The following is a 54,671-nucleotide window of genomic DNA, read 5'->3' on the forward strand; positions in this document are numbered from 1 at the left end:
TACTCGTTACGACAAGCTCGCCATCGTCTACAGGTCAGCGGTCGTCCTGCACGCGGTGATCACCTGGACCAAAGCATTGTCAGACACGCCCTAGTTCTTCGCGAGCACCTTCAACCCGGCAAGGAACGCCTCGAGCGCGAACTCGAGGCGTTCCTTCGCCGTTTCCGCGGAGAAGAACTCGCCGACGTGCAGCAGGTTCGGGAACGCCTCGGGAGGCAGGGACCGCATGTACGCCACCATCTGCTCGCCGCGTTCGCCGGCTTCGGCCTGGTCGAACTCGCCCCAGGTCCAGCCGCTCGCTTCGTAGGCGTACGCCTTGGCGTAGAGGGCTAGGGCGTCGCCCGCGAAGGTGGCCTGCTTGAGCGTCAGCCCGCCCGCGCGGAGCAGGGCGAGCGTCGCCTCGCCCAGCCTCAGCGAGTGGGGCGTGACCGGCACCGGGATGTCCCACGCGATGCGGGCGATGCCGCGGTGCGCGGCCATCACCTGGATCTGGTCGCGGACCAGCTCTTTGACCTGCTCGTCCCAGCGCGCCGGGTCCGGTTCCGGGGTCTGGATGTCGGCGAGCACGGCGTCGAGCATCAGCTCGGCCAGTTCGTCCTTGTTCGAGACGTGCGCGTAGAGCGACGCCGGCCCGGTCTCCAGTTCCTGGGCGATCCGCCGCATGGTGACCGCGTCGAAGCCCTCGTCGTCCAGGACGATCAGGGCCGCTCGCACGATCGAGGCCTGGGAGAGGACGGGTTTCGCGGCGCGGCGGCGGGGAGCGCTGCGCCACGGCGGCGGGGGCACGGTCACCCGAACACTGTACTTGACGCGAACAGTGTTCGAGAGTAGAACGGTGTTCGTAGGACGAACGATGTTCGAAGGGGGATGCGATGTCTGCTGCGGAAGCCGAAGTCCGTGGGGTGCTCGACCGGCTCACCGACGCGTGGAACTGCGGTGATGCCGCCGCGTACGGGCGGCTCTTCACCGAGGATGCGGACTACGTCACGTTCTTCGGGGTGAACTTCCCCGGCCGGGAGGCGATCGAAAGCTCGCACCGGGCTCTGTTCGAGGGGCCGTTGAAGGGGTCGAAGCTCACCGGGTCGCTGGGTGAGGAAGCGAAGGTGCGATTCGTCCGGCCGGACGTCGCGGTGGTCGTCGTCGGCGGTGGTTCGTCGCTGACGGGTGCGGAGGTGGCCGACGAAGGGCGTGAGTCGACCGTTTCCTTCGTGCTCGTCCGGGAGGGAGGCGAATGGCTGATCACCGCGTTCCAGAACACGCGGGTTTCGGATCCGCGCGGGTGAAAACGCTTGCGGAGGCGTCGGGAGTGGTCGCGCGGCCGCCGGGGGAGGTGTTCGAACGGTTGCGGTCGAAGCTGGGCGGCGGCCATCCGATGCGGATGGACGTCGACCGCTCGCGAGGGTTCGTGGCGGTGCAGGGCGGCTGGTGGTACCGCGGCGAATACCGCGTCACGGCGGACTCCGGTGGGTCCCTGGTCGAGCACCGGGTCGTCAACGTGGCTTCGCGGGGGCGATGGGGCGTGCCCCTGGCCAACCGGTTCTTCATCGGGTTCCGGGGGAAGGTAGCGGCTGGATTCGGGAGGTTGATCGAGGAACTGGGCACACCTGAGTAGCCGCGCGCGGTTTTCGGCGCGTAGGCTGACTTAGGTAAGCCTTAGCGATGGTTGGAGTGGCCGATGGCTGAAGCACCCCGGCGGTCCGGGCGTCCCGCGGTGCGGCTGCGGGTGCTGCGCACCGAACGCCTGACCCCGCACATGATCCGGATCGTCGCGGGCGGCGACGGCATCGCCGCGTTCGAGCCGAACGCCTTCACCGACGCCTACGTGAAGGTGCTGTTCAAGGTGCCGGGCGTCGAGTACCCGGAGCCGTTCGACGTCCAGGAGTGCCGGAGCACGATGCCGCGGGAACACTGGCCGCGGCAGCGCTCCTACACGGTCCGGGCGTTCGACCCGCAGGCCGGCGAACTGGTCCTCGACTTCGTCCACCACGGAGACGAGGGCATCGCGGGTCCGTGGGCGGCCACGGCCCAGGCCGGCGACGAACTGCTGCTGCTGGGGCCGGGCGGCGCCTACGCGCCGAGCGCCGAGGCGGACTGGCACCTGCTGGCGGGGGACGAAAGCGCGTTGCCGGCCATCGCGGCGTCGCTCGAAGCGCTCCCGGCCGGCGTCCCGGCGCACGCGGTGATCCTGGTCGAGAACGCGGACGAGGAGCAGCCGCTGGTCACGAAGGCGGACGCGCAGATCACCTGGCTGCACCGCGCTTCCGGCGGCGATGTCGCGGCGGCGGTGCGCGAGCTGCCGTGGCGGGAGGGTCTCGTCCAGGCATTCGTGCACGGCGAGGCCGGCTTCGTCCGGGACCTGCGCCGCTACCTGCTCGACGAGCGCGGCGTCCGGCGCGAGCTGCTGTCGATCTCGGGCTACTGGCGCTACGGCAAGAACGACGAAGCCTGGCGCGAGGAGAAGGCGGCCGAGCGGGCGCGGGAGAAGTAACAAGCCGGCTTGGTGCTCATCGGCACAGTAACCTCGCCGCATGGCGGATTTCGAGGTGGACGTCGACCCGGCCGAAGCCGGCTTCGACGCGGCGCGGCTGTCCCGGATCGACGCGCATTTCGACCGGTATGTCGAAGATGGACGGTTGCCGGGCTGGCTCGCGGTGGTGAGCAGGCACGGCCGGATCGTCCACCTGGGCCGCGGCGGCCACCGTGACGTCGAGGGATCGCTGCCGGTGGAGCCGGACACGCTGTGGCGGATCTTCTCGATGACGAAACCGGTCACCTCGGTCGCGGCGATGATGCTGGCGGAAGAGGGCCTGCTGGAGCTGGACGACCCGATCTCCCGCTGGCTCCCGGAGTTCGCGTCCCCGCGAGTGTACGTCAAGGGATCGGCCCTGGCCCCCGCAACCGAGCCGGCCACCTCCCCGATCCGCGTCTGGCACCTGCTGACGCACACGGCAGGCCTGACGTACGGCTTCCACCACGGCCACCCGGTGGACGCGATCTACCGGGCGGCGGGTTTCGAGTGGGGCACCCCGCCGGGCCTCGACCTGGCCGCGTGTTCCGAGAAGTGGGCCTCCCTGCCGCTGCTGTTCCAGCCGGGCACGGAGTGGAACTACTCGGTGGCGACGGACGTCCTCGGCCGGCTCGTCGAGGTGGTCTCGGGCATGCCCCTGGACGAGTTCTTCGCGTCACGCATCTTCGCGCCGTTGGGCATGAAGGACACGGGTTTCGTGGCATCGACCCCCACCCGCTTGGCGGCCATGTACGTCCGGGACCCGGCCTCAGGCCGAGCGGTCCGAAACGACGCTTTCGGCCGCTGGGGAACGGTGCCCCCGGACTGCCTGTCCGGAGGCGGAGGCCTGGTGTCCTCGGCCCACGACTACTGGCGGTTCACCGAGATGCTCCTCCGCGGCGGAGCCCTGGATGACGCCCGGCTGCTGTCCCCGCGAACGGTGTCCCTGATGGCCGGCAACCACCTCCCGGGCCACGTGGACCTGGAACAGTTCGGCCGCCCCCTGTTCGCCGAGATGCCCTTCGACGGCCACGGCTTCGGCTTGGGCTTCTCGGTGCTGGAGGACCCGGTAAAGGCCCGCACCCTGTCTTCGGCAGGCGAGTTCGCCTGGGGAGGAGCGGCCTCAACGGCCTTCTGGGTGGACCCGGCCGAGAACCTGACGGTGGGCTTCTACACCCAGCTGCTTCCGTCGAGCACCTACCGCCTTCGACCGCAGTTGCGGCAGCTGGTCTACCAAGCTCTGGTGGACTGAACCGGATCTGCGGTCACCACGGGCTGAAGTACGACCAGGGATTTGTCCCCTTCGACTCCAGCTTCCTCCGGTCCTTCAGACATATGCGTAGTGCGTGCATGGGACCGCGGCGGGTCGGGTGGACGACCTCGATCCACTCTTCCCCGCCGTACTCGGCGAAGGTGCGGAGCAGCAGAGGGAGATGTGTCAGCTGGAAGCCAATCGAATGCGGGGTGCGCTCGGCTGCGGTGTCTTCGCCGTGCAGGAAAATCGCGTTGAGGTCGACGCCGCGTCCTTCAAGGTGCGCTACTGCCGCCAGTGCGGCGCGGCGCAACGGACTCGTCTCGACCCAAGGGAATCGATGATGCGTTTGACCGACAGATCGGTTACCACGTTGTCGGCCAGGGTCAGCTGTTCGACGGTGATGACCCCGTCCTCGACGAGGCAGGCGATCTCTTCCCGTACCGGGCGGGGAACCCATTTGTCGATCCCGGCAAAGCACGGAAGCATTCCATCCCGAGGGGCCCGGCCGGCATCGGGATCGGCGGGTATCGCTCGGAGGCGCTCCAGCGCGGTTTCGACGGCTTCTCCTTTTTGCCACAGCAGGGTCATGGGGATGTCCGGATAGTTCTGCGGCTCGAAGATGATCGACACGCTCCGGGTGTTCCCGCGCAGCGCTCTGGTGAACACGGTGAAGGGGTTCTTGCTGTAGGACATGCAGTGTACGAAATGCCTGGTCCAGCGTTCGTCACGGTGGAAATCCACGGCGATGTCCACATCCGCGGGTTCCAGAGCTCCGCGGGCGTAAGAACCGAACACGGAGACGGACTCGACGAGGGGTATCGGCCACTCGGATGAAGTCAGGTTGCCCAGCAAGTCTTCGACGAGGGCGGTCGCCCGGCTGCGTTTCATCCAGCTCCGTTCGTCGCAACGGTCGTTCGGCGGCGTGGCAGCCTGGGACTACCAGGCGCCGGCGGAGCGAGCCGGGGGAACCGGTTCGGGAGTCGAGGCTTGCGGGCGCCCTGCGGTGAGGTACCTCGCCACCGTGTTCCTCAGGTGGTCTGCGTGCTGGTAGATGTCCTCCACCGTGGTGATCGGCAGGCGGGTCTCGACCTTGTTCTCGTCGAACACGCCGAGGTACTTCTTCGACCGGTTGAACCACAGCCGGGCGATCGGCTTCCGGTTGTTGTCGTCCAGGAGGACCCCGAAGTAGGTCTGGGTGTCGCGGGCGGCGATCCTTGCGGCGGGCACCTCGGCGCAAACGATGGCGCGGACGATCCGGAAGCCCTCGAGTTCCTCTTCGGTCGTGACGACTCGCTCGGCTTCCTCGGCCGCACCGGCATCGACGACCTGCGTCGGCTCCTGCTGCCCGGGTTGAACGACGCTGCCGCTCGAGACGCTCACGTAGGAGTCCGGGCCGCCGAGCGCGTTCTTCAACCGGTCGTTGACCTGCTCGTTCAGGAACTGGTGGGCTGCCTTGGCCACCAACGGTCCGAACTGGTCGCGGACCCGCTGGGTGATCGCGCCTTCGTAAACCCGTGAAGTCAGGAACTTGATCCACTCGTCCTCCGGCTCCTTGAACTGAGCCGCGAGGATGCGCTTCAACTGGCCGATGTACTTCAGCTCGCCGGCGGCGCTGATGACCGAGTCGAGATCGAAGGACTCCTTCGTGAGCTTGGCCAGCTCGGGCAGCAGGGTGTCGTCGATGTCGGCGAAGTCCAGCACGAGGAACGGCTTGGCGTCCATCCGGTTCGGGGCGTCGAGGTCGGTGTAGAACTCGTACACCTGCCCATTCGTCAGGATGGCGATCCGGGCGTTCGTCACGGCGAAGTAGCGGAACAGCTGGGAAGCGTGCTCGATCCGGAGCGGGTCGTTGATCTTCTTGGCCTCGACGAGAACCTGCACCTGACCGTTGTGCACGATCGCGTAGTCGATTTTCTCGCCTCGCTTGGTACCGACGTCGGCGGTGAACTCGGGGATGACTTCAGCCGGGTTGAACACGTCGTAACCCAGAACGGTGCTGATGAACGGCATCACGAAGGCGTTCTTGGTCGCCTCTTCGGTTTCGATGCCTTCCTTGTGCTTGCGGATCTTCAATGCCAGTGCCTGAGCGCGCTCCGCGATGTCCATGCCAGTGCCGTTCTGTGCGGGAACCAGTCCGGATCCCTGAGGGAAATCCGTCCGGTTACGGGGATGCCCTGACTGGATCGGTTGCCTGCTTCCGTCTGTTACCGGCCGGGGAAAGAAAATCTCGGGACCGGTCCACGGTGCCCGTCGCGGGACGGAAAATCTCGGCCGACGTCATGGAAGTCCTCAGGCACGCACCGGTTCCAGGTACGGCGTCACGTTGCGCAGTGCACGCGCGACGTACGCCTCCTTCTCGCCGACCGGCGCCACGTAATGCATCGCCTTTTCGGCTGCCTCGACTCCGGCCAACCGGCTGATCAGCCAAGTCGCCAGATACGTCGATGCCAGGCAGCCGCCCGCGGTCGCCACGTTGCCGCGGGCGAAGAATGGCTGGTTCAGCACCTCCACTCCCGCCGCGATCACCCAAGGTTTGGTGGTCAGATCCGTGCAGGCCGGGACCTCGCTCAGCAGCCCCAGCTTCGCCAGCACCAGCGTCCCCGAACACTGCGCCCCCAGCAGCTGGCGCTCTGGGTCCAGACCGCGCAAGACCGTCATGATCTCCGCGTCCTCCACCACCTCGCGGGTTCGGACTCCGCTGCCGATGATCACCGCGTCCGCCGTGCAGGCCTCGGCCAAGCCGGTCGTTGCGTCGATCGTGACGCCGTTCATCGACGTCACCCGCGCGGTCGGGGCGGCGATCGATACCTGCAGGCCTGTGCGGTTGAGGATCCCCAGCGCGATGAGGGAGTCGAGTTCGTTGTAGCCGTCGAAAGTCAGGATGGCGATGCGCATGCGGGCACCGTACGGCCGCTCATCCAGGACAGTCCAAGAATTGTCCTGCCTACAATCCGCCGAGTGCGGATACCGAAGTACAAGGGAATCGTCGACGTCTTCGCGGAGCAGATCCGCGAGGGGCGGTGGGCCGCCGGGACCAAGCTGCCCACGCACCGGCGCCTCGCCGCCGAGCACGGCATTGCCGTCGTCACCGCTTCGCGCGTCTACGCCGAGCTCGAAGCCATGGGGCTCGTCAGCTGTGAGCAGGGCCGGGGCACCTTCGTGTGCGATCCCACCCGGGTGACCGAGCCGGCCGATGAACGGTCGGTCGCCGCCGACGCGCTCGACCTCAGCTTCAACCGCCCCGCGTTGCCCGGGCAGACCGGGCTGCTGCGCCAAGCCCTGCGGGACCTCGCCACCGCCGGTGACCTCGATGCCCTCCTGCGCTACCAACCCCACCGCGGGCGCGCCCACGACCGCGCCGCCGTCGCGCGCCACCTGACGCGACGCGGTCTCGATGCCGGCCGGGAGCGCGTGCTGATCGTCGATGGTGCCCAGCACGGGCTCGCCGTCACCGCCATGACCCTGTTCTCGCCCGGGGACGTCGTCGCCGTCGATGCCCTCACCTATCCCGGCTTCCGGGCCCTCGCCCGCACCGTCGGGCTGGAGCTCGCGCCGCTGCCGGTGACTGCGGCCGGGCCTGATCTCGACGCGCTCGACCGGCTGTGCCGGCGTCGGAACGTCCGTGCCGTGTACGCCATGCCGACGCTGCACAACCCCCTGGGCTGGGTGCTCGACGACGGCCATCGAACCAGGCTCGTCGAAATCGCCCGCCGGCACGGGCTCACCCTCATCGAGGACGCCTCCTACGCCTACCTCGCCGAAGACGCGCCGGCGCCGCTGGCCGTGCTCGCGCCCGAGGCCACCGTTTACGTGTCGGGGTTGTCGAAGAACGTCGCCACCGGGCTGCGGTTCGGGTTCGTCGTTGCGCCGGACGCGCTCGTGCCGTCGCTCGAACGCGCCATCCGGGCCACCACGTGGAACACGCCCGCGCTCATCGCCGAGATCGCCCGCCGCTGGCTCGACGACGGCACGGTCGACCGCCTCGAAACCCGGAAACGCGAGGACGCCCGGCGGCGGCAGGCCGTCGCCGGCGAGGTGCTTGCCGGGCTGCCGGTGGTCGCGCACCCCTCGTCGTACTTCCTGTGGTTGCCGCTGGCCCCGGACGCGCGCCCGGACCGGATCGCGGCGGCGCTGGCCCGGCGGCGGGTCGCGGTCGCCACCGCCGAGCCGTTCGCGACCACACCCGCCGTGCCCCACGCGCTGCGGCTGGCGCTCGGCTCCGTCGGGCTCGCCGAGCTGCGCGGCGCCCTCGAAGCCGTCCGGCAGGAAGCCGGTGCCGACGCCTTCCGGTGACTTTCGCCCTTCGGACGGGGACATTCAGCTCTCGAGCCGCTGCCCTCGGCCTCGGCAGACTCGAGGCCGAAGCTCATCCGAGGAGGAACGAACATGACGGTCGACAACGCGACGACGAAGCGGGCCGAGCAGTTCCGCGGCCAGGAGCTGGTCGCGCGGGTCAAGGAGCTCATCCACCAGGGCAACGTGCGGCGGATCCGGGTCAAGAACGACGAAGGCCACACGGTGCTGGAGATCCCGGTCACGGCCGGGGTCGTGGCCGCGATCGCCGCGCCGGTGGTCACCGCCATCGGCGCGATCGCCGCGCTGGCCAAGGAATGGACCATCGAGGTCGACCACTCGGCGGCCCCCGAGCCGGCGCCGGGGGAGAAGAAGCCGGAACGGGGGATCGACGACTGACCGGACGGTGGCCGGGGACGGCCCCGGCCACCGCAGCCGCCGTCAGCCGAAGGGCCGGTGGTCCGGAACGCAAAGCGTGCCCGCTGGGGGCACCGCGCCGGTGACGAAGTAGCGGTCCAGCCACGCATCGATGCAGGCGCTCTTGCCGCGGGAACCGTGGCCGTACGTGTCCAGGCTCAGCAGCCGGGCGTTGCCCAGCAGGCGCTCTGTCCGTTGCGCGCCCGCGTACGGCGTCTCCAGGTCGCCTTGGCGGTTGGCGAGCAGGAGGATCGGTGCCGTCGGGCGGTTCCACGGTCCCGCGTAGCGGCCGGTGTCCGTGACGTTCCACGTGGCGCACGGCAGCGTCTTGTAGACGTCGTACGGGCCGAAACCGCGGCCTACCCGGTCGGCTCGGCGGGCGTAGTCCCACCAAACCGCGGGATCGCGCGGGTTCGCCGCGTCGGAGCACAGGGTTGCGCCGCCGCCCAGCAGGGAGTCGGCGTCCGGAGGGCCGCCCGGGGAAGGCGGGGCAGGGGATGCCGGGTCCGCCAGGGCCTGGAGGAAGGCCATGAGGGTCGGCGCGGCCCCGGCGTCGGTCAGGTAGGTGTGGATGCGGGCGATCGCGCTCTGGTAGGTGACGGCCACCTGGTGGCCGGCCGGATCGGTCACCGTGATCGGGCCGCGTTCGAGCCGGTCCAGGATCTCGTGGTAGTCGAACGTGCAGCGTGCCGCGCAGGCGTCCAAAAAGGATTGGAGTGCCCGTGGGGCGTCGGAGAAGCCCTGCAGGCGGTAGCTCATCGGGCCGGGGCCGGTGGCCCAGCGGGCCGGGTCGTCGACCGCGTCGAGAGCCAGCCTGCCGACGCGGTCCGGGAACAGGTTCGCGTACGTCTCGCCGAGGTACGTTCCGTACGACTTCCCGTAGTACCGCAGTTTCGGCTCACCGAACGCGGCGCGCAGGCGGTCCAGGTCGCGGGCGATCGTGCCGGTCGACAGGTGGTTCGCCAGCGGGCCCGCGTTCTGTTCGCACAGGTCGGTGACCGTCTTCGTGTCCCCGATCTGCTGCTGCTCGGCCTCGCGGCTCAGCGGGAACGTGCCGAGTGCTCGCTGCAGGACCGCCAGCTGCGCCGGGTCGGTGAAGCAGTGGATCTTCGAACTCGCCCCGACCCCGCGCGGGTCGAAGCCGACGATGTCGAACCGGGCGTGCAGTGCAGGTGTCAACGCCGGTGCGAACCGGCCGGGCGAGCCCGGTCCGCCGGGGTTGGAGAAGATCGTGCCCAGCTTGCGGGCCTGGTCGGTGGCGGGCAGCCGGGCGATCGCCAGCCGCACGGTCTCCGGGGACGAGTCCTGATAGGACAGGGGGACGTCGAGGTGACCGCATTCGTACCCGGCGGTGCAGGAGTCTTCCCAGACGACGCCGGGGGGACTCGCCGCGGCCGCGGGCGCGACGGCACCCACCGTGAGAGTGGCCGTCCCCAGGGCCAGCGCAACACGAAGGTTCATGCCCCGATCGTCTCGGCACCGGGACCGGGGGCGCGCTGGTGCGCACCCCCGGAACCGGGGTAGGGCGGGCCCTACGCGGTGAGTTTCGGGATGATCTGCGACCCGTAGGACGCCAAGGTCGCTTCGCGGTCGTCGTGCATCAGGTACAGCGAGAACTGGTCGACGCCCAGTTCCGCCAGCTCCTGCAGCCGCTCGACGTGGGACGAAGGCGGGCCCAGCAGGCAGAACCGGTCCACGATCTCGTCCGGGACGAACTCGGTCGACGGGTTGCCCGCCTTGCCGTGGTGGCTGTAGTCGTAGCCCTCCCGTTCGCGGATGTAGTCCGTCAGCTCGCGCGGCACCGCGCCGGAAGATCCGTACCGCGCCACCAGGTCGGCGACGTGGTTGCCGACCATCCCGCCGAACCAGCGCAGCTGTTCCCGCTGGTGCGGCAGGTCTTCGCCGACGTACGCCGGGGCCGCGACGCAGATCGTGATGCCGCCCGGGTCGCGGCCGGCCGCCCGGGCCGCGTCGCGGACCGCGCCGATCGTCCAGCGGGCGATCGCCGGGTCCGCGCACTGCAGGATGAAGCCGTCGGCGTGCTCGCCGACCGTCTGCAGCGCTTTCGGCCCGTAGCCGGCCATCCACATTTCGAGGTGACCGTTGCGGATCCACGGGATCTGCACGGTCTTGTCGTTCAGCGTCGCCGGGCGGCCTTCGGCCAGGTCCTTGACCACACGCATGCAGTCGCGCACGGTGGCCAAAGTGGACGGTGGCTTCCCGACCACGCGGTGGGCCGAGTCGCCGCGGCCGATGCCGCAGACCGTCCGGTTGCCGTACATGTCGTTCAGCGTGGCGAACGTCGACGCCATCACCGACCAGTCCCGCGTCCCCGGGCTGGTCACCATCGGTCCCACGACGAGCGACGAAGTCGCGGCCAACACGGCCGAGTAGATGACGAACGGTTCCTGCCACAGGACGCACGAGTCGAACGTCCAGCCGTAGCGGAACCCGCAGTCCTCGGCGTCCTTCATCAGACGCACGACGTCCCGCGCCGGCGGGTCCGTTTGCAGCACGATCCCGAAGTCCATCACTACCTCAGTTCAAGTACTGGTTCAGCGAGCGGGACAGGAACTTGCCGTGCGACGTCGACCCCGTGAACCCGTCGGGCGACACGATCACGCGGCCGCGCGAAAGCACCGTGTGCACCCGGCCGGTGATCTCGAACCCTTCGTACGCCGAGTAGTCCACGTTCATGTGGTGCGTCTCAGCGGACAACGTCTGCGCAGCCGAGGGGTCGTAGATCACGATGTCCGCGTCCGAGCCCGCCGCGATCACGCCCTTGCGGGGGTACAGCCCGAACATCCGGGCCGGCGTCGCCGAGCACGTCTCCACCCACCGGCCGAGCGTCAGCTCACCGGCGACGACGCCCTGGTGCAGCAGGTCCATCCGGTGTTCGACACCGGGGATCCCGTTCGGGATGGCCCGGAAGTCGCCACGCCCCAGTTCTTTCTGGTCCTTGAAGCAGAAGGGGCAGTGGTCGGTGGACACCACGGACAGGTCGTTCGTCCGCAGCCCGCGCCACAGGTCGGCCTGGTGCGACTTCTCCCGCAGGGGTGGTGAAGCGACGTACTTCGCACCCTCGAAGTCCGGCTTCGCCAGGTCCTCGATGGACAGGTACAGGTACTGCGGGCACGTCTCCGCGAACACGTTCTGACCGTCGTTGCGCGCTTCCGCCACCGCCGCAAGCGCTTGCGACGCCGACAGGTGCACGATGTACAACGGCGAGCCGGTGACCTTCGCCAGCTGAATCGCTCGTGAGGTGGCTTCTCCTTCCAGTTCCGGCGGCCGGGTGAGGCCGTGCTGCACGGGATCGATGTTGCCCGCGGCGAACGCCTGCGCCGCCAGCTGGTCGATCGCGATGCCGTTTTCCGCGTGCATCATGATCGTAGCGCCGATCTCGCGCGCTTTCTGCATCGCGAGCAGGATTTCCCCGTCCGTGGAGTAGAACACCCCCGGGTACGCCATGAACATCTTGAAGCTGCCGACACCGCCGTCGATGCAGGCTTCCATCTCCTTCAACGACTGGTCGTTGACGTCGGAGACGATCATGTGGAAGCCGTAGTCGATCGCGCAGTTGCCGTCCGCTTTCGCGTGCCACTTGTCCAAAGTGGACAACAGGGACGTGCCCTTGGCCTGCACGGCGAAGTCGATGATCGTGGTCGTGCCACCCCACGCGGCCGCCGTGGTCCCGGTCGAAAAACTGTCGACCGAGTGCGTCCCGCCGAACGGCATCTCCATGTGGGTGTGGGCGTCGATCCCGCCGGGCAGCACGTACTTCCCGGTGGCGTCGATCGTCTCGTCGCCGGACAGCGTCCCGGGCACCCCGACGGCGGCGATGGTCTCGCCGTCGACGAGGACGTCCGCGAGCAGCGCGCCCGACGGTGAAACGACCTGACCGCCCTGGATGAGCGTGGTCATCAGGCCTCCGCGAGCGGGCCGTAGGTGTCCGGGCGGCGGTCGCGGTAGAACGCCCACGTGTTCCGGACTTCCTCCAGCAGGGACATGTCGAGGTCGCGCACCACGACCTCGTCTTCGGTGTCGGAGGCGGCCTCGTCGATCAGCTGGCCGCGCGGGTCGACGAAGTACGTCTGGCCGTAGAAGTCGTTGTCGCCCAGCGGTTCCACGCCGACCCGGTTGATCGCGCCGACGAAGTACTCGTTCGCCACCGCGGCCGCCGGCTGCTCCAGCTTCCACAGGTACTGCGACAGGCTGCGGCTGGTCGCCGACGGGTTGAACACGATCTTCGCCCCGGCCAGGCCGAGCGCGCGCCAGCCCTCCGGGAAGTGCCGCTCGTAGCAGATGTAGACGCCGATGCGGCCCACGGCCGTGTCGAACACCGGGTAGCCGAGGTTGCCGGGGCGGAAGTAGAACTTCTCCCAGAACCCCTTCACCTGGGGGATGTGGTTCTTGCGGTACTTGCCGAGGTAGGTGCCGTCGGCGTCGATCACCGCGGCGGTGTTGTAGTAGACGCCGGGCTGCTCGACCTCGTACATCGGCACGATCAGCACGACGCCGTGGCGCTCGGCCACCTCCTGCATGAGCTTCGTGGTGGGCCCGTCCGGGATGGCCTCGGTGTAGGAGTAGTAGTCGGCGTCCTGCACCTGGCAGAAGTACGGCCCGTAGAACAGCTCCTGCAGGCAGACGACCTGGGCGCCCTGGGAAGCGGCGGTGCCGATGTGGTCGACCGCCGCCTTGATCATGGACTCCTTGTCACCCGTCCACCGCTGCTGGATCAGGCCGGCTCGAACCACGCTCACTGATTTCCTCCTTCGTTGTGGACAAGGGCATGGAGAAGGCGGCGAAGACGACGAACGCGCCGACCAGGCCGACCACCCAGTTGTAGTCGTAAAGCGGCTTGAGGAACGGGATGAGCCCGTCGGCGGGGAACGGCCCGCCGTACGCGCCTCCTACCGCCAGGACGGCTCCCACCAGCGTCGCGACCAGCGCGCGCCAGTTCCAGCCCCCGCTGAACCAATACACCCCATCGGGTGTGTACAGGTCCTTCAGCCGCAGCTTCGTGCGGTTGATGACCCAGTACCCGGCGACGAGCACGCCGGCGACCGCGCCGAGCAGGCCGCCGTAGAAGCCGAGCCAGGCGAAGATGTAGATGTTCGGGTCGGAGTACAGCCGCCACGGCTGGATGAGGATGCCGACGACGCCGGTGATCCCGCCGCCGATCGCGAAGGTGATCCGCTTCGGGAACGCGTTGGAGAAGTCGTAGGACGGGCTGACGACGTTGGCCGCGAGGTTCGCCGAGATCGTCGCCAGCACCAGCGCGACCAGGGCGACGACGACCACGACCGGGCTGGTGAACTTGTCGGCCAGCTGCGCCGGGTCCCAGATGTCCTGGCCGTAGAGCACGTGGCCGCCCGAGGTGGTCAGGATGGCCACGATCGCGATGAACGTCATCGTCGTCGGCAGGCCGAGGATCTGGCCGCGGACCTGCTTGCGCTGGCTGCCGCCGAAGCGGGTGAAGTCGGGCATGTTCAGCGACAGCGTCGACCAGAACGCGATCATCGCCATCAGGGCCGGCGCGAACACCTTCCAGAAGTCCGGGCCCCAGCCGAGCTTGCCGCCGTCGGACAGGATCGGGCCGAGGCCGCCCGCCTTGACCAGCACGTACCCGAGCATGATCAGGAAGCCGACGGACACCAGCGGCGCCGTCCAGTTCTCGAACCGGCGGACCGCCTCCATGCCGCGCCAGATGATCAGCATCTGGCCGATCCAGAAGACCACGAAGGACAGCCAGAGCGTCCAGTGCTGCCCGGCGACGACGGCGGAGTCGCGCCACCAGGAGCCGAGCAGCCGGCCGAGGATGACGTAGATGGCCTCGCCGCCGACCCACGTCTGGATGCCGAACCAGCCGCACGCGATGAACGCGCGCAGCAGCGCGGCCAGGTTGGCGCCGCGCAGGCCGTAGAACGCGCGGGCGAACACCGGGAACGGGATGCCGTACTTGGTGCCGGCGTGGCTGTTGAGCAACATCGGGGCCAGCACGATCAGGTTGCCGATGGTGATGGTGAGCAGCGCCTGCACCCAGTTCATGCCGAGCGCGATCAGCGACGCGGCCAGGGCGTAGCTGGGGATGTTGTGCGCCATCCCCATCCAGAGCGCGAAGTAGTTGTAGGTGGTCCAGGTCCGTTTTTCGACGGGGACGGGGGCCAGCTCTTCGTTGAAGAACCGGCTGCCTTCGAGAGACCCGACGTCGGCGGGGTCGAGCTCGACCCGGCCGTCGTCGTGCACGCGCTGGTCTGCGGGTGTCGGCGCCATTGCGGAATCCTGCGCGCCTGGTCAGCGCCGGGGCAACGGCAGACTGTTCACTCTTCGCTGTTCAGGAGTGCAGTCTGTCGATTGCGCGAACCGGCCCCGGAGTGCATGACCTGCGTCACACATCCGGCCGTCACGAACCGGCAAAGCGGGTGAAACGTCTCCACAGGATCTTCACACTTCACGCGGACCGTCTCCACCGGAGGTGCTTAGGGTCGTGGCCATGGAACTGGGTGGGCGGCGGGTGCTCGTCGTCGAGGACGACGTCACGATCGCCGCGTCGATCGCGGCCCGGCTGCGGGCCGAAGGGTTCACCGTGGACATCGCCCACGACGGGCCGGCCGCCGTCTCGGCCGAGGCGTCCGGGGAGCCGGACCTGGTGGTGCTGGACGTGATGCTGCCGGGGTTCGACGGCCTCGAGGTCTGCCGCCGGATCCAGGGGCGGCGGCCGGTGCCGGTGCTGATGCTGACCGCGCGGGCCGACGAGACGGACCTGCTGGTCGGGCTCGGCGTGGGTGCCGACGACTACCTCACGAAGCCGTTCTCGATGCGGGTGCTGACCGCCCGGGTGCACGCGCTGCTGCGGCGCGTCGAGCGCTCGTCCGCCGGTGCTCCGGGCGCGCGGATCGTGCTCGGCGACCTGGAGATCGACGTCGACCAGCGGCGCGTCGCCCGGGCCGGCGTCGCGGCGCAGCTGACGCCGATCGAGTTCGACCTGCTGGTGCACTTCGCGCGGCGGCCGCGGGTGGTGCAGCCGCGGGAACGGCTGCTGTCGGAGGTGTGGGACTGGGACGTCCACAGCACGTCCGCGGGCACCCGGGCGGTGGACAGCCACATCAAGGCGCTGCGGCGGAAGCTCGGCGCGGACCTCATCCGGACGGTGCACGGCGTCGGCTACGCGCTGGAGGCGGGATCGTGAACTTCGTGCCGCGGCCGCTCGACCGGATCCGGTCGATCAAGCTGAAGCTGGCGATCCTGATGGTGGCGTCCGGCGGGGTGGCGTTCGCCTTCTTCAACTGGCAGATCGGCTGGCTGCCGCCCAGGACGACGATCACCGCGATGGTCCTGGCGCTGGTGCTGTCGCAGGTGCTGGCCCACGGCATGACGCGGCCGCTGCGCGAGATGACGGCCGCGGCGCGGGCGATGGCGAAGGGCGACTACACGCGCCGGATCCGCGCGACCACACGGGACGAGGTGGGGGTGCTCGCCCTGGCGTTCAACCAGATGGCGGGCGACCTCGGCGACGCGGACCGCCGGCGCCGCGAACTCATCGCGAACGTGTCCCACGAGCTGCGGACGCCGATCACGGCGTTGAACGGCGTGCTGGAGAACCTGGTCGACGGGGTCGAGGATCCCGACCCGGCGACGTTGAAGACGGCGCTGCAGCAGACCGAGCGGCTGGCGAAGCTGGTGGACGAGCTGCTCGACCTGTCCCGGCTGGACGCGGGCGCGATCCCGCTCCACAAGACGTCGTTTTCGTTGTCGTCGTTGCTGTCCGAGGCGGTCTCGGAGGCGGCATTGGTGCGCGGGGTCAGTTTCTCGGTCGCGGTGACACCCGCCGACGCCGTGGTGGTGGCCGACCGCGGCCGGCTGTTCCAGGTGGTGGCCAACCTGCTGGAGAACGCGGCCCGCCACGGCCCGGCGGGCGGTTCGGTGCGCGTGCTGGCCGAGGTGCGGCCGGGCGAGGTGCGCATCGACGTGTGCGACGAGGGCCCGGGGATCGCACCGGCGGACCGGGAGCGGGTGTTCGAGCGGTTCACGCGGGGGGAGCGGCCGTCCGGCGGGGGGACGGGGCTGGGGCTGGCGATCGCGCGGTGGGCGGTGGAACTGCACGGGGGGACGATCGGGGTGGTGGATCCCTCGGCGGGGGTGGGGAGCCGGATCCGGGTGACGCTGCCGGCTTGATCTTTGCTCTTTTCGGTGGTCCGCGGGGTTGCGGGCCGGGTATTCGCAAACGCGAACATGGAAGCAGGCGAGATGCCGAAGAACAGGATGGGTGTGCCCGGGCAACCGGGGGATGGGAAGCCGGTGCCGCGGGGGAAACGGCCGGTGGTGGCTGATGGGGGCGGGGACGGGCCGGGGGTCGGAGGGGTTCCGGGCGGTGCGGTGGCGGGTGGGGGGTCTGCCGTCGGCGGGGCCGGGGTCGGAGGGCTTTCGGGCGGGGATGGGTCGGGGGCCGGTGGGGTTTCCGGTGGTCCGGCGGCTGGTGGAGGACCTGCCGTCGGCGGGGCGGGGAAGGGAGTGCCGCGGGGGGATGGGCCGGTGGTGGCTGATGGGGGCGGGGATGGGCCGGGGGTTGCCGCTTCGGTGGTCGGGGAGTCGGGTGCGGGGAAGGGAGTGCCGCGGGGGAAACGGCCGGCGGTCGCCGATCGGGGTGGGGATCGATGGGGGCCTTCCGGTGCGCCGACTGCGGGTGGAGGACCCGCCGTCGGCGTGCCGGGCGGTGGGGTGGCCGTAGCTGCTCCGCCCGTTCTCATGCGGCCGCTGCCGCCACCCAAGTCCGCCGTTGTTCCCCTGCCGCCCGCCGTTCTGCCCGCTGCCGGGCTCGCCGGTGTTGCCGGCGCGCTGGTGCTGCCCGTCGACCGGCCCGGGATCGGGTGGGTGCTCAGCGGGCTGGCCGTCGCCGCCGGGGTGGTCGTCGCCGATCGGCGTTCGCGGGCCGGGAGCAGCTTCACCTGGCGAAATGCCGCCTGGGCCGGGCTTGCCCTCGCGCTGCTCGGCATGGGGGCCGTGCGGGCGTCCGGGTGGCTGTTCGTACTCTGCGTGCTCGCCGCCGTCGTGGCCGGGTCGCTGGCCGTGGTCGGGGAACGGACCGTCAACTCCGTGCTCTACGACATGCTCGCCCTGCCAGTCGAGGCGTTCCTCGCCCTTCCGTGGGTCGGCCGCGGCGTCGGGCGCTTCACCGGCCGCCGCGACGGTGTCGCCCGGCGGATCGCGCTCGCCGTGCTCGCCGCCGCCGCGCTCGTCGGCGTCTTCGTGCCGCTGCTCGCCAGCGCCGATGCCGCCTTCGCCGCCGTCGTCAACGCCATGGTTCCCGATCTCAGCGTCGCGACGCTCGTGCGGTGGTGCGCCGTCTTCGCCGTCGTCACGTCCGTGGTCGCCGGGGCGTGCTACTTCCTCGCCGCGCCACCGCGAAGGGCGTCGGGTGACCGTCCACACCGGACGGGATACGGTCTGGAATGGACGGTCCCGCTCGTGGTGCTGATCCTGGTGTTCGGGGTCTTCGTCGGGGTGCGGCTGGTCGTGCTGTTCGGCGGGACCGAGTACGTCCTGCGCACCAGCAACCTGACGTCGGCCGAGTACGCCCGCGGCGGCTTCTGGCAGCTGTGCGCGGTCACCGTGCTGACGCTCGCCATCGTCGCCGCGGCGCTGCGGTGGGCGCCGGACGCGACGAAAGCCGACCGGCTCCGGCAGCGCGTCCTGCTCGGCACGCTCAGCGCCTTGAGCCTGGTGCTGGTCGGGTCCGCGTTGAGTCGCATGTGGACCTACCAGGAAGCGTACGGCTTCACGGTCCTGCGCCTGCTGGTCGAGGTCTGCGAACTGTGGTTCGGCGGGCTGTTCGTCCTGGTCCTGGCGGCGCTGGTCCGGTTGCGCTCGGCGTGGCTGCCCCGCGCGGCGGTCGCCACGGCCGCGGGGGCGCTGCTGGTGCTCGCGGTGCTCGACCCGGAACGCCTCATCGCCGACGCCAACCTCGACCGCGCGGCGGCCGGCAAGCCCCTCGACCACCGCTACCTGGCCGGCTTCTCCGCCGACGTGGTCCCGGTCGTCTCGGCGCGGTTGCCGGAACCGTTGCGCACGTGCGTGCTCCGCCAGGTCCTGGCGGACGACCCGCCGGACGGCTGGCCCGCCTGGAACCTGAGCCGCTCGACGGCCCGGGACGTGACGCTCGGCCCACCGGCCGCCTGCGGCTGAACCGGACCGGCGGGTCGCGCGTGGTTAAGAGTTACGCGGAAGCCACCGGGCCGTCGTGGGGGCGACCCGGCGGCTTCCGCGCGCGCAAAGAGTTCAGGAGGGCTTCCCACGATCGGGTGGTGACGGAGAGTGTGCCGCCGGCGCGGTCTTTCGTGTCGCGGATCTGGGACAGCCGAACTTCGACACATTCCTCGGTGCCGCTGTAGGAGGATTTCCGCCAGGTGGCATCTGACATTTCAGGCCTCCAGCTCGGTGATCACCCCCTGGATGAGCTGATCGGAGTCGTGCTCGCTCAGCGCCAGGGAGGACAGGTTCTTGTTGGCCGCACGGTAACCAGCCACATCGTGCTCGTCGTAAACATACCCGCTGCCCCGGTGGTGCTCCAGGTAGACGATGGCGGGCAGGTCCGCGTAATCGAAGACGATGAACGGCCCGTACAGCCCGGGGTGGTAGCCGATGCCATTCGGCACGATGCGCACCGACACGTTCGGCAGCCGAACCCGCGAGCGCAGGTAGGTGAGCTGCTCGGCCATGACCGCCGGGCCGCCGATGTTCTGGTGCAGCACCGCCTCGCCGAGCAGGATCCCGCACGGCAGGCGGTGGCGGCCGGTCAGCAGTTCCCGGCGGGCGAGCCTGGCCATGACCTGCTTCTCGATGTGCGCCGCCGGGTGGCCCGTGGCGGCGAAGATGGCCCTGATGTAGGCGGGAGTCTGGAGGAGGCCGGGCACCAAAGCGGGCGCCCAGCAAGCCATGCTGGTCGCGGCCCGCTCGTATTCGAGGTAGGTCGCGAGCCGCTCGGATGCGTCCACCGCATGGTCGAGCCAATTGGGCTCGGTGGCAGTGCGGGCCAGGTTCACCAGCCGCGCGCGTTCCGCCGGGCCCACCCGCAGCGCCCCCAGAATCGTGGCGAGCTCGTCGATCTTCGGGATCCGCTTGCCGCTCTCCCAATTGGAAATGTTCTGCGGCGGCACGTCGATCATCCGCCCGAGCTCCCGGACCTTCAGGTTCCGGGCCTGCCGGGCCCTTCTCATCCCGAACCCCAAAGCCCGGGCCCGGGGCGTGGCAATCGGTGGTGGCATGGGGCACAGCCTGCCCGGAAGCAGGCCGTGCCCTTTCAGGTGATGCCGTTCCCTTGTCGCAGAACGGCGTCAGAACGCGAACACGCCGTCCGAATCGCGATCCGCTTCGCACCGGTTCGCGTACGTCGTCTTGTACGACACCGGTTTGCCGTGCCAGGTGCCGATCGCCGTCACGTCCACCGGGGCGTAGATCAGCGTGCACGCCTGGTGGCGCGCGTTGATCCGCGAAAAGTCGCCATCCACACCGGAAAGGACCGCGCACGCCTTGTCGCGCTGCGGGTGCGTGCCGCCGGTGGGCTCGCACGTCAGCAGCACCGATCCGATGCGGTTGGCGGTGTCGTGGGTGGTCAGCTGCAGCGTCGACGCCGGGGGTTGCGCCGGCGCGAGACAACCGAGGCTCATCAAGCATGCTGCGAGGGGGATTATGGCCATATCGGTTCCATCGGCACGCCGAAGCCGATCACTGTGCTGCACGTCCGGGTGAGTCTTCTTCGCTCGTCCGGGTGAGGTCCCACGCCAGGAGGGCCACGTACAGCGAGAGCATCGTCTCGGGTTCCTCCAGCCGGACGCCGAGGACCTGCTCGATCCGGGCGAGCTGCTGGTAGTACGCCGTCCTCGACGTGTGGGCCGCCGCGGCCGCCGCCGACTTGTTGCCGCCCTGCTCGCAGTAGTGCCGCAGCGCCTGCACCAGGCGGCTGCCCGACGCCGCGTCGCGCTGCAGCAACGGGCCCAGCTCACGGAAAGCGAACGCCGTCACGCGCTCGTCGCCGGACAGCAGGTGCAGCAGCCCGCGCAGGCGGACGTCCGACAGCCGGTGCACCACCTGCTCCACACCCGTCCCCAGCGCCGCGGCCGCGACCTGGCTGGCCTCCAGCAACGTCCGGCGCGCTTCGGCCGGGGACGTCACCGTCGTGCCGACCGCCAGTACGCCCGGTGCGCTGCCGCGGGCCTCGTGGACGTCGGTGGCGAGGCGGTGCAGCACCGCGTCGGCGTTCGCCTCCGGCGACAGCGCGATCAGCGCCCGCACGCCCAGGTCGTCCGTCCCGACCAGCGCCGACACCTTCGCGCGGCGCGCCGCCAGCACCGTCGCCTCGGCCAGTTCGCGCAGCACCGGCGGGGTCGACAGCGCGGGCCGGGACGTGCCGGTCAGCCGCGGCCGGACCGCCAGCCCGACCAGCTGCCGTCCGGTCAGCGGCACGGCCAGGGCGGACGCCCGGGCCAGCAGCTCCGCCGTCGGCGCCGGCGACGCGAGCAGCTCGGAGAGGAGGGCGCGGTGGGCCTGGCGTTCGAGACCGTCGGTGTCCTTGGCGACCAGCCGGTGCACGGCCAGCGCGGATGCGGCCCGCTCGGCGACCACCCGGTGGCGGTGCGGCGGCTGGTCGGCGCAGACGACGATCAGCCGGCCCCAGTCGTGCCCGCGCGCGCCGACCACGGTCACCAGCCAGCCCGAACCCGGGTGGTAGCCGGTCCGCTCGCCGACCTGCACCACCCGCGACCGGGACGGCCAGCCGGTGAGCAGCTCGGCGGGGTCGGTGCCGGCCGCGTCGTAGGCGAGGACCTCGTGCGACAGCGTCTCCAGCACCACGGGCTGTTCGGTCAGCCGGGCGACCTCGCCCAGGACGACACCCGGTTCGGCGCCCGCGACCGTCAGGGCGGTGAACGTCTCGTGCACGCGCTCGGCGGCGCGCAGCTCGGCGACCTGGGCGTCGACGATCTGGCCGTTGACCGCTTCGGTGACGCTCACGAACCGCGTCTCGCGCGAGAGCGTGACCAGCGGCAGGCCGTGCTCTTCGGCCGCTTCGACCAGCGCGGCGGGCAGCCGGTCGCTCCAGTGCCGGACCAGCTCGACGACGACCCCGGCCACGCCCACCCCGGCCAGGTCGGCGACGTACCGGGCCAGCGCCGGGCCGTCGTCGGGCAGGGCGACGCCGGTGGTCAGCACCAGCTCGCCGCCGCGCAGCAGGTGCGCGATGTCGGCGACCTCGGCGACGTGCGCCCAGCGCACCGGCGCGTCCAGGCCGGCCGCACCGGCCACGACGTGCGGGCGGCCGTGGCGCAGCGCCGGCAGCGCGAGGACCTCGGCGACGGTCGGGTACATGGCTCCTCGAGTGTTCGGCAGGGACAGACTGTACGGCCGGGACAGCGAGTCCGTACACGTTGCCGATGGCCTGGCGTGGCGCCCGCCCGGAGACTCGGGGGGACGTTGCCGCCAGCGAAGGAGTGCCGCCGTGACCGACCGCATCAGCCACTGGATCGACGGCAAGTCGTTCGACGGGATCGCCGCGCGCTCCGGCGAGGTCTTCGACCCGGCCACCGGCGAGGTGCGGGCGGTCGTCGACTTCGCCGGCGACGCCGAGGTCGAAGCCGCCGTCGCCGCGGCCAAGGCGGCGCTGCCGGGCTGGCGCGGGACGTCACTGGCCGGGCGGACGCGGGTGCTGTTCGCCTTCCGCGAGCTGCTGTCCGCGCGTAAGCACGAGCTGGCGAAGATCATCACGAGCGAGCACGGCAAGGTCGAGTCCGACGCCGCCGGGGAGATCGCCCGCGCGATCGAGAACGTCGAGTTCGCGTGCGGCGCCGCCCAGCTGCTCAAGGGCGGTTTCAGCGAGAACGCGTCCACCGGTGTCGACGTCTACTCGATCGCCCAGCCGCTCGGCGTGGTCGGCGTGATCTCGCCGTTCAACTTCCCGGCCATGGTGCCGCTGTGGTTCGTCCCCAACGCGCTGGCCTGCGGGAACACCGTCGTGCTCAAGCCGAGCGAGAAGGACCCGTCGGCGGCGGTGTTCATCGCGGAGCTGTTCGCCGAGGCCGGGCTGCCCGCGGGTGCGCTCAACGTGCTGCACGGCGACAAGACCGCGGTGGACGGGCTGCTGGCGCACGCCGACGTCAAGGCGATCTCGTTCGTCGGGTCGACGCCGATCGCGCGGTACGTCTACGAAACCGGCACCCGGCACGGCAAGCGCGTCCAGGCCCTCGGCGGGGCGAAGAACCACATGGTGGTGCTGCCGGACGCCGACCTCGACCTGGCCGCCGACGCCGCGGTGTCGGCCGGCTTCGGCTCGGCGGGGGAGCGGTGCATGGCGGTGTCGGTGGTGGTGGCCGTCGACCCGGTCGGCGACGCCCTCGTGGAAAAGATCGCCGAGCGGATGTCCCGGCTGCGCGTCGGCGACGGCCGTGACCCCTCGTCGGAGATGGGGCCCCTGGTCACCGCCGCCCACCACGCCCGGGTCTCGTCCTATGTGGACGCCGGAGTGTCGGAGGGTGCGGCTTTGGTGGTCGACGGCCGGGGGATCGAGGTGCCCGGGGACGGCTTCTGGCTCGGCCCGACGCTGTTCGACCACGTCCGCCCGTCGATGTCGATCTACACCGACGAGATCTTCGGCCCGGTGCTGTCGGTGGCGCGGACGGCTTCGTACGACGAGGCATTGGAGCTGATCAACGCGAACCCGTACGGCAACGGCACGGCGATCTTCACCGGCGACGGCGCGGCCGCGCGGCGGTTCCAGAACGAGGTCGAGGTCGGGATGGTCGGGGTGAACGTGCCGATCCCGGTGCCGGTGGGGTACTACTCGTTCGGGGGGTGGAAGGACTCGCTGTTCGGGGACAGCCACGCTTACGGGCCGGAAGGGTTCCACTTCTTCACGCGGACGAAGGTCGTGACGTCGCGGTGGCCGGACCGGTCGCACGCCGGGGTCAACCTGGGCTTCCCGCGCAACTCCTGAGCGCGGCCCGGCTCGCCTCGTCCGCGGGCCGGCCGATCAGCACCCGCTGGTCCGTGTCCTGGAGGGGCAGGAGCACTTCGAAGTCCACCGCGACCACGCCGGCCACGGGATGCCGCAGCACCTTGCTCCCGTGGCCGGTGCCCGCGACGTCCCGCTCGGCCCACAGCCGCGCGAATTCCCCGTCCCGGGTGCACTCGGCGATGAGGCCGAGCAACGCCGGGTCTTCCGGGTGGGCGGCCCACGCGGCGCGCAGGTGGGTGACGCCTTCCCTCAGCACGCGCTCGCGGTCGACGTAGGACTCGCGGATCTCCGGATGCCGCAGGCACAGCCACATCGCGTTGCGCTGCGACGGCGACAGGGCGCCGAAGTCGACGAGCAGCCCCGCCATTTCGCCGTTCCAGGCCAGGATGTCGTAGCGGTGGTTCAGCACCATGGCCGGCAGCGGCGACAGGTCGGCGACCAGCCGCGCCAAGGAGGGCACCGCTTCGGTGGCGGGCTCGACGGCGTCGTCCGGGCGTTGCCGGGTCAGGTCGAAGAGGTAGGTGCGTTCCGCGGGGGTCAGGCGCAGGGCCCGGGACAGGGCCGCCACCACGTCCGCCGACGGCCGCAGCCCCCGCGCCTGTTCGAGCCGCACGACGTAGTCGACGCTGACGCCGGCCAGCTCGGCGACCTCTTCGCGGCGCAGTCCCGGGGTGCGCCGCGACTGCCGGCGCGCGGGCAGGCCGAAGTCACGCGGGTCCAGACGCTCGCGCCGGGTGCGCAGGAACGCGCCCAGCTCCTGGGTCGGGGTGATCATGCCCGGTCCAACCGCCGGAGGTAGGACTCGTGTTCCCAGGAAGTCCTCTCCCTTACCTCCGGTCCGCGGTGATCGCAGGCTGGTGCCCGACGACGGACACAGGAGGACAGATGGCACTCACCCTCGACACCTACCGGCTGCTGGGCCGGTCCGGGCTGCGGGTGTCCCCGCTCGCGCTGGGCACGGCAACCTTCGGCACCGAGTGGGGCTGGGGCGCGGAGAAGGAGGAGGCGCGCAAGCTCTTCGACACCTACGTCGAGCGCGGCGGCAACTTCCTCGACACCGCGAACACCTACACCGACGGCAGCTCGGAGCGCCTGCTCGGCGAGTTCGCCCGCGGGCGCCGCGAGAGCCTGGTGCTGGCGACGAAGTATTCGACGCTGCGCACGCCCGGTGACCCGAATTCCGGGGGCCCGCACCGCAAGAGCCTCTTCGCCTCGGTGGAGGCCAGCCTGCGGCGGCTGGAGACGGACTACCTCGACCTGCTTCACCTGCACGTGTGGGACTTCACGACGCCGGTGGAGGAGATCCTGCGCGGACTCGATGACCTGGTCCGCCAGGGCAAGGTCCGGTACGTGGCGATGTCGAACGTCCCGGCCTGGGAGGTGTCCCGGATGCAGGCGATCGCCGACCTGCGGGGCTGGTCGCCGCTGATCGCGCTGCAGGTCGAGTACAGCCTGATCCGGCGGGACGCCGAGCGCGACCTGATCCCGATGGCCCGGGCCCTCGGGCTCGGGGTGACGCCGTATTCACCGCTGGCGGGCGGCCTGCTCACCGGCAAGTACAGCCGCGCCGACCTGGACCCGGGGGAGACCGGGACCCGCAAGAGCTTCAACGCCGGCCTGGGCATGGTGACCGAACGGAGCCTCGCGATCGCCGAGGTGGTCAAGCAGGTCGCCGCCGAGCTGGGCGGCACCCCCGCGCAGGTCGGCCTGGCCTGGACGCTGCGGAACCCGGCGGTGACGGCGCCGATCGTCGGGGCCCGCACCCCGGCGCAGCTCGAGGACAACCTGGGCGCGCTGGCGGTCGGCTTGACGGAGTCGCAGCTGGCCCGCATCGAAGAGGTGGCCGCGATCGAGCTCGGATACCCGCACGACGTGCTCGCCGGTGACCACCTCCGCACGGTGACCCGCGGGGAGATGGTGATCGACGCCCGCCGCTGACCGGCGAGCGGGGCGCACCGGCAGGCCCCCACCGGCCGGCCGGAGACGCGCCGTCTCCGGCCGGCCGGAGAGCAGTTCCCGCCCCGCACGGCCCGCGTTGAGCGCGACCGGCTCAGGCTTACGTAAACTCGGATCGAGCAGCGAGCGAGGTAGGTGAGGAACCGGTGGCCAACGCGGAGGAACGCCGCTTCGACGTGCTGCGCGCGATCGTGGCCGACTACGTGTCCAACCAGGAGCCCGTCGGGTCCAAGGCGATCGTCGAGCGGCACAACCTGGGTGTGTCGAGCGCCACCGTGCGCAACGACATGGCGACGCTGGAAGAAGAGGGCTACATCACCCAGCCGCACACCAGTGCCGGCCGCGTCCCGACCGACAAGGGGTACCGCCTCTTCGTCGACCGGCTCTCGGAGATCAAGCCGCTGAGCGCCGCCGAACGCCGGGCCATCACCACCTTCCTCGACAGCGGCACCGATCTCGACGACGTCCTGAAGCGCTCGGTCCGGCTGCTCGCGCAGCTGACCCGGCAGGTCGCCGTCGTCCAGTACCCGATGCTGACCAACGCCAAGGTGCGGCACCTCGAAGTGGTGCCGCTCACCCCGGCGCGGCTGATGCTGGTGCTGATCACCGACAACGGGCGCGTCGACCAGCGCACGGTCGACCTCGGCGACGTCGTCACCGAAGAGGACGTCGCCCGGCTCCGCAGCGTGCTCAACGCGGCCATGGCCGGACGGCGGCTCAACGACGCTGCGGCCCGCGTCGCCGAGCTGCCCGACAAGTCGCCCGGCGAGCTGCGGGACGCGCTCATCCGCGTCACCACGGTGCTGGTCGAGTCGCTGGCCGAGCACCCGGAGGAACGCCTGGTGCTCGGCGGCACCGCGAACCTCACCCGCAACGTCGCCGACTTCCCCGGCTCGCTGCGGCAGGTCCTCGAGGCGCTCGAGGAACAGGTCGTCGTGCTCAAGCTGCTGGCCGCCGCGCGCAACCCCGGTGCGATCACGGTGCGCATCGGTGAGGAAAATGAAGACGAGCAGATGCGCAGCACCTCGGTCGTCTCGATCGGCTACGGCCGCGACGACGTGGTGCTCGGCGGCATGGGGGTGGTCGGCCCGACCCGGATGGACTACCCCGGCACGATCGCCGCGGTGCGGGCGGTCGCCAACTACGTGGGGCAGATCCTGGCCGGCCGCTGAGCCGGGCAGAGCAGAAGGAGAAGCAGAGACGGTGGCGAGGGACTACTACGGCATCCTCGGGGTGGCCAAGAACGCGAGCGATCAGGAGATCAAGCGCGCGTACCGGAAGCTGGCCCGGGAGCTGCACCCCGACGTCAACCCGTCGGACGACGCCCAGCACAAGTTCGCCGAGGTCACCACGGCTTACGAGGTGCTGTCGGACCCGCAGAAGCGCAAGATCGTCGACCTCGGCGGCGACCCGATGGACAACGGCGCGCGCGGCGGGGGCGGTGGCGACCCGTTCGCCGGCTTCGGCGGCCTCGGCGACATCATGGACGCCTTCTTCGGCGCGGCCGGCGGTGGCGGCGGGCGCGGGCGTGGCCCGCGCAGCCGGGTCCAGCCCGGCTCGGACGCCCTGATCCGGCTGGGCCTCACCCTCGAGGAGTGCGCGACCGGCGTCGACAAGGAAATCGCCGTCGACACCGCGATCGTCTGCGACCTCTGCCGCGGCGCGGGCACCAGCGAGGGCACCTCGGTCAAGACGTGCGACACCTGCGGCGGCGCCGGCGAGGTCCAGTCCGTCCAGCGGTCGTTCCTCGGCCAGGTCGTCACCGCCCGCCCCTGCCCGGTCTGCCGCGGCTTCGGCGAGGTCATCCCCGACCCCTGCCGCCAGTGCGGCGGCGACGGCCGCATCCGCGCCCGCCGCAACGTCACCGCGAAGATCCCGCCGGGCGTCGGCGACGGCATGCGCATCCGGCTGTCCGGCCAGGGCGAGGTCGGCCCCGGCGGCGGCCCGGCGGGCGACCTCTACGTCGAGATCGACGAGACCCCGCACGAGGTCTTCGTCCGGCAGGGCCACGACCTGCACTGCAACTTCCGGATCCCGATGACCACGGCCGCGCTCGGTGCCACGGTGCCGATCTCGACCCTGGTCGACGGCGATTACGAACTCGACGTCGAACCGGGCACCCAGCCCAACGCCGAGCTCGTCCTCACCGGCAAGGGCATGCCGCGGCTGCGGTCCTCCGGCCGCGTCGACGGCCGCGGCGACCTGCACGTCCACATCGACGTCGTGGTCCCGACCAAGCTCGACGACGCCCAGCGCGAGCTGCTCGTCGAGCTGGCCCAGCAGCGCGGCGAAGAGGTCCCGACGCTGGCGTCCAACGGCACCAAGCACGGCGGGCTGTTCTCCAAGCTCCGCGCCAAGAACCACCGCTGACCGTGCCCGACACCACCCTGCCGGTCTTCCTCGCCGCGTCGGTCCCGGCGTCGGGCCGCGCGGTCCTCGACGGCGAGGAAGCCCGGCACGCGGCCACCGTCCGCCGCCTGCGCGTGGGCGAGCGGCTGGTGCTGTCCGACGGCGCCGGCGCGATGGCGCGGTGCGTCGTCGAGTCGGTCCAGGCCGGGCGTGACGCCTTGCTCGCCTTGTCGGTCGAGGAGTTCTGGACCGAGGAGCCGCCCGCGCTGCGGGTCCTGGTCGCGCAGGCGCTGGCCAAGGGCGATCGCGGGGAACTCGCCGTCGAACTCGCCACCGAGGCCGGCGTCGACGCGATCGTGCCGTGGCGGGCCGCCCGCAGCGTCGCCAAGTGGGAGGACGGCGGCCGCGGCGACAAGGCGCTGGCCCGCTGGCGCGCGACGGCCCGGGCGGCCGCCAAGCAGGCTCGGCGCGCGCACGTCCCGGACGTCACCGAGCCGGTGACCACCGGGGAGCTGGCCGGCCTCGTGGCGACGATGTCCCTGGCGATCGTGCTGGAGTCCGACGTCCCCGACCGGCTGACGGACCTGCCGCTGCCCGGCACGGGGGACGTCCTGCTGGTCGTCGGCCCCGAGGGCGGCGTCACGGACGAGGAACTCCGCACGCTGCGAGACGCCGGAGCGCGGGCCGTGCGGCTCGGGACGACGGTCCTGCGGACATCGACGGCCGCCGCGGTGGCGCTGGGCGCGCTGGGAGCCCTCACGACGCGGTGGCGGTGAAAGATCACCTAAAAAACCGGCCTCATTTTGCGCCCAGTTATGGCGCGATCACACTCCGACCCGTTACTCTCGTTTACTAACGCACCACTCATCGTTTCGGTGCGCCACTGGGAAGACACAGACTCCGCCGGGCACCTCCCCCCTCGGTCCGGCGGGCCGCCGCGGTTGCGGTAGATCGACCCCCAGGGTCTACCGCGCCGCGGCATCTCAGTTCCCGCGGTCGATAAGGTGCTCGCATGAGCGAAACCGAGGCCGACACCCTCTTCGAACGGATCATCGCCGGCGAGATCCCGGCCGATGTCGTCCACCAGGACGAAACCACCTTCGCTTTCCGCGACATCCAGCCCCAGGCCCGGGTGCACGTGCTCGTCGTGCCGCGGAAGCGGTACCGGAACGTGGCCGAGCTCGCCGCCGCCGACCCGCAGCTGCTGGCCGATGTCGTGGCCACCGCCCGCAAGGTCGCCGAGGCCGAGGGGATCCTCGAGAGCGGGTACCGGGTCGTCTTCAACACCGACTCCGATGCCGGGCAGACCGTCTTCCACGTGCACGCCCACGTTCTCGGTGGTGAGCCGCTCGGGTTGTTCGGGGCTCCTCAGGAGGACTAGGGAAACCGGCCTGCGTCCTGTCGGTGGGTGCCAGTAGCATCGGTGGGGTCCGTTCTCCCTCACCGAGAAAGCAGGCCTGAGGCCACGTGGCCGGAACCGTACCGGGTGGTGCCGCCCGTCCCGACGTCCCCGGGGACGTCGCCAAGACCGAGGATGCCGCCGTCCAGGCTGCGCAGTCCCGGTTCCCCATCCCCGACGCCGCCGCGCTCAGCCTGCTCGGGTCCCGGGACGAGAACCTGCGCGTCGCCGAGGAACTCCTGGCCGCCGACGTGCACGTGCGCGGCAACGAAGTCACCCTGACCGGCACGCCCGCCGACGTCGCGTTCGCCGAACGCGTCTTCGCCGAGCTCGTGCAGCTCGCCACCGGCGGCCAGCAGGTCGGGCCCGACACCGTGCGCCGCACCGTCGGCATGCTCTCCACCGGAGACGCCTCGCCCGCCGAGGTGCTCAGCCTCAACATCGTCTCGCGGCGCGGCAAGACCATCCGGCCCAAGACGCTCAACCAGAAGCGGTACGTCGACGCCATCGACAAGCACACCGTCGTCTTCGGCATCGGCCCCGCCGGTACCGGCAAGACGTACCTGGCGATGGCGAAGGCCGTCCAGGCGCTGCAGGCCAAGCAGGTCACCCGGATCGTCCTGACCCGCCCCGCCGTCGAAGCCGGCGAGCGCCTCGGGTACCTGCCGGGCACGCTCAACGAGAAGATCGACCCGTACCTGCGGCCGCTCTACGACGCGCTGCACGACATGGTCGAGCCGGAGTCGATTCCGCGGCTCATGCAGGCCGGGACGATCGAAATCGCACCGCTGGCCTACATGCGCGGCCGCACGCTCAATGACGCCTTCATCATCCTCGACGAGGCCCAGAACACCACGCCCGAGCAGATGAAGATGTTCCTCACCCGGCTCGGCTTCGGGTCCAAGATCGTCGTCACCGGCGACATCACCCAGGTCGACCTGCCCAGCGGGCAGCGCAGCGGCCTGCGCGTCGTGCGCGACATCCTCACCGGCGTCGAGGACCTCCACTTCGCCGAGCTCACCAGCCAGGACGTCGTCCGGCACAAGCTCGTCGGCGACATCGTCGACGCCTACGAGAAGTGGCAGGCCGTGCAGGACGCCCAGCAGAACGACGGCTGGAAGGGCAACCGGCGTTGAGCATCGAAATCGCCAACGAGTCCGGCGTCGACGTCGACGAGACGTCCATCGTCTCCGCCGCCCGCTACGCGCTCGACAAGATGGAGGTCAGCCCGCTCGCCGAGCTGTCCATCCTGCTCGTCACCCTCGACGTCATGGAAGACCTCCACGAACGCTGGATGGACCTCCCGGGCCCCACCGACGTGATGGCCTTCCCGATGGACGAGCTCGACTCCTCCCGCCGCCCCGACGCGCCCGACGCGTCACCGGCGCTGCTCGGGGACATCGTGCTCTGCCCGGCGTTCGCCAAGGACCAGGCCAAGACCGCCGGCCACTCGCTGATCGACGAGCTGCACCTGCTCACCGTGCACGGCTGCCTCCACCTCCTCGGCTACGACCACGCCGAACCCGCCGAGGAACGCGAGATGTTCGCCCTCCAGAAGCGCATCCTCGGCGAGTACCAGGACGCCGTCGCCGCCCTGGACAAGCGGGACGCCCAGCGCAGCACCGACGACCGTGTCCTCGGCATCGCCGGCCTCGAGGCCCCCGCCGAACCACCCGCCGGGGAAACGCCCTAGGCGTCAGCCATGGAACAGCTCTTCTTCGCGATCGCGCTCGTCCTCCTGGCCGGCGTGTTCGCGGCGGCCGACGCGGCCATCAGCACCGTCTCGCAGGCCCGGGCCGACGGCCTCGCCCGGCTCGGGCTGCCCGGCGCCCGGCACCTCGCCGCCATCGTCGCCGAACGGCGACGGCACATCAACCTGCTGCTCCTGCTCCGCCTCGGCTGCGAGCTCACGGCGACCGTGCTCGTCACGGTGTTCGTCGGCACCCGGCTGGCGCCGCTGGGCCTCGCCGTGCTGGTCGCCGCGGTCGTGATGGTCGTCGTCAGCTACGTCCTCATCGGCGTCGGCCCCCGCACCCTCGGCCGCCAGCACCCGTACCGCATCGGCCGGTACGTCGCCGGGCCCGTCCGGGTCCTCGGCTCGGTCCTCGGCCCGCTGTCGCGGCTGCTCATCCTCATCGGTAACGCCATCACCCCCGGCCAGGGCTTCCGCGAAGGGCCGTTCACCTCCGAGGTCGAGCTGCGCGAGCTCGTCGACCTGGCCCAGGAACGCGGCGTCGTCGAGGACTCCGAACGCGAGATGATCCACTCGGTGTTCGAGCTCGGCGACACCGTGGCCCGCGAGGTCATGGTGCCGCGCACCGAGATCGTCTGGATCGAGCGCACCAAGACCGTCCGGCAGGCCCTCGCGCTCGCGCTGCGCACCGGGTTCACCCGGCTGCCGGTGATCGACGAGTCCGTCGACGACATCGTCGGCGTCGTCAACATCAAGGACCTGATGACCGGCTACCTCGACCCCGACGGGCCGAGCACGGTCGTCGACTCCGTGATGAACCAGGCGTCCTTCGTCCCCGACTCGAAGCGCCTGGACGAGCTGCTCAAGGAGATGCAGCGCTCGCACAACCACATGGCGATCGCCGTCGACGAGTACGGCGGCACCGCGGGCCTGCTGACCATCGAAGACGTCCTCGAGGAGATCGTCGGCGAGATCACCGACGAGTCCGACGCCGACGAGCGCCCCGAGGTCGAGGAGCTCGACGGCGGCGCGGTCCGCGTGTCGTCCCGGATGACCGTCGACGACCTGGGCGAACTGTTCGGCATCGACCTCGAAGACCACGACGTGGAGACCGTGGGCGGGCTGCTCGCGGAACGACTGGGTAGGGTCCCGCTGCCGGGGGCCGAAGCCGAGGTCGCCGGCCTTCGGCTGTTCGCCGAAGGGGGCAAGGACCGGCGCGGCCGCATGCGGATCACCTCCGTGGTCGTGCACCCGGCCGACGCCGAGGCCATGACGGACCCCGTCGACCGGACGCGCCGCCGCACGCGCCTGCCCCACCCCGACGAACGCGACAGGAGCGTCGAACATGCCTGACCTCGAGGCCGAGGACCGGAAACTCGTCACGCTGGCCCGGTCCTCGCGCGCCCGCATCCAGGCTCCCGAAGGCGCCGCGGTCCGCGACACCGACGGCCGCACCTACGCCGCGGGCACGGTCGACCAGCCGTCGTTCAAGCTCACCGCGCTCCAGGCCGCGGTCGCCGCCGCTTTGTCCAGCGGCGCCGAGGGCATCGAGGCCGCCGCTGTCGTCAGCGGCGATGTGCTGCTCAAGGAGGCGTCCGTGCACGCGGTGCGCGACATCGCGAAGGACGCCCCGATCATCCTCGCCGACCCGCAGGGCGAAGTCCTCCAGGTGCTCGGCCGATGACCGGGCACCGTTCCGGCTTCGCCTGCTTCGTCGGCCGGCCCAACGCCGGCAAGTCGACGCTGACCAACGCCCTCGTCGGCACCAAGGTCGCGATCACCTCCAGCAAGCCGCAGACGACCCGGCACGCGATCCGCGGGATCGTGCACCGCGAGGACGCCCAGCTCGTCCTGATCGACACGCCCGGCCTGCACCGCCCGCGCACCCTGCTCGGCGAGCGGCTCAACGACATCGTGCACACGACGTGGTCCGAAGTGGACGTCGTCGGCTTCTGCGTCCCGGCGAACGAGAAGATCGGGCCCGGCGACAAGTTCATCGCCGCCGAGCTGCAGAAGATAGCCAAGCGGACGCCGGTCATCGGCATCGTCACGAAGACCGACCTCGTCCAGCCCCAGCAGGTCGCCGAACAGTTGCTCGCGCTGCAGCAGGTGATGGAGTTCGCCGAGCTCGTCCCGGTGTCCGCAGTGGACGGCTTCCAGGTCGGCACCCTGGCCGACCTGCTGGTCCAGCGGCTGCCCGAGGGCCCGCAGCTCTACCCGGGCGGCGAGCTCACCGACGAGCCGGAGCAGACGCTGGTCGCCGAGCTGATCCGCGAGGCGGCGCTGGAAGGCGTCCGCGACGAGCTGCCGCACTCGATCGCCGTCACCGTCGAGGAGATGCTGCCCCGCGAAGGCCGCGACGACCTCGTCGACGTGCACGCGTTCCTCTACGTGGAACGGCCCAGCCAGAAGGGGATCATCCTCGGGCACAAGGGCGAACGGCTGCGCGAGGTCGGTGCCACCGCCCGCAAGAACATCGAGGCGCTGCTCGGCTCGAAGGTCTACCTCGACCTGCACATCAAGGTGGCCAAGGAGTGGCAGCGCGACCCCCGTCAGTTACGCCGGCTGGGCTTCTGACCGGCTCCTTCGCCGCGCGGGGGAGGATCAGCGGAATTCCTGGTCTCGATTCGGTCGCGGCGGGAGCAATCACCGGACGCGCGGCCACGCCGACCCCTACAGTCGCGGCTTCGACCACACCGCGGCCGGTCGGGGAGGCAGCGGACCCGGTGGTCGTCTGTGGAGCACGACGAAGGGGAACAACCGATCATGACCGACAGCCAGGGCATGCCCAACTACCCCGGCGACCAGCCGAACCAGCCCGGCGGGCAGCCGAACTACCCCGGCGGGCAGCCGGGTGGCTACCAGCCGGGCCCGCCCCCGAGCAACTACCTCGTGTGGGCGATCCTCACCACGATCCTCTGCTGCCTCCCGTTCGGCATCGTGTCGATCGTGCAGGCCACCAAGGTGAACGGCCTGTGGGCGCAGGGCCAGACCGCGGCCGCGCAGCAGGCGGCCGACTCCGCCAAGAAGTGGGCGATCATCGCCGCGATCGTCGGTGTCGTGCTCAACGTGCTGTGGATCATCCTGCTGATCTCGGGCGCGTTCGCGTTCAACGCGACGGTGCCTTCGCGATACTGACGTAACCGAGCAGCAGGAGGAACCCGGTGACCGACCAGTACCCGCCGCCGTACCCGCCCCCGGGCGGGCCGCCACCCGGCTACGGCTACGGCTACCCGCCCAACTACGGGCCACCGCCGGACAACAACATGGTGTGGGCGATCCTGAGCACCGTGTTGTGCTGCCTGCCCCTGGGCGTGGTCGCGATCGTGAAGGCCAGCCAGGTGCAGTCGCTGTGGTTCCAGGGTTTCCACGCCGAGGCGCAGAAGGCCGCCGCCGACGCCCGCAAGTGGGCGATGTGGTCGGCCATCTCGGTCGGGATCCTCCTGCTGCTCTACGTCGTCGTGTTCGTCGTCATCCTGGGCATCGGCGTCTCGTCGGCGGGGTTCCGGTAGTGACGGCCCCGACCGTCTACACCGGAATCCCCGCCCGGGGGGCGAAGGAGAAGCTGCGGGCGCTCGCCCCGCCGCTGGCCGTCGTGGCCGGGCTCGGCGTGTGCAGCGTGGTGGTCTGGGTCGGCGACCCGACCACCCCGGGCGGTTTCCTGCCGCTCTGCCCGACCAAGGCCATGTTCGGCATCGACTGCCCGGGCTGCGGCGGCATGCGGATGGCGTACAGCCTGATGCACGGCGACATCCCCGCGGCCCTGCACTACAACGCCGTGTCGTTCGCCTTCGTGTTCCTCTTCGTGTGGAGCATGGCCGCGTGGACCCTCGGGCGGCTGCGGGGCCGCGCGATGAACAGCTGGCTGCACTGGCGGTGGACGCCACTCGCGTTCACCGTCGTGTTCGTCGTCTGGTTCGTCATCCGCAACCTCCCGTTCGCCCCGTTCACCGGCCTGCGCGTCTGAGCCGCAGCCTGAGCAGCGCGGCCGCGGGTGTACCGAGTACGCTCCCGCGGACCGCGCCGTACGTCCGGGGTCCTGCACGGGACGCGCGGCGGAGTGACCAGCGAGGGGGAGACCCAATGACCGATCCCTACGGTCAGCAGTCCTTCGGGCAGCAGCCCGGTGGCCAGCCGTTCGGACAGCAGCCGGGACAGCCGCCGTACGGGCAGCCCACGCCCTACGGCCAGCCGGCGCCGTACGGGCAGCCGGCGCCGTACGGGCAGCCGGCGCCGTACGGCCAGCCCGCGCCGTTCGGCCAGCAGGGCAACCCCTTCGGCCCGCCGCGCAACTACGCGAGCTGGGGCCAGCGCGCCCTCGGCGCGCTCATCGACTTCGGGCCCGTCGTCCTGCTGTACGCGATCATCATCCCGCTGTCGTTCAGCGGGAACGCCGGTTCGATGCTGAGCCTGCTCGTCGCGCTCGCCTGGATCGGCTGGTGCGTCTACAACCGGTGGATCCAGCAGGGCAACACCGGTCAGTCGCTCGGCAAGCGCGTGGCGAAGATCAAGCTGGTCCGCGAGGACAGCGGGCAGCCGGTCGGGGCCGGTACGGCGTTCGTGCGCGATCTCGCCCACGTCGTCGACAACGTCATCTGCTACGTCGGCTGGCTGTGGCCGCTGTGGGACGACAAGTCCCAGACGCTCGCCGACAAGATCATCGGCACCGTCGTGGTCAACGCCGACGACGCGGCCGCGCCGTTCGCGCCGCAGAGCGCGCAGTCGTTCGCCGGCGGGTTCCCGTCGCCGGGTCAGCCGGGCCAGCCGGGCCAGTTCGGCCAGCCCGCGTCCGGTGGCTTCCCGCAGCAGCCGCAGTCCGGCGGGTTCGAGCAGCAGTCGGCACCGGGTGGCTTCGGCCAGCCGCAGCCGGGCGGGTTCGGCCAGCCGCCGTCCTCCGGTGGCTTCGGCGCCCAGCCCCCGCAGCCGCTGGCCCCGCCGCCGGGCGGCGGGGCGTTCGACGAGCAGGCCGAACGCACCCAGATGCTGCGCCCGGGCTCCGGGAGCGGTCCGGCCTTCGACGAGCAGGCCGAGCGGACGCAGATGCTGCGCCCGGACGTCCCCGGTGAATCCGAAGCGACCCAGAAGATCCAGCCCGGCCAGTTCGGGCAGCCGCCGAACGAGCAGCGCTGATTTTTTCCGCACCCGCCGGGGTTTCCCGGCGGAAGTTCACGAACAGTTGGGGTACGACGTCATGACCAATCCCTACGGCCAGCAGCAGCCCTACGGCCAGCAGCCGCAGCAGCCCGGCTACGGCCCGCCGTCCGGCGGCGTGCCCGCGCCCTACGGCCAGCCCGCGCCGTACGGCCAGCCTGCGCCGTACGGGCAGCCCGCGCCGTACGGCCAGCCGCCCACCGGTGGCTTCGGTGCGCCCGGCTACGGCGCCCCGGGCTACGGCATGCCCGGTGGGGGCGACATCAACCAGATCAAGGACTACAAGGGCTGGGCGATCGCCTCGCTCTTCCTCGGCGGCATCATCCTCGGGATCTTCGCGATCATGAAGTCCAACGAGGTCGGCACGTACAAGATGCAGGGCAACTACATGATGGCGGAGCAGGCGTCGCGGACGACCAAGACGCTCTGCCTGGTCTCCTCGATCCTGGGCGGCCTCAGCTGCGTCCTGGTCCTGTTCGCGTTCCTCATCCCGCTGATCGCCTACGGCGTTTCCTGAGCCCGTTTCCGCGGGGCGCTCCACCCCGGCATCACCCCGAAGTGGGACGATGTCGGGGTGGTGAACCTCTACCGCGACACCGGGGTGGTGTTGCGCACGCACAAGCTGGGTGAGGCCGACCGGATCGTCACCCTGCTGACCCGGCGGCACGGCAAGGTCCGCGCCGTCGCGAAGGGCGTGCGGCGCACCTCCTCGCGCTTCGGGGCGCGGCTGGAGCCGTTCGGCCACGTCGACGTGCAGTTCTACACCGGCCGGACGCTCGACGTGATCACGCAGGTCGAGACCGTCGACGCGTTCCAGCTGCCGCTGGTCGCCGACTACCAGAGCTACACCGCGGCCAGCGCGATCGCCGAAACCGCGGACCGCCTCTCGGCCGAAGAGGGCGAGCCGGTGCTCAAGCTGTACCTGCTCGTCGTCGGCGCGCTGCGGGCGCTGGCCGAGGGGCAGCGTGACTCCTCCCTCGTGCTCGACGCGTTCTTCCTCCGCGCGATGTCCTACGCCGGCTGGGCGCCCGCGCTCACCGAATGCGCCCGCTGCGGCCTGCCCGGCCCGCACGTCGCGTTCAGCGTCCCCGCCGGCGGCTCGATGTGCCAGGACTGCCGCGTCCCGGGGTCCGTGCACCCCGCGCCCGAGGTCCTGGACCTGCTCACGGCCCTGCTGCACGGCGAATGGGCGATGGCGGAGTCGACCCTGCCCGGCACCCGCCGCGACGCGAGCGGCCTGGTCGCGGCCCACCTGCAGTGGCACCTGGAGCGGCAGCTGAGGTCCCTGCCCCTGGTCGAGCGACGCGCCCGGGAGAGGGTGGCGCCCACGCAGTAGGGTCGGGCCCGATCGGTATCACCCATCCAGGGAGGCTCGCAGTGCTGCGCAGGGGACGCGAGAACAAGGCGTCGCGATACGAGCTGCGGGCCCCGGATCCGCACCCGTCCGGCGCGAAACCCCCGGAGATCCCGCGCGAACTGGTGCCGAAGCACGTCGCGCTGGTCATGGACGGCAACGGGCGCTGGGCCAACCAGCGCGGCCTGCCGCGGATCGAGGGGCACAAACGCGGCGAAGCGGTGATGATCGACGTCGCCAGCGGGGCCGTCGAACTCGGCGTCAAGTGGCTCTCGGTGTACGCGTTTTCGACCGAGAACTGGAAGCGCAGCCCCGAAGAGGTGCGGTTCCTGATGGGCTTCAACCGCGACACCATCCGCCGCCAGGTCGACTACCTCGGCTCGATCGGCGTGCGCATCCGCTGGGCCGGCCGCCGTCCCAAGCTGTGGGCGTCGGTGATCAAGGAGCTGCAGGCGGCCGAGGAGAAGACCAAGCACAACACGGCGCTGAACATGACCATGTGCGTCAACTACGGCGGCCGCGCCGAGCTGGGCGACGCGATGCAGCGGATCGCGCAGGACGTCGCCGCGGGGAAGCTGAACCCCGACAAGGTGAACGAGAAGACCATCGGGAAGTACCTGTACCAGCCGGAAATGCCGGACGTGGACCTGTTCCTGCGGCCCTCGGGCGAGCAGCGGACGTCGAACTTCCTGTTGTGGCAGTCGGCCTACGCCGAGATGGTCTACCAGGACACGCTGTTCCCGGACTTCGACCGCACCCACCTGTGGCGGGCCTGCCTGGAGTTCGCGAAGCGGGACCGCCGCTTCGGCGGTGCCGTCGACCAGGCGGCTTCTTCGTGAGCGCCACCGAAGCGGTCGAAACCGCGGAGCTGCTGACGCGGGCCCGGGAGGCCCTGGAGCGCTACCTCGAGGTCCACGTCGACGACGACGGCGCCCTGACGTTCTCCCACGGCGGCGTCCCCTGCGTGATCCAGGCGACCCGGCTCGGCGAGGGCCTCACGGTGCTCACGCTGACCTGCGTGGTCGGCTGGGACCTGGTGGATGCGCCGGAGTTGTCGATCGCCGTGGCCGAGCGGGCGGGGCAGGGGCTGTTCGGCACGCTCGGGATCGGGCATTCGGACAACGGCGCCGACGTCACGCTGCGGTACGCGTTCCCGGCGGCCGGGCTGGACGAGGCGGCGCTCGGGACGTTGCTGATGCTGGTCGTGTCGACGGCCTCGCAGCTGCGGACCGATTTGCCGGGAATCGGGCCCGGCGACTGACCCGTCCGGGGTGGATTTCCCGCCGCGAACGGAGAATTCCGTACCGAAACGGACCGTGATCCTCCGTTCGCGGCCCGTGCGGGTCTCTCCCTGCCGGACGACCCTGGCATCATCGCCGTCGTGAACATCGTTTCCGACACCGAAGCCGAGCCCGGCCGGCGCACCCGCCGGTTCCGGATCAGCTCGGTCGAAGTGCTGTGCGCGATCCTGCTGGTCGCGATCCTCGCGCAGGGCTGGCTGCAGCAGGTGTTCGACGTGCCCGCGTTGCGCACCGGCTCGACGGTGTTCGTCGCCGTCTGCGTGCAGGCGCTGCCGTTCCTGGTGCTGGGCGTGCTGATCAGCGGGGCCATCGCCGCCTTCGTGCCGGCCCGCGTGCTGGAGAAGGTGCTGCCGCGGCGGGCCGGCGCGGCGGTCGGTGTGGCCGGGCTGGCCGGGGTCGCGCTGCCGGGCTGCGAATGCGCTTCGGTGCCGGTGGCGCGGCGGCTGATGGGGCAGGGCGTGGCCCCGGCGGCGGCGCTGACGTTCCTGCTCGCGGCCCCGGCGGTGAACCCGGTGGTGCTGGTGGCGACCGCGGTCGCGTTCCCCGGCAAGCCGGAGATGGTGCTCGCGCGGTTCGCCGGCTCGCTCGCCACGGCGATGGTGATGGGCTGGCTGTGGGCCCGCTGGGGCAAGCTCGAATGGATCACCGCCCGGGCGCTGCAGCGGCTCCCGGACGTGGCGGGCGGGCAGCGCTGGCGGGTGTTCGCCGAGACCGCCCGGACGGACCTGGTCGAGGCGGGCGGGTTCCTGGTGCTGGGAGCCCTGATCTCGTCGGCGCTGAACGTGCTCGTGCCGGCTCGCTGGTTCGGTGTGCTGGGCGACCAATTGGTGCTGGGCGTGGTGGTGATGGCGGTGCTGGCGGTGGTGCTGGCGCTGTGCAGCGAGGCGGACGCGTTCGTGGCGGCGTCGCTGACGGCGTTGCCGCTGCTGCCGAAGCTGGTGTTCCTGGTGGTGGGCCCGGCGATCGACGTCAAGCTGTTCGCGTTGCAGGCGGGGACGTTCGGCCGGTCGTTCGCGGTGCGGTTCGCGCCGGTGACGTTCGTGGTGGCGGTGGCCTGCGCGCTGGGGGCCGGATTCCTGGTGGGGGTCGTGTGAAACGGGAAACCCAGAACATCCTGCTGATCCTGCTCGGCGGGGCACTGGTCAAGATCGCGGTCAACGGCGACTACCTGCGGTACGTCAAGCCGGCGCAGCAGCCGTGGGTCATCGCCGGCGGCGCGGTGATGGTGCTGCTCGGCGCGGTCGCCATCGTGCGCGACCTGCTGGCGCGGCGGGCCGTTCCCGGCGACCACGACGGCCACTCGCACTCGGCGCGCCCGGCCTGGCTGCTGCTGGTGCCGGTGCTGGCGGTGTTCCTGGTCGCGCCACCGGCCCTGGGCGCGGACTCGGTGATCCGCACGGAAGCCCGGGTCCCGGCGAGCGCGGCGGCGGCCAACGCGGCGGCGTTCCCGGCCCTGCCGGCGGGCGATGTGGTGCCCCTGTCGGTCAACGAGTTCGTCAGCCGTGCGGGCTGGGACGCGGCGGGCACGCTCAACGGCCGCACGGTTTCGCTGACCGGTTTCGTGGTCCACACGGAAGGCAGCACGCTGCTGGCGCGCCTGGTGATCAGCTGCTGCGCGGCGGATGCGTTCCCGGTGACGGTCCGCCTCCGCGGCGGCGAAGCCGACCACCTCGCCAGCGACGCCTGGATCCAGGTGACCGGCCAGGTCGTCCCGGGCACGGCCACGAAGGCGAGCAACTACACCCCGGACTTCACCCCGGCCTCCCTGACCACGGTCCCCACCCCCAAGGACCCCTACGAATACTGAACCGCCCGCACCCAGAAGGTCGGCTCGCGTACCCAGGGAGTCGGTTCGCGTACCCGGAGGGTCGGCCGGTGCCGGAAGCCGAACCGACCGTCCAGGTACGCAAGCCGACTGTGCAGGTACGCGAGGCGGCTGTTGGGGGTCAGTGGTCGGCGCAGGTGCCGGTGATCTCCACCGTGTGGGAGATCTCCGAGAAGCCGTGCTCGGCCGCGATCTTCTCCGCCCAGCGCTCCACCGCCGGGCCCTCGACCTCGACCGTGCGGCCGCAGAGGCGGCACACCAGGTGATGGTGGTGGTGCGCCGAACACCGGCGGTAGATCGCCTCGCCCGAATCCGTGCGCAGGACGTCGATCTCGCCGGCCTCGGACAGGGACTGCAGGGTGCGGTATACCGTCGTCAGGCCGATGCCGTCGCCGCGTTTGCGCAGCTCGTCGTGGAGTTCCTGGGCCGAGCGGAAGTCGTCGACGGTGCTCAGCAGCTCGACGACCGCGGCCCGCTGCCGGGTCGATCGGCGCCCGGGCACCGGGGCCTGGCTGCGCGACGCGGCGGGGTTCATCACTTTCCTTCCTGCACGTGGGCGACGGCGTCGACCACGATGTGCGCCAGGTGGTCGTCGGCGAGCCGGTAGACGACCTCGCGGCCGCGGCGCTCGCCCTGGACCACTCCGGCCGTCTTCAGCACCCGCAGGTGCTGGCTGATCAGCGGCTGCGCGACGTCGAGGGTGTCGACCAGCTCGTGCACGCACCGATCGCCCTCGCGCAGCTGCAGCACGATCGCGATCCGGACCGGCGCCGCCAGCGCGCGCAGCAGGTCACCCGCGTCGCCCAGGACCGCGGGCGAGGGGCGGGCCGGGGACGCCGGCGTGCACTCCGCGAGCCCCGGCCGGCCGTCGCTCCCGGTCACCGTCGCCATTCCCGCCTCCCGCGCGCTCGTCCGCCGCCTGCGACCATGAATTCCGTAGTCATTGCCGATAACGGCGACGCCCATCCTAGTGTTCCCCCGGTCGAGACCTCCGCTTCGGCGCCGAGCTGCGGGATACGGCCGGTCGTATTACCCCATCCGGGTGAGTTCGTGGGATATTGGCCCTTCGGCTTCGCATGCGGTGGCCGACGGTGCAAGGTTGTCGCGGAGAGTTTCGTCGCTTCTCGTACGCTGACGACCCGCCTGAGCAGAGCAGTGGGGAGACATGAGGCGTTTCGTGACGAGGGCGGTCGCCGTGACGGCCGTGGTGTTCCCCCTGGCCGGAGTGGGTGTGGCCGGGGCGCAGAGCCAGGCCGTCGACGAGACGGCCGGCCCGGTCTCGTTCGCGAACATCGCCTCGGTGCGGATCGGGACCGAAGGCCAGCGCGGCGGCGCCCTGATCACCGAAACGCAACGATCCCCGCTGCTGCCCGGCCAGTCGAAACTCGGCGCGGACCGCGTCTCGGTGCCCAAGGACGACGGCGAGCGCGCCACCTTCGGCGGCCACTACCAGATCGACCTCGGTCGTTACAGCGCGTCACAAAACCCGTATCCGCCGGGTGTTCCGAGCCGGGACCACAACGTCTTCGCCGCGCTCCAGGCCACCACCGTGCCCAACGCCGTCGCGGAGACGAACTACGCGCTGCGCGACACCTGGCAGGGTGGGGCCCGGCCGGTCGACAACACCGTGCTCGTCCTGGAGGGCGCCAAGACCTCGGTCGACTGCACGGCCCCGGCGAAACTTTCTTCGGCGAGCTCGGTGACGCGGCTGTGGGTGCGCCAGGCCGGCGGCGGCCTCGGCATCGTCCCGATGCCCGGCGGCGACGCCGGCCTCCAGCTGTCGAACCTCCGGCTCGGCCCGCCCGGCGACATCGCGAACGCCGACCGCTCGACGACGGTCTCCGACCTCAAGCTGACCCGGGTGGCCACCTTCGACCAGCTGATCCGCCAGGACGGCTGGCGCGGGGGCGACTTCACCGCCGTCGCCGGCTGGCGGGCGGAGATCACCACCCACGTCAAGGACGCCCAGGGCGCCGCGCTGCAGGACGTGAAGACGACCATCGTGCTCGGCGGGGTCAGCTGCTCGGTGCCGAAGGGGTTCGTCGCGAAGGCCGCCGTCCCGGCCGGCGGCGCGACGGCCACCCAGGCCCCCGTGCCGACCCAGGTCCCGGCCGGCTACCTGGGTGCGGCCGCGCCCGCCACGGACAGCGACGGCTCGCGCGTCCCGCTCGGCCTCGGCCTGCTCTTCGGCGGGGTGTTCTTCGCCGCCGTCGCGCTGCTGCTCGGCCGGCGGCGCAAAACCGGGACGGACTAGGTGCTGCGCACCGCGCTGGCCGCCGTCTCGGCGGCGCTGGCCGTGGCCGCCTTCGCGGCCGGGATCATCGTGCTGACCTGGCTGCCGCCGGCCACCACGGCACCGGCCGCGGCCCCGCCACCCGGCGCGCTGCCGGGCGAGAACGCCGCGCCGGCCATGCTGCCCGCGGACAGCGAATCCGCCGCGCAGCAGCGGCCGGGCACGGTGCGCCTGCCCGACGGCGCCACCGCCCGCCTGGTCCGCACCGAACTCACCGGCACCGGGGTGCTGCCGATCCCGCGCGGTCTCGGCGACGCCGCCTGGTGGGGCGCCAAGCTGGGCGCGGCGCAGGGCGCGGCCCTGCTGTCCGGGCACGTGAACTGGGAGGGCCGGCGCGGGCCGTTCGACGAGCTGTGGCGGATGCGCCAGGGCGACGAGGTCAGCGTCGCCGACGCGCGCGGCGGCCGGTGGGTCTACCGCGTGGACGACGTCGTCACGGTGCCGAAGGAGCTCCTGCCGGCCCAGGCCGCCCGGTGGTTCGGCCAGGACGGCCCGCACCGGCTCGTGCTGGTCACCTGCGGCGGCGACTACGTCGGCGGCACCGAGGGCTACGACGAGAACCGCCTGGTCACCGCCCGGCTGGTGACGCGCCCCGGCGGCTGATCGGATTCCGGTGCAACCTCCTGCGCCCGTCGCGGCATGCCTGTCCGTGCACTGCCCCAGACAGCGAAGGAGCACAGCACATGCAGGACCGGAACCCGGCGGAGCCGAAGAAGAACTCCGGCCGCTGGTGGATCGTCGGCGTCGCCGGGGCGTTCGTGGTCGCGGCACTGGTCGTGACCCTGCTCGTGTTCACCGGAAAGGATGAACCCGCCGTCGCGAACGGCGCCGGCACGCCCGTTCCGGCCGCGAACCAGCCGGCGCCGCAGAGCACCGCGCAGGACACCGGGCGAGACCCCGCGCAGCTGTCCCTGCCCGGCGGTGGGACCGCGAAACTGGTCCAGGAGGACCTGGACGCCGCGGGCGCGCTGAAGATCCCGGAGGGGCTCGACGAGGCCGCCTGGTGGGGCGCGAAGCTGGGGGCCGACCACGGTGTCGCGCTGCTGTCGGGGCACGTCAACTGGAAGGGCAAGAAGGGCCCGTTCAACGAGCTCTGGCAGGTCAAGCAGGGGCAGGAGGTCAAGCTGACCGACGCCGCGGGCGGTGCCTGGGTGTACCGGATCGACGCGACCGAGACCGTCCACAAGTCGGACCTCGCCGGCCGGTCCGAGCAGCTGTTCGACCCCGACGGGCCGCACAAGCTGCTGCTGGTCACCTGCGGCGGCGAGTACGTCGGCGGCAGCGAAGGGTACGAGGACAACCGCGTCGTGACGGCGTCGCTGGTGTCGCGGCCGTAGGCTCACCTGCGCGAAAAGGGGTGGGCCCCGGCGGATACCCTGGACGTTCCAGTCCTGACCGTCCCCGCAAGCTTTTCGGAGCGTGGAGTGCCCACGAACACCATTGAGAAGATCATCAGCCTGTGCAAGCGCCGTGGTTTCGTCTTCGCCAGCGGAGAGATCTACGGCGGCACCCGCTCTGCGTGGGACTACGGGCCGCTCGGGGTCGAGCTCAAGGACAACATCAAGCGCCAGTGGTGGAAGACCGTCGTCCAGGGCCGCGACGACGTCGTCGGCCTCGACTCGTCGGTGATCCTGCCGCGTGAGGTGTGGGTCGCGTCGGGGCACGTCAACGTGTTCACCGACCCGCTGATCGAATGCCTGTCGTGCCACAAGCGGTTCCGCGCCGACCAGCTCGCCGAGGAGTTCGCGGCGCGCACCGGCAAGGAGACCAGCGAGGACGACCTGTCCGAGGTGCCGTGCCCGAACTGCGGCACGCGCGGCCAGTACACCCCGCCGCGGGACTTCAACATGATGCTGAAGACCTACCTCGGCCCGGTGGAGTCCGAAGAGGGCCTGCACTACCTCCGCCCGGAGACCGCGCAGGGCATCTTCGTGAACTTCTCCAACGTCCAGACGACGTCGCGGAAGAAGCCGCCGTTCGGCATCGGCCAGATCGGCAAGTCCTTCCGCAACGAGATCACGCCGGGCAACTTCATCTTCCGGACGCGCGAGTTCGAGCAGATGGAGATGGAGTTCTTCGTCGAGCCGGGCGAAGACGAGCGCTGGCACCAGTACTGGATCGACGAGCGCACGAACTGGTACAAGGACCTCGGCATCAAGGCCGAGAACCTGCGCCACTACGAGCACCCGAAGGAAAAGCTCTCGCACTACGCGAAGCGCACCGTCGACATCGAGTACCGGTTCGCGTTCAACGCGGGTCAGGAGTGGGGCGAGCTCGAGGGCATCGCGAACCGCACCGACTTCGACCTGACGACGCACTCGAACCACTCGGGCCAGGACCTGTCGTTCTTCGACCAGGCTTCGGGCCAGCGGTACCGGCCGTTCGTCATCGAGCCGGCGGCCGGTGTCGGCCGCTCGATGATGGCGTTCCTGGTGGACTCCTACGTCGAGGAGGAGGTGCCGAACGCCAAGGGCGGCACCGACATCCGCGTGGTGCTGAAGCTCGACCCGCGGCTGTCGCCGTTCAAGGTCGCGGTGCTGCCGCTGTCGCGCAACGCCGACCTGACCCCGAAGGCGAAGGAGGTCGCGGCGACGCTGCGCAAGCACTGGAACGTCGACTTCGACGACGCCCAGGCGATCGGCCGCCGCTACCGCCGCCAGGACGAGATCGGCACGCCGTACTGCGTCACGGTGGACTTCGACTCGCTCGAGGACCAGGCCGTGACCGTCCGCGAGCGCGACACGATGTCGCAGGAGCGGATCGCGATCGACAAGCTGGAGTCGTACCTGGCGGGCCGCCTCATCGGCTGCTGACGCACCCGGGGCCCGGGTACCCCTGACACCTGTCACGGTCAGGTCGTGACGCACGGTCTGGGGACCCGGGCCTTCCGGGCGGCAGCCTGGGGGCATGCGAGAAACAGACAGCCAGGCGGTGGCGGCGGGGGCCGCGGTCCACCTCACCGGCCTGCGGAAGCACTACGGCGAGGTCCACGCGGTCGACGGCGTCGACCTGACCATCGCCCCGGGCGAGGTGGTCGCCCTGCTCGGCCCGAACGGCGCCGGCAAGTCCACCACCGTCGACATGATCCTCGGCCTGACCAGCCCCGGCGCCGGCGAAGTGCGCGTGTTCGGGCGCAAGCCGATCGACGCCGTCCGCGCCGGCCTGATCGGCGCGATGCTGCAGGGCGGGGCCCTGATGGACGACCTGACCGTCGGCGAGACCGTCGGCATGGTCGCGGCGCTGCACCGCCGGCCGATGCCGGTGGCCGAGGCCCTGCGCGCGGCCGGTGTCGAAGAGCTGGCCGGCCGCCGCGCGAACAAGCTTTCCGGCGGGCAGAAGCAGCGCGTGCGGTTCGCCGTCGCGCTGGTCAGCAACCCGGACCTGCTCATCCTCGACGAGCCGACCGCGGCGATGGACGTCGGCACCCGGCGCGAGTTCTGGCAGTCGATGTACTCCTTCACCGAGTCCGGCCGCACGGTCCTGTTCGCGACGCACTACCTCGAAGAGGCCGAGGAGTTCGCCGACCGCGTGGTGCTGATGCGCCGCGGCCGGATCGTCGCCGACGGTTCCGTCGCCGAGGTCCGCGCCCTGGCCGGCGGCCGCACCCTGCGCGCCGCCGTCCCGGGCGCCACCGACGCGGTCATCGCCGCGCTGCCCGGCGTCAAGGAATACGAGCTGCGCGGCGACCGGGTCGCGATCTCCAGCGGTGACTCCGACGCCACGCTCTGGGCGCTCAAGGCCGCGGTTCCGGCCGTGCACGACGTCGAAATCAGCGCCGTCGGCCTCGAAGGCGCCTTCCTGTCCCTGACCGCCGACGAGACCGCGGAGCCCGTGCGATGAACGCCACCTACCTGCTCACCGAGATCCGCCGGAACTTCCGGGCGCCGCGGTTCCTGATCTTCGTCGTGGCGTTCCCGGTGCTGATGTTCCTGTTGCAAGCCAACGTCTTCACGAAGACGAGCGACCCGGACCACGCGCAGATCGCCGCCGTGATCATGATCAACATGATGACGTTCGGCGTCTTCGCCGCGGCCACCAACAGCGGGGCCCGGCTCGCGCTCGAACGCGCCGTCGGCTGGCAGCGGCAGCTGCGCCTGACCCCGCTGACCGGCACCGGTTACCTGGCGGGCAAGGGCATCTCCGGGATGCTCGTGGGGCTGCCCGCGCTGGTCCTCGTGCCGCTGCTGGGCGTGCTGGCCGAGGGCGTGCACGTCGACGCGAGCGGCTGGGTGCGGATCTTCGCCGGCATCTGGCTCGGCACGATCCCGCTGGTGCTGCTCGGCCTGCTGCTGGGCCAGTTCGGCACGCCGGACTCGATGCAGCCGATCAACATGCTCGTCACCCTCGGCATGGGCTTCCTCGGCGGCCTCTGGATCCCGATCGAGACGATGCCGGGCTGGATGCACGACGTCGCCCAGATCATGCCGACCTACTGGGTGCTGCAGGTGGCGCGACCGGCGGTGACCAGCGACATGGTGGTGTCGCTGCCCCAGGCCGCGGGGGTGCTCGGCGCCTGGACGGTCGTGCTCGGGGCGCTGGTGATCAGGCGTTACCGTAAGGACAGCGCCCGCGTCTGAGGGCCGGAGGAGAACGACGATGGCGAAACGCCGGTTCGGGCTGGACAACAAGGAATCGTGGTGGGAGGACCCGCTGCCCGACGCCGCCGACCGCGGGCCGGGCGGCCCGCGGTGGCCGATCATGTCGGTGGTCTTCCTGCTGCCGTTCCTCCTCCCGGTCACGCGCTCGCTGCTGGCCGAGCCCGCGGTCACGCCCGGGCTGGTCGCCGCCGGCGTCCTCGTCTACGCCTACTCGGCGTGCTACGCGTTCTTCCCGTACTTCTTCCGCCGGGAACGCCGGGTGAAGCTGGCCTTCGGGATCACGATGAACGCCCTGGGGCTCGCCTCGCTGGCGGTGGCGGCGGGCAGCGGGTTCGTCCTGCTCTACGGCACGGCGGTGGTCGTGTTCCTGGTCCCCGCGGCCTGGTCGGTGATCATCGACCTGGCCACGGTGGCCCTGGGCGCGGTGATCCTGCTGGCGCAGGGCCGGTTCCTGGACGGCTACGGCGACCTGATCACGGTCTTCTCGATCACGCTGGCCATGTTCTTCATGGCCAACCTCGTCCGCGCGGTCCGGCGGCTGGAACGCGCGAACGAGGAGATCGCCACCCTCGCCGTGGCGAACGAGCGGGAGCGGCTGGCCCGCGACCTGCACGACCTGCTCGGGCACAGCCTCACCACGATCACCGTCAAGGCGGGGCTGGCCCGGCGGGTGCTGGAGAGCGCCGGCGACATCCCGCGGGCGGTCGAGGAGATCCGCGAGGTCGAGAGCCTGACCCGCAGCGCGCTCTCCGACGTCCGCGCGACCGTGTCGGCGAATCGCGAGGTGTCGCTGTCGGTCGAGCTCGTCGGGGCGCGGGCGGCGCTGCGGGCCGCGGAGATCGACGCCGACCTGCCGCACGCGGTCGACAACGTCCGGCCGGAGTTCCAGAACCCCTTCGGGTACGTGCTGCGGGAAGCCGTCACGAACGTCCTGCGCCACTCCGGGGCCAAGCGGGTTCGCGTGCGGCTGGGCGGCAACTGGCTGGAGATCGAGGACGACGGGACCGCCACCGGCGTCGTCGCGGGCAACGGCCTGCGGGGGCTCACCGAGCGGCTCGCCGCTGTCGGGGGGACGCTGCGGACGTCGGCCCGGCCCGGGGGAGGATTGCTGGTGCGGGCGGAGATCCCGCAGCCCGAACCGCGCGCGGCCGGCCCGGCCGTGCGCGCCGAACCCGCGGGAGGACTCGCTTGATCCGGGTGCTGCTGGCCGACGACCAGGCCATGGTGCGCGGGGCACTGGCCACCGTGCTGGGCCTCGAGAACGACATCGAAGTGGTCGGGCAGGTCGGCTCCGGCGACGAGGTGGTGGCAGCCGCGCGCGAGGCGAAGCCGGACGTCGCCCTGCTGGACGTCCAGATGCCCGGCAAGGACGGCCTGGAGGCCGCGGCGGACCTGCGGGCCGCGCTGCCGTCGTGCCGGGTGATCATCTGCACCACGTTCGGCAGGCCCGGCTACCTCGCCCGCGCGATGGCGGCGGGCGCGGCCGGGTTCGTCGTCAAGGACGCGCCGCCGGAACAGCTCGTCGAGGCCGTCCGCCGGGTCCACAGTGGACTCCGGGTGGTGGACCCGGCGCTGGCGGCGGAGTCCCTCGCCACCGGCGCCAGCCCGCTCACCGCGCGGGAGCACGACGTGCTGCGGGCGGCCAGGGACGGCAGCACGGTGGCCGACGTCGCCCGCGCGCTGCACCTGTCGGAAGGCACCGTCCGCAACCACCTGTCCGCCGCGATCGGCAAGACCGGGGCGCGGACGCGGGCCGAGGCCGTGCGCGTCGCGGAGGAGCGTGGCTGGCTCTGAGCCGCCTCTGACAGAATGGGGCGGGTGGGTACCGCTGAACGCACCAAACCGTCGCGCGCGAGCTGGGCGCGCCGGATCGCCTTCGGCACCCTCCTCGTGCTGCTCGCGCTCGTCGGCGGCACGGCGTTCCGCGTGTGGGAGGTCGCCCGCGAGAACGACCGGCGGCCCGCGGACGTCATCGTGGTGCTGGGTGCGGCCCAGTACAACGGGAAGCCGTCGGACATCTACGCCGCCCGGCTGGTGAAGGCGAAGCAGCTCTACGACGCCGGGGTCGCGAAGACGATCGTCACCGCGGGCGGCAAGAAGGCCGAGGACAACTTCACCGAAGCGCGGGCCGGCCAGCTCTGGCTGACCCGGCGCGGCGTGCCGGCGTCGGCGACGCTCGCGGTCGGCGAGGGCAGCGACACGCTGCGGAGCCTGCGCGCGGTCGCCCAGCAGGTCGAGGCCCGCGGCTGGCGGACGGCGGTGCTGGTCAGCGACCCGTGGCACTCCTTCCGCGCCCGGACGATGGCCGGTGACCTGGGGCTGGAGGCGTGGACCGCGCCGACGCACAGCGGGCCGATCGTCCAGGAGCGCGTCACCCAGGTGCGGTACATCGTCCGCGAGACCGGCGCGCTGCTGTACTACCGGCTGACGAAGACCCCGGCCGACGATTTGTTCGCCACCTTCCTGGGCTGAGCTTGCTGTCGGTGACATCTGGGGCTTCGCCCCAGGTCGGGGGCTCCGCCACCCGAACCCCCGAAAAAGTCGGTGCTCGCGTTTAGGCTGGTCGGGTGAGTTACACCGAGCACGACACTGCCCGCCTGCTGCCGGAGCCGGCGAAGGGCGCCGCGCTGCCCGGCGCGCGGGCGGACGGGCGCAGCGCGTTCTCCCGCGACCGGGCGCGGGTGCTGCACTCCGCCGCCCTGCGGCGGCTCGCCGGCAAGACCCAGGTGGTCGGCCCGGGGGAGGGGGCCGAGGTCAGCGGCGTCCCGCGCACCCGGCTGACGCACTCGCTGGAAGTCGCGCAGATCGGCCGCGGCATCGCCGAAGAGCTGGGCGCGGACCCGGACCTGGCCGACACCGCGGGGCTGGCCCACGACATCGGGCACCCGCCGTTCGGGCACAACGGCGAGCGCGCGCTCGACGAGGTGGCCGCCGCGTGCGGCGGGTTCGAGGGCAACGCGCAGACGTTGCGCATCCTCACCCGGCTGGAGCCCAAGCTGCTGGACCCCGAGGGTGACCCGGCCGGGCTCAACCTGACCCGCGCCTGCCTGGACGCGACCACGAAGTACCCGTGGCCGCGCAAACCGGGCCAGGTGAAGTACGGCGTGTACGCCGACGACGTCCCGGTGTTCGAGTGGTTCCGGTCGGGGGCGCCGCCGGAGCGGACGTGCCTGGAGGCCCAGATCATGGACTGGGCCGACGACGTGGCGTACTCGGTGCACGACGTCGAGGACGGGGTCCTGGCCGGCCGGATCAAGCTGCGCGTGCTCGCCCACCCGGACGAGCGCGCGGCCGTCGCCGAGGCCGCCGCCAAGCACTTCTCCGCCCAGTCGGTGTCCACTTTGGAGGATGCGGCCGCGGAACTGCTGGCGCTGCCGGTGGTCGCGGCGCTCGTGCCGGCGGAGCCGGACGGTTCACCGGGTGCCCAGGTCGCGCTGAAACGGCTGACGAGCGAGCTGGTCGGGCGGTTCACCACGGCGGCGGTCACCGGAACCCGCGCGGAGTTCGGCGAGGGCCCGCTCGGGCGCTACCGGGCGCGCCTGTGCGTCCCGGAGCAGGTGGCGGCCGAGGTGGCCCTGCTGAAGGCGCTGGCCCTGCGGTACGTGATGAGCGACCGCCGTCGGCTGGCGATGCAGGAGGGCCAGCGCGAGCTGCTGATCGAGCTGGTCCACGCCCTCGCCCAGCGCGCCCCGGAGTCCCTCGACCCGCTGTTCGTCCCGGCCTGGAACGCGGCCGCCGACGACGCGGGCCTGCTGCGCGTGGTGGTCGACCAGGTCGCCTCCCTCACCGACGCCCAGGCCCACGCCTGGCACAGCTGGCACGTCACCCGCCACCACCGCTGACCCTGATCGAAGCGGCATCACCCGTGATTGGAGGGCCATCACCCGTGATTGAAGGGGCATCACTCGTGATTGGGGGGACGACACGCGGCGGCGCTCGCCCTGCGCCGTGTCGACCTTCCACTCACGCGAGTTGACCTCCCAATCACGCGAGTTGACCTTCCCATCACGGGTGATGCCCGTTCAATCACACGTGATGGCCGTTCGATCACGGGTGATGCCTGGCGGATCACGCGAGAAGCCTGTTGGCGCACGGCCGGTGGCGAAACTTTCGCGGGGGTTTTGTCATCCTCGGGCGGAGTTGCGCGCGGGCGGCCGGTGGGGTGTCCCGGTCCGGTAGTCTCGCCCGCATGGCCACGGACAGCCACCTCCGGTTCGCTCTCGCCGTCCACTCGGCCCTCGGTGCCGGGGGCGGGAACACCTGCTTTTCGCCGTATTCGGTGGCCAGTGCCCTGACCCTCGCCGCGCGCGCCGCCCGGGGGCGCACCCGGGACGAGCTGGTCGCCCTGGTCGGTGATCCGGACGAGCAGACCGTCCTGCTGCGGGAGGCCGCCCAGCTGAGCGAGGACGGACCCGAGCTGGCCGTCGCGAACACGCTGTGGGCCGACGACCGCCTTCCGCTCGAAGACTCCTTCAAGGCCGAGCTCGCCGCGTGGCCCGGCGCCGCCGTCGCGAGCGCCCCCTTCGAAAAGGAGCCCGAAGCCGCCCGCGCGCTCATCAACGACGATGTCGGCCGGACCACGCACGGCCTGATCCCGCAGCTGCTGCCGCCCGGCTCGATCGACTCCGACGTCGCCGCCGTGCTGGTCAACGCCCTCTACCTGAAGGCCGCCTGGACCCTGCCCTTCCGCGAGGCCAACACCAGCGACGCGCCGTTCCACGCCCCCTCCGGCGACCGGGACGTCCCGACCATGTGGCTGAGCGAGCGCGTCGGGTACGCGCACGCCGGCGGCTGGCAGGCGGTGCAGCTCGCCGCGGCCGGGGGCCTGCAGGCCGTCGTCCTGCTGCCCGACGGCGACCTCGCGGAGGCGGAAGCCGCGCTCGACCAGGCGAAGCTGACGAGCCTGCTCGACGAAATCCGCTTCAAGCCGGTCGAGCTCGCGCTCCCCAAGGTCTCGCTCGACGTCCCCAGCTCGCTGACCGGCGTGCTGCGCGGCCTCGGCGTCCGCACCATGTTCACCGACGATGCCGACCTGGGCGGGCTCTCGCCGGACCCGCGGCTGACGGTGTCCGAGGTGCTGCACCAGGCCGTGCTGCGCGTCGACGAACAGGGTTTCGAGGGGGCCGCGGCCACCGCGCTGACCATGCGCCTCACCTCGATGATGATCGACGAACCGGTCGCCGTCACGGTCGACCGGCCGTTCCTGCTGCTGGTCCGGCACGCCGGCACCGGGGCGCTCTACTTCCTCGCCAGGGTGGTCGAACCGTGAGCCTGAAGTCCGAAGCCGTTCCCGAGCTGGTGCCGCCGGCTCCCGAACTCCCCGAGGGACCGAAGCGCTGGGCGTGGCAGGACTCCGCGATCACCGGCGGGTTCCTGCTGTTCACGATCCTGCTCTACAACGGCCTGTGGTTCGACCTCAAGCGCGGCTACCTCTGGAACGGCGCGGCCGACCAGAGCCAGTGGGAGTGGTACTCGACGGTCGTCGCGAAGTCCGTCCTGCACTTCCAGAACCCGTTCACGACGGACCTGCAGAACTACCCGCTCGGCGTCAACATGGCGGCGAACGCGGCGATGTTCGGCCTGAACATCCCGCTCGCCCCCATCACGCTGACCTTCGGCGCGACGCTGACCTGGGCGATCGTGCTCACCGCGGGCCTCGCCGGCACCGCGACCGGCTGGTACTGGGTGTTCTCCCGGCACCTGGTGCCGAACCGGACGGCGGCGGCGATCGGCGGCGCGTTCTGCGGCTTCGCCCCGCCGATGATTTCGCACGGCAACGCGCACCCGAACTTCGTGGTGCTGTTCGTGCTGCCGTTCATCGCGCTCAAGACGATCCAGCTCGCCCACGGGGAACGCCCGCTGCGCAACGGGATCGTGCTCGGGCTGCTCGTCGCGTGGCAGATCCTGCTGGGCGAAGAGCCGCTGGCCATCTTCTCGCTCACCTTCGTCGTCTTCGCGGTGTCCTACCTGATCCCGCGCCGCGGGGAGATCCGCGGCATGCTGGCGCCGCTGGCCAAGGGGATCGGCGTCGGCGCGGTGGTCGCCCTGCTCATCGCCGGATTCCCGTTGTACTGGCAGTTCTTCGGCCCGCAGAGCTTCCACTCGCTGCTGCACGGCCCGGCGGGCAACGACACGGCGGCGTTCACGCGCTTCGCGACGCAGTCGATCGCCGGCGCGCCCGAGGCGGCCGCGGACGTGTCGATGAACCGCACCGAGGAGAACGCCTTCTTCGGCTGGCCGCTGATCGTCCTGATGGTCGTGCTGACGATCTGGCTGTGGCGCGACGTCGTGTCGCGGGCGCTCGCGATCACGATGTACGTGATGGCCCTGCTTTCGCTGGGTGTCGAGATCACGGTGGCGCACGACGACACCGGCATCGCCGGCCCGTGGAAGTGGCTGGGCCAGCTGCCGCTGCTGGACTCGGTGCTCGAATCCCGGCTCGCGATGGGCTGCATCCCGGTCGTCGGCGCGCTCCTGGCGATCGCGACGCACCGCGTCTGGACGGCGGCGGCCGAGCAGCCGGCGCCCCTCGACGGCAAACCCGCGTTCCCGCTGCGGATGATCTGGATCGGCGCGGTCATCGCCGTCCTGCTGCCGATCGCGCCGACGGAGCTGGTGACGCACCAGCGTCCGCTGTCGCCGCCGTTCTTCGCCGACGGGATCTGGCGCCAGTACGTCGCTCCCGGCGGGTCGCTGGTGCCGGTGCCGCTGCCGAGCACCGGCGAAGCCGAGCCGCTGCACTGGCAGGTCGACGCGGGACTCGGCTACCCGATGCCGGAGGGCTACTTCGTCGGCCCGACGTCGGCGACGGACCGCAGCGGCCGGTACGGCGCCGTCCCGCGGCCGACGTCGGACCTGTTCGCCCAGGTCGAGCGGACCGGCCAGGCGGCGGAGGTCACCGAGGCCGACCGCGACCAGGCGCTCACGGACCTGCGGGCCTGGAACGCGGACGTGCTCGTGGTGGGGCCGCGGCAGAACCTGGAAGCCCTGAAGTCCACTGTGGAGCTGCTGCTGCGCAAGCCCGCGGAGTTCGTCGGCGGGGTGTGGATCTGGGACGTCCGCGCGCTGACGCCGTGAGTAGAGTGCCCACTGTGGACGAACAGAGCCGGCCCGAGCCGCCCCTCGACGGTGACGAAACCACAACGCTGCTGGGCTTCCTCGACTTCCACCGCGCGACGCTGGCCTGGAAGTGCGCCGGACTGGACGCGGCGGGCCTGCGCGCGACCGTCCCGCCGTCCTCGCTGACCCTCGGCGGGCTGCTCAAGCACCTGGCGTACGTG

The 54,671-nt window shown here is 71.1% G+C and carries 60 protein-coding genes (1 of these 60 running past the window's edge); 43 read left to right on the forward strand and 17 right to left on the reverse strand.

Annotation, left to right across the window (positions count from 1 at the left end; genetic code table 11):
* Positions 1-90: 90 nt before the first annotated feature.
* Complete coding sequence (locus AB0J55_RS43025; protein ID WP_364262995.1) at positions 91-792, reverse strand: TetR/AcrR family transcriptional regulator; 702 nt, start codon at positions 790-792, stop codon at positions 91-93.
* Between the two features lie 80 nt (positions 793-872).
* Between AB0J55_RS43025 and AB0J55_RS43030 the strand changes: the two genes are divergently transcribed.
* The 4 genes from AB0J55_RS43030 (at position 873) to AB0J55_RS43045 (ending at position 3,758) form a co-directional block, all read left to right on the forward strand.
* Entirely contained in the window at positions 873-1,283 is a 411-nt protein-coding gene (locus AB0J55_RS43030; RefSeq protein WP_364262998.1) for an SgcJ/EcaC family oxidoreductase, read from the forward strand.
* On the forward strand, positions 1,280-1,612 hold the full coding sequence (locus tag AB0J55_RS43035; RefSeq protein WP_364263001.1) for a hypothetical protein: 333 nt from the start codon (positions 1,280-1,282) through the stop codon (positions 1,610-1,612). Before AB0J55_RS43030 ends, AB0J55_RS43035 begins: the two co-directional genes overlap by 4 nt.
* 63 nt (positions 1,613-1,675) lie before the next feature.
* Entirely contained in the window at positions 1,676-2,488 is an 813-nt protein-coding gene (locus AB0J55_RS43040; RefSeq protein ID WP_364263004.1) for a siderophore-interacting protein, read from the forward strand.
* Positions 2,489-2,528: 40 nt separating this feature from the next.
* Positions 2,529-3,758, forward strand: a complete 1,230-nt coding sequence (locus tag AB0J55_RS43045) for a serine hydrolase domain-containing protein (protein WP_364263007.1) — start codon at positions 2,529-2,531, stop codon at positions 3,756-3,758.
* Positions 3,759-3,771: 13 nt separating this feature from the next.
* On the opposite strand, the gene AB0J55_RS43050 is transcribed toward AB0J55_RS43045, so the two are convergent.
* The 4 genes from AB0J55_RS43050 to AB0J55_RS43065 all read right to left on the reverse strand — a co-directional run bounded on the left by AB0J55_RS43050 (position 3,772) and on the right by AB0J55_RS43065 (position 6,656).
* Positions 3,772-4,071 carry a hypothetical protein gene (locus tag AB0J55_RS43050; RefSeq protein WP_364263010.1) on the reverse strand — a complete coding sequence of 100 codons (300 nt, stop codon included), beginning with the start codon at positions 4,069-4,071 and terminating at the stop codon, positions 3,772-3,774.
* Positions 4,044-4,649 (reverse strand): nucleotidyltransferase domain-containing protein, encoded by a 606-nt coding sequence (locus AB0J55_RS43055; RefSeq protein ID WP_364263012.1) that lies wholly within the window; start codon positions 4,647-4,649, stop codon positions 4,044-4,046. Before AB0J55_RS43055 ends, AB0J55_RS43050 begins: the two co-directional genes overlap by 28 nt.
* Before the next feature lie 48 nt (positions 4,650-4,697).
* Entirely contained in the window at positions 4,698-5,867 is a 1,170-nt protein-coding gene (locus tag AB0J55_RS43060) for a type I restriction endonuclease (protein WP_364263015.1), read from the reverse strand.
* Positions 5,868-6,050: 183 nt separating this feature from the next.
* Positions 6,051-6,656, reverse strand: coding sequence for a DJ-1/PfpI family protein (locus tag AB0J55_RS43065; RefSeq protein ID WP_364263018.1), 606 nt, complete (start codon positions 6,654-6,656; stop codon positions 6,051-6,053).
* A 63-nt stretch (positions 6,657-6,719) separates the two neighbouring features.
* On the opposite strand from AB0J55_RS43065, the gene AB0J55_RS43070 reads away from it, so the two are divergent.
* Both AB0J55_RS43070 and AB0J55_RS43075 read left to right on the forward strand, forming a co-directional pair.
* Positions 6,720-8,054 (forward strand): PLP-dependent aminotransferase family protein, encoded by a 1,335-nt coding sequence (locus AB0J55_RS43070; RefSeq protein ID WP_364263021.1) that lies wholly within the window; start codon positions 6,720-6,722, stop codon positions 8,052-8,054.
* Between the two features lie 93 nt (positions 8,055-8,147).
* Complete coding sequence (locus tag AB0J55_RS43075; RefSeq protein WP_364263024.1) at positions 8,148-8,453, forward strand: DUF4342 domain-containing protein; 306 nt, start codon at positions 8,148-8,150, stop codon at positions 8,451-8,453.
* Between the two features lie 42 nt (positions 8,454-8,495).
* Here AB0J55_RS43075 and AB0J55_RS43080 read toward each other — a convergent pair whose 3' ends face one another.
* The 5 genes from AB0J55_RS43080 to AB0J55_RS43100 all read right to left on the reverse strand — a co-directional run bounded on the left by AB0J55_RS43080 (position 8,496) and on the right by AB0J55_RS43100 (position 14,744).
* Positions 8,496-9,932: an alpha/beta hydrolase gene (locus AB0J55_RS43080; protein WP_364263027.1), complete on the reverse strand. Its 1,437-nt coding sequence runs from the start codon at positions 9,930-9,932 to the stop codon at positions 8,496-8,498.
* A gap of 71 nt (positions 9,933-10,003) precedes the next feature.
* Complete coding sequence (locus tag AB0J55_RS43085; protein WP_364263030.1) at positions 10,004-11,002, reverse strand: TIGR03842 family LLM class F420-dependent oxidoreductase; 999 nt, start codon at positions 11,000-11,002, stop codon at positions 10,004-10,006.
* 7 nt (positions 11,003-11,009) lie between these two features.
* The gene (hydA, locus tag AB0J55_RS43090) at positions 11,010-12,392 is read right to left on the reverse strand and encodes a dihydropyrimidinase (protein WP_364263033.1); all 1,383 of its coding nucleotides are present in this window, start codon (positions 12,390-12,392) and stop codon (positions 11,010-11,012) included.
* Positions 12,392-13,174 (reverse strand): nitrilase-related carbon-nitrogen hydrolase, encoded by a 783-nt coding sequence (locus AB0J55_RS43095; RefSeq protein ID WP_364263293.1) that lies wholly within the window; start codon positions 13,172-13,174, stop codon positions 12,392-12,394. Before AB0J55_RS43095 ends, hydA begins: the two co-directional genes overlap by 1 nt.
* 10 nt (positions 13,175-13,184) lie before the next feature.
* The gene (locus tag AB0J55_RS43100) at positions 13,185-14,744 is read right to left on the reverse strand and encodes an NCS1 family nucleobase:cation symporter-1 (RefSeq protein ID WP_364263036.1); all 1,560 of its coding nucleotides are present in this window, start codon (positions 14,742-14,744) and stop codon (positions 13,185-13,187) included.
* Between the two features lie 220 nt (positions 14,745-14,964).
* Between AB0J55_RS43100 and AB0J55_RS43105 the strand changes: the two genes are divergently transcribed.
* The 3 genes from AB0J55_RS43105 to AB0J55_RS43115 all read left to right on the forward strand — a co-directional run bounded on the left by AB0J55_RS43105 (position 14,965) and on the right by AB0J55_RS43115 (position 18,653).
* Positions 14,965-15,660, forward strand: a complete 696-nt coding sequence (locus tag AB0J55_RS43105) for a response regulator transcription factor (protein ID WP_364263039.1) — start codon at positions 14,965-14,967, stop codon at positions 15,658-15,660.
* A complete protein-coding gene (locus AB0J55_RS43110; protein WP_364263042.1) occupies positions 15,657-16,646 on the forward strand; it encodes an ATP-binding protein in 990 nt (329 codons plus the stop codon). Before AB0J55_RS43105 ends, AB0J55_RS43110 begins: the two co-directional genes overlap by 4 nt.
* Positions 16,647-17,216: 570 nt before the next feature.
* A complete protein-coding gene (locus tag AB0J55_RS43115; RefSeq protein WP_364263045.1) occupies positions 17,217-18,653 on the forward strand; it encodes a DUF4173 domain-containing protein in 1,437 nt (478 codons plus the stop codon).
* A 31-nt stretch (positions 18,654-18,684) separates the two neighbouring features.
* Here the strand turns inward: AB0J55_RS43115 and AB0J55_RS43120 are convergent, their stop codons facing one another.
* From AB0J55_RS43120 to AB0J55_RS43135, 4 genes are all read right to left on the reverse strand, one after another.
* Complete coding sequence (locus AB0J55_RS43120; RefSeq protein ID WP_364263048.1) at positions 18,685-18,888, reverse strand: DUF397 domain-containing protein; 204 nt, start codon at positions 18,886-18,888, stop codon at positions 18,685-18,687.
* Between the two features lies 1 nt (position 18,889).
* A complete protein-coding gene (locus AB0J55_RS43125; RefSeq protein WP_364263050.1) occupies positions 18,890-19,732 on the reverse strand; it encodes a helix-turn-helix transcriptional regulator in 843 nt (280 codons plus the stop codon).
* Positions 19,733-19,801: 69 nt separating this feature from the next.
* On the reverse strand, positions 19,802-20,134 hold the full coding sequence (locus AB0J55_RS43130) for an SSI family serine proteinase inhibitor (RefSeq protein WP_364263053.1): 333 nt from the start codon (positions 20,132-20,134) through the stop codon (positions 19,802-19,804).
* A gap of 58 nt (positions 20,135-20,192) precedes the next feature.
* Positions 20,193-21,830 carry a PucR family transcriptional regulator ligand-binding domain-containing protein gene (locus AB0J55_RS43135; RefSeq protein WP_364263056.1) on the reverse strand — a complete coding sequence of 546 codons (1,638 nt, stop codon included), beginning with the start codon at positions 21,828-21,830 and terminating at the stop codon, positions 20,193-20,195.
* A 130-nt stretch (positions 21,831-21,960) separates the two neighbouring features.
* Between AB0J55_RS43135 and AB0J55_RS43140 the strand changes: the two genes are divergently transcribed.
* Positions 21,961-23,451 (forward strand): CoA-acylating methylmalonate-semialdehyde dehydrogenase, encoded by a 1,491-nt coding sequence (locus AB0J55_RS43140; RefSeq protein WP_364263059.1) that lies wholly within the window; start codon positions 21,961-21,963, stop codon positions 23,449-23,451.
* Here the strand turns inward: AB0J55_RS43140 and AB0J55_RS43145 are convergent.
* The gene (locus AB0J55_RS43145; RefSeq protein WP_364263062.1) at positions 23,423-24,247 is read right to left on the reverse strand and encodes a helix-turn-helix transcriptional regulator; all 825 of its coding nucleotides are present in this window, start codon (positions 24,245-24,247) and stop codon (positions 23,423-23,425) included. The two genes, AB0J55_RS43140 and AB0J55_RS43145, sit on opposite strands and share 29 nt — an antisense overlap.
* Before the next feature lie 110 nt (positions 24,248-24,357).
* Between AB0J55_RS43145 and AB0J55_RS43150 the strand changes: the two genes are divergently transcribed.
* The 20 genes from AB0J55_RS43150 to AB0J55_RS43245 all read left to right on the forward strand — a co-directional run bounded on the left by AB0J55_RS43150 (position 24,358) and on the right by AB0J55_RS43245 (position 40,482).
* Positions 24,358-25,410, forward strand: a complete 1,053-nt coding sequence (locus tag AB0J55_RS43150) for an aldo/keto reductase (protein WP_364263065.1) — start codon at positions 24,358-24,360, stop codon at positions 25,408-25,410.
* 164 nt (positions 25,411-25,574) lie between these two features.
* A complete protein-coding gene (gene hrcA, locus AB0J55_RS43155; RefSeq protein WP_364263068.1) occupies positions 25,575-26,600 on the forward strand; it encodes a heat-inducible transcriptional repressor HrcA in 1,026 nt (341 codons plus the stop codon).
* Between the two features lie 31 nt (positions 26,601-26,631).
* Positions 26,632-27,798 (forward strand): molecular chaperone DnaJ, encoded by a 1,167-nt coding sequence (dnaJ, locus tag AB0J55_RS43160; RefSeq protein ID WP_364263071.1) that lies wholly within the window; start codon positions 26,632-26,634, stop codon positions 27,796-27,798.
* Positions 27,799-27,800: 2 nt separating this feature from the next.
* The gene (locus tag AB0J55_RS43165) at positions 27,801-28,553 is read left to right on the forward strand and encodes a 16S rRNA (uracil(1498)-N(3))-methyltransferase (RefSeq protein WP_364263074.1); all 753 of its coding nucleotides are present in this window, start codon (positions 27,801-27,803) and stop codon (positions 28,551-28,553) included.
* 236 nt (positions 28,554-28,789) lie between these two features.
* The gene (locus AB0J55_RS43170; RefSeq protein WP_364263077.1) at positions 28,790-29,158 is read left to right on the forward strand and encodes a histidine triad nucleotide-binding protein; all 369 of its coding nucleotides are present in this window, start codon (positions 28,790-28,792) and stop codon (positions 29,156-29,158) included.
* A gap of 86 nt (positions 29,159-29,244) precedes the next feature.
* Positions 29,245-30,312, forward strand: coding sequence for a PhoH family protein (locus AB0J55_RS43175; RefSeq protein WP_364263080.1), 1,068 nt, complete (start codon positions 29,245-29,247; stop codon positions 30,310-30,312).
* A complete protein-coding gene (ybeY, locus tag AB0J55_RS43180) occupies positions 30,309-30,869 on the forward strand; it encodes an rRNA maturation RNase YbeY (protein ID WP_364263083.1) in 561 nt (186 codons plus the stop codon). The genes AB0J55_RS43175 and ybeY overlap by 4 nt, the downstream gene beginning before the upstream one ends.
* A gap of 9 nt (positions 30,870-30,878) precedes the next feature.
* Positions 30,879-32,222 carry a hemolysin family protein gene (locus tag AB0J55_RS43185; RefSeq protein ID WP_364263086.1) on the forward strand — a complete coding sequence of 448 codons (1,344 nt, stop codon included), beginning with the start codon at positions 30,879-30,881 and terminating at the stop codon, positions 32,220-32,222.
* The gene (locus AB0J55_RS43190; RefSeq protein ID WP_364263089.1) at positions 32,215-32,553 is read left to right on the forward strand and encodes a cytidine deaminase; all 339 of its coding nucleotides are present in this window, start codon (positions 32,215-32,217) and stop codon (positions 32,551-32,553) included. Before AB0J55_RS43185 ends, AB0J55_RS43190 begins: the two co-directional genes overlap by 8 nt.
* Positions 32,550-33,446 (forward strand): GTPase Era, encoded by an 897-nt coding sequence (era, locus tag AB0J55_RS43195; protein ID WP_364263092.1) that lies wholly within the window; start codon positions 32,550-32,552, stop codon positions 33,444-33,446. The genes AB0J55_RS43190 and era overlap by 4 nt, the downstream gene beginning before the upstream one ends.
* A 189-nt stretch (positions 33,447-33,635) precedes the next feature.
* Positions 33,636-34,007 (forward strand): CD225/dispanin family protein, encoded by a 372-nt coding sequence (locus AB0J55_RS43200; RefSeq protein WP_364263095.1) that lies wholly within the window; start codon positions 33,636-33,638, stop codon positions 34,005-34,007.
* 26 nt (positions 34,008-34,033) lie between these two features.
* On the forward strand, positions 34,034-34,381 hold the full coding sequence (locus tag AB0J55_RS43205; RefSeq protein WP_364263098.1) for a CD225/dispanin family protein: 348 nt from the start codon (positions 34,034-34,036) through the stop codon (positions 34,379-34,381).
* Complete coding sequence (locus AB0J55_RS43210) at positions 34,381-34,836, forward strand: DUF2752 domain-containing protein (protein WP_364263101.1); 456 nt, start codon at positions 34,381-34,383, stop codon at positions 34,834-34,836. Before AB0J55_RS43205 ends, AB0J55_RS43210 begins: the two co-directional genes overlap by 1 nt.
* Before the next feature lie 116 nt (positions 34,837-34,952).
* A complete protein-coding gene (locus tag AB0J55_RS43215; protein ID WP_364263104.1) occupies positions 34,953-35,999 on the forward strand; it encodes an RDD family protein in 1,047 nt (348 codons plus the stop codon).
* Between the two features lie 61 nt (positions 36,000-36,060).
* A complete protein-coding gene (locus tag AB0J55_RS43220) occupies positions 36,061-36,537 on the forward strand; it encodes a CD225/dispanin family protein (protein ID WP_364263107.1) in 477 nt (158 codons plus the stop codon).
* 57 nt (positions 36,538-36,594) lie between these two features.
* On the forward strand, positions 36,595-37,356 hold the full coding sequence (gene recO / locus AB0J55_RS43225; RefSeq protein ID WP_364263110.1) for a DNA repair protein RecO: 762 nt from the start codon (positions 36,595-36,597) through the stop codon (positions 37,354-37,356).
* Between the two features lie 41 nt (positions 37,357-37,397).
* Positions 37,398-38,213 carry an isoprenyl transferase gene (locus tag AB0J55_RS43230; protein WP_091315980.1) on the forward strand — a complete coding sequence of 272 codons (816 nt, stop codon included), beginning with the start codon at positions 37,398-37,400 and terminating at the stop codon, positions 38,211-38,213.
* Entirely contained in the window at positions 38,210-38,635 is a 426-nt protein-coding gene (locus tag AB0J55_RS43235) for a YbjN domain-containing protein (protein ID WP_364263114.1), read from the forward strand. Before AB0J55_RS43230 ends, AB0J55_RS43235 begins: the two co-directional genes overlap by 4 nt.
* A 120-nt stretch (positions 38,636-38,755) precedes the next feature.
* Positions 38,756-39,769 carry a permease gene (locus tag AB0J55_RS43240; protein ID WP_364263117.1) on the forward strand — a complete coding sequence of 338 codons (1,014 nt, stop codon included), beginning with the start codon at positions 38,756-38,758 and terminating at the stop codon, positions 39,767-39,769.
* The gene (locus AB0J55_RS43245; protein WP_364263120.1) at positions 39,766-40,482 is read left to right on the forward strand and encodes a TIGR03943 family protein; all 717 of its coding nucleotides are present in this window, start codon (positions 39,766-39,768) and stop codon (positions 40,480-40,482) included. The genes AB0J55_RS43240 and AB0J55_RS43245 overlap by 4 nt, the downstream gene beginning before the upstream one ends.
* Positions 40,483-40,621: 139 nt before the next feature.
* Here the strand turns inward: AB0J55_RS43245 and AB0J55_RS43250 are convergent, their stop codons facing one another.
* Together AB0J55_RS43250 and AB0J55_RS43255 are read right to left on the reverse strand one after the other, a co-directional pair.
* Positions 40,622-41,035 carry a Fur family transcriptional regulator gene (locus AB0J55_RS43250; protein ID WP_364263123.1) on the reverse strand — a complete coding sequence of 138 codons (414 nt, stop codon included), beginning with the start codon at positions 41,033-41,035 and terminating at the stop codon, positions 40,622-40,624.
* Positions 41,035-41,391: a metalloregulator ArsR/SmtB family transcription factor gene (locus AB0J55_RS43255; protein WP_364263126.1), complete on the reverse strand. Its 357-nt coding sequence runs from the start codon at positions 41,389-41,391 to the stop codon at positions 41,035-41,037. Before AB0J55_RS43255 ends, AB0J55_RS43250 begins: the two co-directional genes overlap by 1 nt.
* A gap of 274 nt (positions 41,392-41,665) precedes the next feature.
* Here AB0J55_RS43255 and AB0J55_RS43260 point away from each other — a divergent pair, with 274 nt between their 5' ends.
* From AB0J55_RS43260 to AB0J55_RS43320, 13 genes are all read left to right on the forward strand, one after another.
* Positions 41,666-42,754 (forward strand): hypothetical protein, encoded by a 1,089-nt coding sequence (locus tag AB0J55_RS43260; RefSeq protein WP_364263129.1) that lies wholly within the window; start codon positions 41,666-41,668, stop codon positions 42,752-42,754.
* The gene (locus AB0J55_RS43265; RefSeq protein WP_364263132.1) at positions 42,755-43,396 is read left to right on the forward strand and encodes a class F sortase; all 642 of its coding nucleotides are present in this window, start codon (positions 42,755-42,757) and stop codon (positions 43,394-43,396) included.
* Between the two features lie 80 nt (positions 43,397-43,476).
* Positions 43,477-44,130 (forward strand): class F sortase, encoded by a 654-nt coding sequence (locus tag AB0J55_RS43270; RefSeq protein WP_364263135.1) that lies wholly within the window; start codon positions 43,477-43,479, stop codon positions 44,128-44,130.
* Positions 44,131-44,217: 87 nt separating this feature from the next.
* Positions 44,218-45,606 carry a glycine--tRNA ligase gene (locus tag AB0J55_RS43275; RefSeq protein ID WP_364263138.1) on the forward strand — a complete coding sequence of 463 codons (1,389 nt, stop codon included), beginning with the start codon at positions 44,218-44,220 and terminating at the stop codon, positions 45,604-45,606.
* A 94-nt stretch (positions 45,607-45,700) separates the two neighbouring features.
* Positions 45,701-46,633 carry an ABC transporter ATP-binding protein gene (locus tag AB0J55_RS43280; protein WP_364263141.1) on the forward strand — a complete coding sequence of 311 codons (933 nt, stop codon included), beginning with the start codon at positions 45,701-45,703 and terminating at the stop codon, positions 46,631-46,633.
* Positions 46,630-47,370, forward strand: coding sequence for an ABC transporter permease (locus tag AB0J55_RS43285; RefSeq protein ID WP_364263144.1), 741 nt, complete (start codon positions 46,630-46,632; stop codon positions 47,368-47,370). The genes AB0J55_RS43280 and AB0J55_RS43285 overlap by 4 nt, the downstream gene beginning before the upstream one ends.
* A 19-nt stretch (positions 47,371-47,389) precedes the next feature.
* The gene (locus AB0J55_RS43290; protein ID WP_364263147.1) at positions 47,390-48,583 is read left to right on the forward strand and encodes a sensor histidine kinase; all 1,194 of its coding nucleotides are present in this window, start codon (positions 47,390-47,392) and stop codon (positions 48,581-48,583) included.
* Complete coding sequence (locus AB0J55_RS43295; RefSeq protein ID WP_364263150.1) at positions 48,580-49,185, forward strand: response regulator transcription factor; 606 nt, start codon at positions 48,580-48,582, stop codon at positions 49,183-49,185. Before AB0J55_RS43290 ends, AB0J55_RS43295 begins: the two co-directional genes overlap by 4 nt.
* 24 nt (positions 49,186-49,209) lie before the next feature.
* On the forward strand, positions 49,210-49,863 hold the full coding sequence (locus tag AB0J55_RS43300) for a YdcF family protein (protein ID WP_364263153.1): 654 nt from the start codon (positions 49,210-49,212) through the stop codon (positions 49,861-49,863).
* Between the two features lie 95 nt (positions 49,864-49,958).
* Complete coding sequence (locus tag AB0J55_RS43305; protein WP_364263156.1) at positions 49,959-51,233, forward strand: deoxyguanosinetriphosphate triphosphohydrolase; 1,275 nt, start codon at positions 49,959-49,961, stop codon at positions 51,231-51,233.
* Positions 51,234-51,580: 347 nt separating this feature from the next.
* A complete protein-coding gene (locus AB0J55_RS43310) occupies positions 51,581-52,660 on the forward strand; it encodes a serpin family protein (protein ID WP_364263159.1) in 1,080 nt (359 codons plus the stop codon).
* Positions 52,661-52,662: 2 nt separating this feature from the next.
* Positions 52,663-54,468: a glycosyl transferase gene (locus AB0J55_RS43315; protein ID WP_364263296.1), complete on the forward strand. Its 1,806-nt coding sequence runs from the start codon at positions 52,663-52,665 to the stop codon at positions 54,466-54,468.
* Positions 54,469-54,473: 5 nt separating this feature from the next.
* A protein-coding gene (locus AB0J55_RS43320) for a DinB family protein (protein ID WP_364263298.1) crosses the window boundary here: on the forward strand, positions 54,474-54,671 show its start. The gene runs 342 nt beyond the window's last position; only the first 198 of its 540 coding nucleotides appear in the window; the start codon lies at positions 54,474-54,476; its stop codon lies off the right edge, out of view.

Source organism: Amycolatopsis sp. NPDC049688 (assembly GCF_040674975.1).
Taxonomy (GTDB): Bacteria; Actinomycetota; Actinomycetes; order Mycobacteriales; family Pseudonocardiaceae; genus Amycolatopsis.

Excerpts from the sequence above, each read along its gene's own strand:
- AB0J55_RS43215 (WP_364263104.1), top strand. The coding sequence starts at position 34,953 with ATGACCGATCCCTACGGTCAGCAGTCCTTCGGGCAGCAGCCCGGTGGC.
- AB0J55_RS43085 (WP_364263030.1), bottom strand. The coding sequence starts at position 11,002 with ATGGACTTCGGGATCGTGCTGCAAACGGACCCGCCGGCGCGGGACGTC.
- AB0J55_RS43150 (WP_364263065.1), top strand. The coding sequence starts at position 24,358 with ATGGCACTCACCCTCGACACCTACCGGCTGCTGGGCCGGTCCGGGCTG.
- AB0J55_RS43045 (WP_364263007.1), top strand. The coding sequence starts at position 2,529 with ATGGCGGATTTCGAGGTGGACGTCGACCCGGCCGAAGCCGGCTTCGAC.
- AB0J55_RS43065 (WP_364263018.1), bottom strand. The coding sequence starts at position 6,656 with ATGCGCATCGCCATCCTGACTTTCGACGGCTACAACGAACTCGACTCC.
- AB0J55_RS43105 (WP_364263039.1), top strand. The coding sequence starts at position 14,965 with ATGGAACTGGGTGGGCGGCGGGTGCTCGTCGTCGAGGACGACGTCACG.
- era (WP_364263092.1), top strand. The coding sequence starts at position 32,550 with ATGACCGGGCACCGTTCCGGCTTCGCCTGCTTCGTCGGCCGGCCCAAC.
- AB0J55_RS43145 (WP_364263062.1), bottom strand. The coding sequence starts at position 24,247 with ATGATCACCCCGACCCAGGAGCTGGGCGCGTTCCTGCGCACCCGGCGC.
- AB0J55_RS43220 (WP_364263107.1), top strand. The coding sequence starts at position 36,061 with ATGACCAATCCCTACGGCCAGCAGCAGCCCTACGGCCAGCAGCCGCAG.
- AB0J55_RS43190 (WP_364263089.1), top strand. The coding sequence starts at position 32,215 with ATGCCTGACCTCGAGGCCGAGGACCGGAAACTCGTCACGCTGGCCCGG.
- AB0J55_RS43170 (WP_364263077.1), top strand. The coding sequence starts at position 28,790 with ATGAGCGAAACCGAGGCCGACACCCTCTTCGAACGGATCATCGCCGGC.
- AB0J55_RS43260 (WP_364263129.1), top strand. The coding sequence starts at position 41,666 with ATGAGGCGTTTCGTGACGAGGGCGGTCGCCGTGACGGCCGTGGTGTTC.
- AB0J55_RS43120 (WP_364263048.1), bottom strand. The coding sequence starts at position 18,888 with ATGTCAGATGCCACCTGGCGGAAATCCTCCTACAGCGGCACCGAGGAA.
- AB0J55_RS43100 (WP_364263036.1), bottom strand. The coding sequence starts at position 14,744 with ATGGCGCCGACACCCGCAGACCAGCGCGTGCACGACGACGGCCGGGTC.
- AB0J55_RS43255 (WP_364263126.1), bottom strand. The coding sequence starts at position 41,391 with ATGGCGACGGTGACCGGGAGCGACGGCCGGCCGGGGCTCGCGGAGTGC.
- AB0J55_RS43285 (WP_364263144.1), top strand. The coding sequence starts at position 46,630 with ATGAACGCCACCTACCTGCTCACCGAGATCCGCCGGAACTTCCGGGCG.
- AB0J55_RS43040 (WP_364263004.1), top strand. The coding sequence starts at position 1,676 with ATGGCTGAAGCACCCCGGCGGTCCGGGCGTCCCGCGGTGCGGCTGCGG.
- AB0J55_RS43080 (WP_364263027.1), bottom strand. The coding sequence starts at position 9,932 with ATGAACCTTCGTGTTGCGCTGGCCCTGGGGACGGCCACTCTCACGGTG.
- AB0J55_RS43200 (WP_364263095.1), top strand. The coding sequence starts at position 33,636 with ATGACCGACAGCCAGGGCATGCCCAACTACCCCGGCGACCAGCCGAAC.
- AB0J55_RS43290 (WP_364263147.1), top strand. The coding sequence starts at position 47,390 with ATGGCGAAACGCCGGTTCGGGCTGGACAACAAGGAATCGTGGTGGGAG.
- AB0J55_RS43030 (WP_364262998.1), top strand. The coding sequence starts at position 873 with ATGTCTGCTGCGGAAGCCGAAGTCCGTGGGGTGCTCGACCGGCTCACC.
- AB0J55_RS43055 (WP_364263012.1), bottom strand. The coding sequence starts at position 4,649 with ATGAAACGCAGCCGGGCGACCGCCCTCGTCGAAGACTTGCTGGGCAAC.
- AB0J55_RS43250 (WP_364263123.1), bottom strand. The coding sequence starts at position 41,035 with ATGAACCCCGCCGCGTCGCGCAGCCAGGCCCCGGTGCCCGGGCGCCGA.
- AB0J55_RS43310 (WP_364263159.1), top strand. The coding sequence starts at position 51,581 with ATGGCCACGGACAGCCACCTCCGGTTCGCTCTCGCCGTCCACTCGGCC.
- AB0J55_RS43270 (WP_364263135.1), top strand. The coding sequence starts at position 43,477 with ATGCAGGACCGGAACCCGGCGGAGCCGAAGAAGAACTCCGGCCGCTGG.
- AB0J55_RS43130 (WP_364263053.1), bottom strand. The coding sequence starts at position 20,134 with ATGAGCCTCGGTTGTCTCGCGCCGGCGCAACCCCCGGCGTCGACGCTG.
- AB0J55_RS43135 (WP_364263056.1), bottom strand. The coding sequence starts at position 21,830 with ATGTACCCGACCGTCGCCGAGGTCCTCGCGCTGCCGGCGCTGCGCCAC.
- AB0J55_RS43115 (WP_364263045.1), top strand. The coding sequence starts at position 17,217 with ATGCGGCCGCTGCCGCCACCCAAGTCCGCCGTTGTTCCCCTGCCGCCC.
- AB0J55_RS43060 (WP_364263015.1), bottom strand. The coding sequence starts at position 5,867 with ATGGACATCGCGGAGCGCGCTCAGGCACTGGCATTGAAGATCCGCAAG.
- AB0J55_RS43125 (WP_364263050.1), bottom strand. The coding sequence starts at position 19,732 with ATGCCACCACCGATTGCCACGCCCCGGGCCCGGGCTTTGGGGTTCGGG.
- AB0J55_RS43075 (WP_364263024.1), top strand. The coding sequence starts at position 8,148 with ATGACGGTCGACAACGCGACGACGAAGCGGGCCGAGCAGTTCCGCGGC.
- AB0J55_RS43280 (WP_364263141.1), top strand. The coding sequence starts at position 45,701 with ATGCGAGAAACAGACAGCCAGGCGGTGGCGGCGGGGGCCGCGGTCCAC.
- hydA (WP_364263033.1), bottom strand. The coding sequence starts at position 12,392 with ATGACCACGCTCATCCAGGGCGGTCAGGTCGTTTCACCGTCGGGCGCG.
- AB0J55_RS43095 (WP_364263293.1), bottom strand. The coding sequence starts at position 13,174 with ATGATCAAGGCGGCGGTCGACCACATCGGCACCGCCGCTTCCCAGGGC.
- AB0J55_RS43185 (WP_364263086.1), top strand. The coding sequence starts at position 30,879 with ATGGAACAGCTCTTCTTCGCGATCGCGCTCGTCCTCCTGGCCGGCGTG.